This window comes from bacterium (assembly GCA_040755755.1).
In the GTDB taxonomy this organism is placed as follows: Bacteria; SZUA-182; SZUA-182; order DTGQ01; family DTGQ01; genus DTGQ01.
This window is the reverse complement of the sequence record JBFLZW010000017.1, coordinates 1-45,076: the sequence shown is the minus strand read 5'-3', so window position 1 is coordinate 45,076 and position 45,076 is coordinate 1. Positions and strand designations below refer to the sequence as shown.

40 protein-coding genes and 2 pseudogenes are annotated in these 45,076 nt (G+C 49.1%); 21 read left to right on the top strand and 21 right to left on the bottom strand.

Annotation, left to right across the window (positions count from 1 at the left end):
- The 7 genes from AB1611_05855 to AB1611_05825 form a co-directional block, all read left to right on the top strand.
- On the top strand, positions 1–592 hold a 592-nt coding region (locus tag AB1611_05855; protein MEW6379113.1), incomplete at its 5' end, for a hypothetical protein.
- Positions 593–1,057: 465 nt separating this feature from the next.
- A complete protein-coding gene (locus tag AB1611_05850) occupies positions 1,058–1,516 on the top strand; it encodes an Hsp20/alpha crystallin family protein (protein MEW6379112.1) in 459 nt (152 codons plus the stop codon).
- Between the two features lie 112 nt (positions 1,517–1,628).
- Positions 1,629–2,060, top strand: coding sequence for an Hsp20/alpha crystallin family protein (locus AB1611_05845; protein ID MEW6379111.1), 432 nt, complete (start codon positions 1,629–1,631; stop codon positions 2,058–2,060).
- A 404-nt stretch (positions 2,061–2,464) separates the two neighbouring features.
- Entirely contained in the window at positions 2,465–3,214 is a 750-nt protein-coding gene (locus AB1611_05840) for a hypothetical protein (GenBank protein ID MEW6379110.1), read from the top strand.
- An 11-nt stretch (positions 3,215–3,225) separates the two neighbouring features.
- The gene (locus AB1611_05835) at positions 3,226–4,521 is read left to right on the top strand and encodes a radical SAM protein (GenBank protein MEW6379109.1); all 1,296 of its coding nucleotides are present in this window, start codon (positions 3,226–3,228) and stop codon (positions 4,519–4,521) included.
- A 64-nt stretch (positions 4,522–4,585) separates the two neighbouring features.
- On the top strand, positions 4,586–5,083 hold the full coding sequence (locus AB1611_05830; GenBank protein ID MEW6379108.1) for a nitroreductase family protein: 498 nt from the start codon (positions 4,586–4,588) through the stop codon (positions 5,081–5,083).
- A gap of 441 nt (positions 5,084–5,524) precedes the next feature.
- Positions 5,525–5,884, top strand: a complete 360-nt coding sequence (locus AB1611_05825; GenBank protein MEW6379107.1) for a response regulator — start codon at positions 5,525–5,527, stop codon at positions 5,882–5,884.
- 26 nt (positions 5,885–5,910) lie between these two features.
- Here AB1611_05825 and AB1611_05820 read toward each other — a convergent pair whose 3' ends face one another.
- Entirely contained in the window at positions 5,911–7,143 is a 1,233-nt protein-coding gene (locus AB1611_05820; protein ID MEW6379106.1) for a heparan-alpha-glucosaminide N-acetyltransferase domain-containing protein, read from the bottom strand.
- Between the two features lie 212 nt (positions 7,144–7,355).
- Between AB1611_05820 and AB1611_05815 the strand changes: the two genes are divergently transcribed.
- Positions 7,356–7,880: a Slp family lipoprotein gene (locus tag AB1611_05815; GenBank protein MEW6379105.1), complete on the top strand. Its 525-nt coding sequence runs from the start codon at positions 7,356–7,358 to the stop codon at positions 7,878–7,880.
- A 39-nt stretch (positions 7,881–7,919) separates the two neighbouring features.
- On the opposite strand, the gene AB1611_05810 is transcribed toward AB1611_05815, so the two are convergent.
- The 8 genes and pseudogenes from AB1611_05810 to tmk all read right to left on the bottom strand — a co-directional run bounded on the left by AB1611_05810 (position 7,920) and on the right by tmk (position 19,036).
- Complete coding sequence (locus AB1611_05810; GenBank protein ID MEW6379104.1) at positions 7,920–10,484, bottom strand: cation-translocating P-type ATPase; 2,565 nt, start codon at positions 10,482–10,484, stop codon at positions 7,920–7,922.
- A gap of 23 nt (positions 10,485–10,507) precedes the next feature.
- A complete protein-coding gene (locus AB1611_05805; GenBank protein MEW6379103.1) occupies positions 10,508–10,753 on the bottom strand; it encodes a hypothetical protein in 246 nt (81 codons plus the stop codon).
- A 1,039-nt stretch (positions 10,754–11,792) separates the two neighbouring features.
- Positions 11,793–12,696, bottom strand: a pseudogene (locus tag AB1611_05800) (reverse transcriptase domain-containing protein).
- A gap of 148 nt (positions 12,697–12,844) precedes the next feature.
- The gene (locus tag AB1611_05795) at positions 12,845–13,036 is read right to left on the bottom strand and encodes a hypothetical protein (protein ID MEW6379102.1); all 192 of its coding nucleotides are present in this window, start codon (positions 13,034–13,036) and stop codon (positions 12,845–12,847) included.
- A 7-nt stretch (positions 13,037–13,043) separates the two neighbouring features.
- Complete coding sequence (locus AB1611_05790) at positions 13,044–13,331, bottom strand: transposase (protein MEW6379101.1); 288 nt, start codon at positions 13,329–13,331, stop codon at positions 13,044–13,046.
- 268 nt (positions 13,332–13,599) lie between these two features.
- Positions 13,600–17,655 (bottom strand): ATP-dependent RNA helicase HrpA, encoded by a 4,056-nt coding sequence (hrpA, locus tag AB1611_05785; GenBank protein ID MEW6379100.1) that lies wholly within the window; start codon positions 17,653–17,655, stop codon positions 13,600–13,602.
- A gap of 194 nt (positions 17,656–17,849) precedes the next feature.
- Positions 17,850–18,155 carry a hypothetical protein gene (locus tag AB1611_05780; GenBank protein MEW6379099.1) on the bottom strand — a complete coding sequence of 102 codons (306 nt, stop codon included), beginning with the start codon at positions 18,153–18,155 and terminating at the stop codon, positions 17,850–17,852.
- Positions 18,156–18,403: 248 nt separating this feature from the next.
- On the bottom strand, positions 18,404–19,036 hold the full coding sequence (tmk, locus tag AB1611_05775; protein ID MEW6379098.1) for a dTMP kinase: 633 nt from the start codon (positions 19,034–19,036) through the stop codon (positions 18,404–18,406).
- Positions 19,037–19,336: 300 nt separating this feature from the next.
- Between tmk and AB1611_05770 the strand changes: the two genes are divergently transcribed.
- Positions 19,337–19,711 (top strand): hypothetical protein, encoded by a 375-nt coding sequence (locus tag AB1611_05770; GenBank protein ID MEW6379097.1) that lies wholly within the window; start codon positions 19,337–19,339, stop codon positions 19,709–19,711.
- A gap of 38 nt (positions 19,712–19,749) precedes the next feature.
- On the opposite strand, the gene AB1611_05765 is transcribed toward AB1611_05770, so the two are convergent.
- Positions 19,750–20,535 carry a hypothetical protein gene (locus tag AB1611_05765; protein ID MEW6379096.1) on the bottom strand — a complete coding sequence of 262 codons (786 nt, stop codon included), beginning with the start codon at positions 20,533–20,535 and terminating at the stop codon, positions 19,750–19,752.
- 406 nt (positions 20,536–20,941) lie between these two features.
- Positions 20,942–21,709: a hypothetical protein gene (locus tag AB1611_05760; protein ID MEW6379095.1), complete on the bottom strand. Its 768-nt coding sequence runs from the start codon at positions 21,707–21,709 to the stop codon at positions 20,942–20,944.
- 804 nt (positions 21,710–22,513) lie between these two features.
- On the opposite strand from AB1611_05760, the gene AB1611_05755 reads away from it, so the two are divergent.
- The 5 genes from AB1611_05755 to AB1611_05735 all read left to right on the top strand — a co-directional run bounded on the left by AB1611_05755 (position 22,514) and on the right by AB1611_05735 (position 29,088).
- Positions 22,514–23,938, top strand: a complete 1,425-nt coding sequence (locus tag AB1611_05755; protein ID MEW6379094.1) for a cytochrome c biogenesis protein ResB — start codon at positions 22,514–22,516, stop codon at positions 23,936–23,938.
- A gap of 21 nt (positions 23,939–23,959) precedes the next feature.
- On the top strand, positions 23,960–24,802 hold the full coding sequence (ccsB, locus tag AB1611_05750) for a c-type cytochrome biogenesis protein CcsB (protein ID MEW6379093.1): 843 nt from the start codon (positions 23,960–23,962) through the stop codon (positions 24,800–24,802).
- 176 nt (positions 24,803–24,978) lie between these two features.
- Positions 24,979–26,853: a hypothetical protein gene (locus AB1611_05745; GenBank protein MEW6379092.1), complete on the top strand. Its 1,875-nt coding sequence runs from the start codon at positions 24,979–24,981 to the stop codon at positions 26,851–26,853.
- Between the two features lie 57 nt (positions 26,854–26,910).
- A complete protein-coding gene (locus tag AB1611_05740; GenBank protein MEW6379091.1) occupies positions 26,911–27,645 on the top strand; it encodes a hypothetical protein in 735 nt (244 codons plus the stop codon).
- A 6-nt stretch (positions 27,646–27,651) separates the two neighbouring features.
- A complete protein-coding gene (locus AB1611_05735) occupies positions 27,652–29,088 on the top strand; it encodes a 6-bladed beta-propeller (GenBank protein ID MEW6379090.1) in 1,437 nt (478 codons plus the stop codon).
- Here the strand turns inward: AB1611_05735 and AB1611_05730 are convergent.
- From AB1611_05730 to AB1611_05715, 4 genes and pseudogenes are all read right to left on the bottom strand, one after another.
- Positions 29,050–29,280 (bottom strand): hypothetical protein, encoded by a 231-nt coding sequence (locus AB1611_05730; protein ID MEW6379089.1) that lies wholly within the window; start codon positions 29,278–29,280, stop codon positions 29,050–29,052. The genes AB1611_05735 and AB1611_05730 overlap by 39 nt on opposite strands.
- A gap of 124 nt (positions 29,281–29,404) precedes the next feature.
- The gene (locus AB1611_05725; GenBank protein MEW6379088.1) at positions 29,405–30,124 is read right to left on the bottom strand and encodes an FAD-dependent oxidoreductase; all 720 of its coding nucleotides are present in this window, start codon (positions 30,122–30,124) and stop codon (positions 29,405–29,407) included.
- A gap of 92 nt (positions 30,125–30,216) precedes the next feature.
- Positions 30,217–30,384: pseudogene (locus AB1611_05720) on the bottom strand (transposase).
- A 502-nt stretch (positions 30,385–30,886) separates the two neighbouring features.
- Entirely contained in the window at positions 30,887–31,297 is a 411-nt protein-coding gene (locus AB1611_05715) for a hypothetical protein (GenBank protein MEW6379087.1), read from the bottom strand.
- A gap of 400 nt (positions 31,298–31,697) precedes the next feature.
- On the opposite strand from AB1611_05715, the gene AB1611_05710 reads away from it, so the two are divergent.
- The 7 genes from AB1611_05710 to AB1611_05680 all read left to right on the top strand — a co-directional run bounded on the left by AB1611_05710 (position 31,698) and on the right by AB1611_05680 (position 37,329).
- A complete protein-coding gene (locus tag AB1611_05710; protein MEW6379086.1) occupies positions 31,698–32,477 on the top strand; it encodes a sulfide-dependent adenosine diphosphate thiazole synthase in 780 nt (259 codons plus the stop codon).
- 25 nt (positions 32,478–32,502) lie between these two features.
- Positions 32,503–33,786: a phosphomethylpyrimidine synthase ThiC gene (gene thiC / locus AB1611_05705; GenBank protein ID MEW6379085.1), complete on the top strand. Its 1,284-nt coding sequence runs from the start codon at positions 32,503–32,505 to the stop codon at positions 33,784–33,786.
- A 17-nt stretch (positions 33,787–33,803) separates the two neighbouring features.
- Positions 33,804–34,457: a thiamine phosphate synthase gene (thiE, locus tag AB1611_05700; protein ID MEW6379084.1), complete on the top strand. Its 654-nt coding sequence runs from the start codon at positions 33,804–33,806 to the stop codon at positions 34,455–34,457.
- Positions 34,458–34,465: 8 nt separating this feature from the next.
- The gene (gene thiD / locus AB1611_05695; protein ID MEW6379083.1) at positions 34,466–35,323 is read left to right on the top strand and encodes a bifunctional hydroxymethylpyrimidine kinase/phosphomethylpyrimidine kinase; all 858 of its coding nucleotides are present in this window, start codon (positions 34,466–34,468) and stop codon (positions 35,321–35,323) included.
- Positions 35,316–35,747, top strand: coding sequence for a PPC domain-containing DNA-binding protein (locus AB1611_05690; protein MEW6379082.1), 432 nt, complete (start codon positions 35,316–35,318; stop codon positions 35,745–35,747). The genes thiD and AB1611_05690 overlap by 8 nt, the downstream gene beginning before the upstream one ends.
- Positions 35,748–35,765: 18 nt before the next feature.
- Positions 35,766–37,085: a radical SAM protein gene (locus AB1611_05685; protein ID MEW6379081.1), complete on the top strand. Its 1,320-nt coding sequence runs from the start codon at positions 35,766–35,768 to the stop codon at positions 37,083–37,085.
- 67 nt (positions 37,086–37,152) lie between these two features.
- Positions 37,153–37,329: a hypothetical protein gene (locus tag AB1611_05680; GenBank protein MEW6379080.1), complete on the top strand. Its 177-nt coding sequence runs from the start codon at positions 37,153–37,155 to the stop codon at positions 37,327–37,329.
- 46 nt (positions 37,330–37,375) lie between these two features.
- Here AB1611_05680 and AB1611_05675 read toward each other — a convergent pair whose 3' ends face one another.
- The 6 genes from AB1611_05675 to AB1611_05650 all read right to left on the bottom strand — a co-directional run.
- Positions 37,376–40,435, bottom strand: a complete 3,060-nt coding sequence (locus AB1611_05675) for a type I restriction endonuclease subunit R (protein MEW6379079.1) — start codon at positions 40,433–40,435, stop codon at positions 37,376–37,378.
- 8 nt (positions 40,436–40,443) lie between these two features.
- On the bottom strand, positions 40,444–42,189 hold the full coding sequence (locus AB1611_05670) for an ABC-three component system protein (protein MEW6379078.1): 1,746 nt from the start codon (positions 42,187–42,189) through the stop codon (positions 40,444–40,446).
- Positions 42,186–42,413 (bottom strand): ABC-three component system middle component 6, encoded by a 228-nt coding sequence (locus tag AB1611_05665; protein MEW6379077.1) that lies wholly within the window; start codon positions 42,411–42,413, stop codon positions 42,186–42,188. The genes AB1611_05670 and AB1611_05665 overlap by 4 nt, the downstream gene beginning before the upstream one ends.
- Positions 42,410–43,159 carry an ABC-three component system protein gene (locus AB1611_05660; GenBank protein ID MEW6379076.1) on the bottom strand — a complete coding sequence of 250 codons (750 nt, stop codon included), beginning with the start codon at positions 43,157–43,159 and terminating at the stop codon, positions 42,410–42,412. The genes AB1611_05665 and AB1611_05660 overlap by 4 nt, the downstream gene beginning before the upstream one ends.
- Before the next feature lie 5 nt (positions 43,160–43,164).
- Positions 43,165–44,463, bottom strand: a complete 1,299-nt coding sequence (locus tag AB1611_05655) for a restriction endonuclease subunit S (protein ID MEW6379075.1) — start codon at positions 44,461–44,463, stop codon at positions 43,165–43,167.
- A partial coding sequence (locus tag AB1611_05650) for a toll/interleukin-1 receptor domain-containing protein (protein ID MEW6379074.1) occupies positions 44,460–45,076 on the bottom strand: 617 nt, incomplete at its 5' end. The genes AB1611_05650 and AB1611_05655, both read right to left, overlap by 4 nt.

Here is a 45,076-nt window from a genome sequence, read left to right as displayed (position 1 = left end):
CAAGAGCATTGACCGCAGCACCTTCACCTGTGAGGATGTTGTCAACAGCCCGATCGATGTCACCCTGACCGTGAGCGATGGCATCCAGTCTGCCACCTGCATAGCCAGGGTGACGGTGGTGGATGATGTGAGTCCGGTTGTGACCATCAAACCATTGGCAAAAGAGTATTACACTACGGACGTTGTGGCTCTTGAATATACAGTGACTGATATTAATAACTGTGACCCTGGTCCGGCAGTTGTAGTAACGCTTTCCAATAACGGCAATGCGCCGGTCGACATTTCCGGACTATCGCCAATCTCACTCAACATGGCGGAGTTGGCCGGGAAGAATGTGATAACGGTAACAGCCATGGATAAAAGCGGTAATGCGGGATCGGCTTCAGTACATTTTTTGGTGACCAGCGTACCCAGCACACCGGCTCCAAAACCCCGCATTCCAGTTAAAACGCCCGGCACTCCAATTGAGACTCCAGGCACTCCAGTTAAAGTGCCCAGCGCTCCGGTTCAACAACCCAGCATTCAGATACAGATGCCCAGCACTCCAGCTCAGAAGTCTCTCAATGCAGGTCGGTTGCCTAAAGTGAAGTAGATTTTCGAGACCCGGCTACCTTTGGCAGAGTGTCTATCCTCTGACAGAGGCTGCCATAAGCTCATGTGAATCTGTATGAGCCCATTGATACCTCGCTCTTTCAGGAGGTATCAATGGGCTTTATTTTTGCTTTCTGCTCCCCTGGCAACAGCCGTCAATGAGTAATAACTGGCGTCCGTCAGGGCGATAGCCGTCGCGTGCGACCCGGCAAGCGACGGTTTCCGCGACGGCGCAAAGTTTCAAAAATCATCGTGACACCATTCAACTTCAAGTACTGATCAGATAACTATATGATTTTCCTATTAATATTTTTATATACCGGTCTGGCACACCGTATGCAATTCAAGAAAAATGTCAGGTAAATTAAACCTGCTTATTACCAGGGGAGCCCCACAGAGTATCCTGTCAGAGTACCCTGTGGGTAGTAATTATTTAATTCTATAGTACCAAAAGGAGGTTGATACTATGGCTTACTGGGATCCTTTTCGTGAGATAGAAGCTTTACGGAAGGAAATGGAACGTGTCTTCAACGCCGCTTCGGGCAGGACATTTCCATTTTCACGGGTATCCTTTTTACCTGGGCACGCGGCACGCCAATATCCCCTGATCAATATCAGTGAGGATAAAGATAACTATTACGTTGAAGCCCTGGCTCCAGGAATTGATCCCAACAATCTCAACCTCTCGATGGCCCATAATACCCTATCCATATCGGGAGAGAAACTGAGGGCCGGAGCTGAGGTCAAAGCAGATGCCTATCATCGTAATGAGCGGGCTATCGGCAGTTTTGTCCGCACCGTTGAGCTTCCTGGAGAGATTGATGAAGCCAAGGTCAAGGCTGACTACAAAAATGGCCTGCTCCTGGTGACAATGCCCAAGCATGAAAAGGCTAAGCCAAAGCAGATTGCCATAAATATAGGGTAAAAGGGATGGATAAGCCAGCGGGAGGTGAGGAATTTCCGCTCTTGCTTGAATATTGGACAAATCTTGAATAGTGAATAAATAATGATGTAACGGAATGAAAATATTAGATTAGATGGAGGAGAAAACAATGGCTGAGAAAACCATTCCCACGACTGCTCCCACAACTGCTCATGGAGCAGAAAAAGCAGGGGTCACCCGTGAGGAAACACGGCAGGAGGAACGATACCTTGTTCCACCGGTGGACATTTACGAGACCACTGAAGGATTGACGGTCGTTGCAGACTTGCCTGGTGTCGGCAAGGATGATGTGAGTATTCGCATTGATGACAGCATCCTGACCATCGAGGGCAAGACCAGGCATAGTGCGCCGGGCAATCCGGTATATACTGAGTATTCGCTCCTCAGCTATTTTCGTCAGTTCCAGTTGGGTGAGGCAGTTAACCAGGAAAAAATTTCCGCTGACCTGAAAAACGGCACCCTGATTGTCTATCTGCCTAAAGCTGAGAAGGCAAAACCAAAACAGATTAAAGTCAATGTGGCCTGATGAACAATCAGCCAGATGAGTAAATCCGCAAGAGACATTGAGGACGGCGGCAAGGCCCTGAAAAACACCATCGGGGCTTTGCTGCCTATGCTTCCCTGCACTCCTTTCTTTACAAACTCTCACTACCGGACACATTTTTAAAATAGATAGAGAACGCCTTAGCCGTCACTCATGATATACTCTAAGAACCTATCCGAAAAGTCCTGGGAGAGATCGAGCCATTATTGGAGTCATCCCCACTTTTCGGAAATGTGTCCGGCAGTGAGTAAAATACTTGATTTTATCTATTTTATTGTGATATTTTTTGCTATTCTTAACTTACAACCCGAAAGGAGAAAAAGATGCTGAGTTCAAAGTCTCATATTTTACCCAGATTACTGATACCAGCAGGTATTTTGCTTATCATGTCCCTGACATGTATCACCCCGAAGTCCGCTGATGCGCTCTATTTTCCCCCACCCTGCCCTGCTGCCTCTTACCCCTGCGTCCCCTGGCTTTCCGGGGCGGTATTTCCGGCTGCCCCATGCTGGTTTGATCCTTTCTGGGGAGCGGGAAGCTGGCCGGTCCCTTCCCTGTCAGCCTATCCCCTGCCTTTCTCCTTCCTCCCCTTTTTATCCGCCATTCCTCAATCGCTGATTCTGCCTGGAATATTGGAAATGGGATTACTGGCCGATATTACCAGGCTCTTTCCGCCCCCGAAGCAGGCTGCGGTAGTAACCGCCACCGGCCTGCCCAAAGCATCCCTTCCGGGGACCATTGCCAGCACCATGACTGTTGTACCCACTGCCACTGCTGTGCCCACAACCCTGTCGCCGGTAACCGCAACCCTGCCCACGGTGGCTACAACCCTGGTTGCTCCGGTCGTGCCGATTGTCCCCGCACCAGTTATCCCGCTCCCTGTCGTCCCGGCCGTTACTCCGGCGGGTTTGAGCATTACCACTCTGCTTCCCGCTCCGGTTCCGGCTGCACCGATCAGCGTGGCACCCGTACTGCCAGCCGCTCCTGTTCTCACGCCGGTCCCCATCCCGGTTTCTCTTCCGACTCCGACTGCTCTGACTACTCCGTCCATTGTAAGTGCACCGCTTACCCCCCTGCCGGTCATTCCCGCAGCCACAGCCTCGATAATTTCCCTGATCAGCGGCCTGCTTATTTAAGAGTATCAGATATGATCACCGGATGGCTGGAGGCATTGGCCCGCAGGGAAAGTTATCGCTTTTATCATCGCCTGGCACCTCCCGATCTGAGGCTGATTAAAAATGAGCTGACCAAAAGGCATGGTGAGGATAAAAAGATTGCCCTCTATATTCACATCCCTTTTTGCCGCACCCTGTGCCCGTATTGCTCTTTTGTCCGCTACCCGTATGAAGAATCAGCAGCTTGGGCCTATATGAAAACCCTGCGAAAGGAACTGGACCTTTACCTTGGTCTTATCCGGAATACCGGCGTCCATATCCAGAGCGCGTATTTCGGTGGCGGAACGCCTACTCTGCTGACCTATCCGTCACTCCTTGACCTGATCAATGAGCTTCGCGTTCATCTGAAAGTGAAGGAAATCTCCGTGGAAACAAATCCCAATGACCTTGATCCGCAAAAAATAAAGGATCTTGCGGAAAGTGGCGTGAGCCGGTTGTCGATCGGGGTCCAGAGCTTCAGCGACGAAATCCTGCACAATCTGGGAAGATCGGCCCACCATGACAGCGAATCAGCCAAAAGAGCCGTTATTCTGACCCAGGGGAAGTTTGAAACCGTGAATGTGGATATGATCTGGGATTTGCCCAATCAGGATCAGGCTCACCTTGAAAAGGACATCCAGACTATTTTCGAACTGGACGTGGATCAGGTAACCTTTTACCCTATTGTTCCCTCTCCGAATAAGAAAACCCTGATGGAGCGGCAGTTTCACCAGATCAATCAGGGGTTGTGGCAAAAAAACCACCGGCACCGGCAGGCGTATGAGTTTATCAGGGAGGCTCTCGGAAAGCGGTACGTCCCCTCGACGGTCTGGTGTTTTTCAAAGCCCGGAATCCTGGCCATCGATGAATATGCCATTGACTATGAGGAATATATCGGCCTCGGATGCGGTTCGATCAGCATAATCAACGGCTATTATACTATCAATACCTTCCCGCTTGACAAATACCATCAATTTCTGGCCAGAGGAGAGCTGCCGATCGTCCGAAGCCGAAAGCTGTCCGGCTGGGAATTATCGAATTACCGCCTGCTGACCGGACTTTTCGGCGTACGGATCAACAAGCAGCGGATATTTCGCCATTTTCCCGGACACAGGGAAAAAGAGCTGCGATGGAGGCTGGCCCTGTTCAAAAAACTGGGCTGCCTGGCTGAAAGCAGTAATCTTTTCTACCTGACCCCAAAAGGCATGTACCAGGTTGACCTTCTGATGCGGCAGATCTTTGCCGGTATGAATTCTTTGCGGGAGGTTTGTCTGGAAGGCGGCATATGAATTTTTGCGCTCCAATGCCTGCAAACAAGGCAGCATTTACCCATTATCAGGAAAGGAAAAAGCGATGAATGATTTTCTGGAAATGATAAAAACCAGGCACAGCCAGAGGAGCTTTATCGATCAACCCCTCTCCCGTGAGCACCTTCTGCAGATTGTCGATTGTGCAAGATCAGCGGCCACGGCCAGAAATGTACAACCCTGGGAATTTATCGTCATCACTGACCGCCAGATCAGACAGCGGATTGCCGACACAGCGCCCAACGGTGCGTTTATCGCTCAGGCTGCTGCCTGTCTTGCGGTATTTTGCCAGGATACCAGATACTATCTCGAAGATGGCTGTGCAGCCACGGAAAACGCGCTCCTTGCCGCCACAGCTCTGGGAATCGCCTCCTGCTGGGTTGCCGGAGATAAAAAGCCCTACGCTGAGGATATCCGGAATCTTTTATCCGTTCCGAGCGGATACAAGCTGGTCTCTCTGATCGCCCTGGGCTTTGCGGCTGAAAAAACCGATCACCCGCCGAAACGATCCCTCGATGATGTCGTGCATTGGGAAAAATTTTAGGCATCCCTAAGACCACCTGGCAGATAATCCTGTGTATACTATAAACGGCTTAGAACTGAACTTTTCCAGGGGAGCCAGGAGTCAGGAGTCAGAATTCAGAAGAAGGTATGGGCCATCTTAAATAAGGAGTTCTTTTACCTTCTTCTGGCTCCTGGCTCCTGACTTCTGACTCCTGAGCAAAAAGTTCAATATTCACCCATTCACAGTATAATCAGGTGCCTATTTTTCGGACAAATTTTTATGTGTTGCCAACCAATTGAACAGCGGGGATGGACCATTTCCTCCCCGCGCAGCCAACCTGGACCAGTAAACTTTCCCTCGGAAAGGGATACCTCCTGGCACATCATTTGCTTCTCACGAGAATCCAGGGAATAACTCAATATCCTGGTGGAGCTGTACGGCGCAAACTCATACGAATCATCAGGCAAAAGGGGGGTCCAGATGGCGAGCAAGCGAATTCTTATTGTTGATGATGAGCAGAATATCTCTTTCGTCTTACAGAACGTCCTTGAGGATGCAGGCTACGACATCGCTACCGCAGATAATGGAATCGCCGCCCTGGAGTCAATCAGGCACCAGAAACCGGATATGATCATTACCGATATTAACATGCCCTATATGGATGGTCTGCAATTGCTGGGAATCGTAAAAGATATGCACCCGGAAATCAAAAACATTGTCATGACCGGCTCCTCTAATCAGAGCTACTATCAAAAGGCCAAGGAATACGGAGTAATCTATTATATTACCAAACCGCTTGACTTTGAAAACCTGAGAATCAAGATCGATGCTGTATTTTAGAGAGATGGATTTTATCTTTTTCCCTTTTAAAAAAGCCTCCACACCGAGGTTGGCGAAGTTTTCTGTTTAAAGTTACCATACCACCTGCACACGGGGTAAAGCATCAGGAGTCCGGCCAGGCACCAGGGGTAGACCATGGGCAAACTCGCATCTCCAGGGATGAAAAAGCCCATGAGCCCATAGAGATAGAGATGCACGATATAAAAGAAAAGCGCCGTTCTCCCGAAGGTGAGGAGCCAAGCTCCCCATTTCGCAAGGCCGTCACCAATTTGAGCCAGCAGGAAGAGCAGGATCAGGTTCAGACCGAGAGTCAGCAGGATAAACACCAGGCTTGGAGGATACTTGGTCACATTCAGGAAAGCCATCCAGTTGGATGTATCCGCAGGATGAAAATCCCCGCCCCTGTTCAAACACCGTACAATGACAAAAAGGATTATAAAAACCAGACCAAAAATCAATGCCCTGCCGTAAGCACGTTTCCTGTCCCGTAACAGCTCCCTGCCAAAGATTATTCCCGGAATGACTATTCCAAGCCAGGGAATAAGGGGATAATACACCTGCAACTTACGTGTCTGTCCCGGGATCAGAAGGAGCCGGATCAGCGGTGAATAGAGCACAGCCACTTTTTCAGGCGGGGGAATGAGAACCTGAGTGGCCAGGATAGCTGAAAAGCTGAGTGCTGTCAGGGCTGCCGGACCAAATTTCAGAAGGGGTGCACCTGCAATCATAGTGGCCCCAAGCCCATAGAGTACTCCGGCATGATAGAGCCAGAACTCTTCACCACCCCCCCCGGGCAGTCTGGTCACCAGGTTAGGGCTCACGATCAACCATGCAGGATTGACCACCAGCGCCTGGATCACGATCAGCAGAAGCCCCCGCACGGCAAAGTAGCGGACAATCTTTCTCTCTGGCCATCCCATGTGGCGGCGTGATTCCGCGAACAGGACCATGCTGGTACCCATGAGAAAGAAAAAACCGGGTGCAGCCAGGTGGGTGAGCCATCTGGTCAGAAAGGCCAGAGCATTCGAATACTGTGGCAGCGGGGAGCCCCAAAACTCCTCTGGATGAACTCTGGCCAGATAGTAGCTGGTGTGATCCAGAGCCATTAAAATTATTATCACTCCCCTGAGCGCATCCAGGGGAAGAAGCCTCTCCCTTTTTTGAGGAGGAGCGACAATCCCGGAATCCCTGCCTCCGGATGCAGGCTCAATGGTTTCTGCCTGCCTGCTCTGGCCATGATATTTTTCCGATCGATGCACGGTATACCTCCACTTGATATACCAATCGGTTTTTACCAAAGCAGGGATATGACTGGAGAGGCTTAACATAGTAGTAGTCTCTGCATAACTTCAGGCTATAGTGATTTCCTCTTCTCCAGACCGATTAGTAAGGGAATAAGCTTTGATGCCTTGGCAGAAATTCATTGAAAAATAATGAATCGTAAGGACAAATCTGGGGGTGGTGATTGGTTATGCAAGAGAAAGCAAAATTTTTTCCGGCTGCTCCTGTGCTCATACTGGTGGCTGTGTTGAGTATGATAAGCATCATGGGCTGTACTCATACAATCAGTAAAGAGGCCAGGGATATGGCGGTTAATGATATTCCCTTTCAATGGATCGCTGAGAATCCCGAACGGTACCGGGGTGCCTTCGTGATCTGGGGAGGGGAGATTATTAACCTGCAGAGCCTTGGCGAGGGGACTTTGATCGAAGTCCTGCAAAGACCGCTGGGTCGTTCTGAGGAGCCGGATGAAACGAAGATCTCAGGTGGCAGGTTTCTGGTTCTGTATGATGCAGGCTTCCTTGATCCGGCCCTTTTCCAAAGGGGAGTCAAGATCACCGTTGCGGGCATTGTGGAAGGCAGAAGAATGCTTCGATCAGGGAGTGTGGTTCAGATGGGAGAGCTCAACTATGCCTATCCCTATCTCATTGCCAGAGAGGTTTATCTTTGGGAAAATGAGCGGATGATGAATCAGTATCTGTATCCATACTATTGATACAGCGTCCAGGACAATGGTGCTGTCTGCCTGGTGATATCAGCTTGAGCCCTTCGGCGGCAAAAAGAAAAGCTTTAATCCCTCGAGGAGAATGAGACTGGCAATGCCGCCGCCAAGGCACCGGAGCAGATCGCAGGGGCTGAGAGGGGAGAATTGGAATAGTTGCCGCAGCCAGGGAAGATACAGGACCAGGCCGAGAAGGAGGGGGGCAGAAGCCAGGATAGCCCAGAGGGCTCCATTTTTCCGGCGGCAGGAGCCAACGAGTGTACTGCACCAGGAACGATTGGTCAGGATCAGGGTCAGGTTGGCCAGAATCAGGGTGGTAAAGGTCAACGTGCGTGCCCGTACAGCACCCTGCCCAAGAAAGATGGTTCGGCCATAAATCGCCGCCAGCAGTACCAGGACAAGAATCCCCTGGCAAATGCTCAACAGCATAAGCCTGCGGCCAAACAGAGGCTCTTTTGGACTCCGGGGCGGACGTCTCATTACATCATCCTCTTCCGGCTCGGCTTCGAAGGCCACGGAGCAGGCAGGGTCAATGATTAATTCGAGAAAGACAATATGGATGGGGGAGAAGATCAGGGGCCAGCGAAGGAACAACGGCAGCAGTGACAGGCCGATGATCGGCGTATGGATAGCCAGGGTATAGGCTATGGCTTTTTTGATATTGTCCAGTATCCGGCGTCCCAATCGGACAGCCTGGACGATCGAGGAAAAATCGTCATCGAGAATAACCAGGGAGGACGCCTCTCTGGCCACGTCCGTTCCGCGCCCGCCCATAGCCACGCCGATATCGGCTGCCTTGAGGGCCGGTGCATCATTGACTCCGTCGCCAGTCATGGCCACAATCTCGCCCCTGGCTTTAAATGCCTGAACCAGATTCACCTTCTGCTCAGGCACCATGCGGGCAAAGATATCAACCTGCCCCACTTCTTCCCTCAATTCCTCCTCGCTCATGGCAGAAAGCTCAGGCCCGGTAAGGTAGCGGTCCGATGCGGTCAGGCCGATCTGTCGGGCAATGGCCCTGGCTGTAGCCGGATAATCGCCGGTAATCATCACCACCCGGATTCCCGCTTCATGGCAATCCCTGATAGCCTCGGCTGCCGCAGGCCGCGGCGGATCAGCCAGACCGATCATCCCCAGGAACTGAAAGTCGAAATCATGCTGACTTTCCGGCATCCGGCTGCTGTCGAACAGGGCCCTGGCTACGGCCATGACCCGCAGACCCTCATTGGCCATGCATTCAGCCTGCTCAGCCAGCTTCCGGTTTCTCTCCGGAGGCAGGTGGCATAAGCTGGAGATAGCTTCCACCGCTCCCTTGGCAGCGATAACATAGTGACTGGAATCAGGAGATTTCCAGACATGGGACATGGCCAGAAGCTCCGATGACAAATGATACTCATGAGCCAGCACCCAGTTCGGATGGATATGCTCCGTACCCGACAGATAATGCTTCCTGAGATGATACAGGGCTTTTTCCATAGGATCGAAGGGATTGATCTCGCTGGCCAGAACGCTGTATTCGATAAGAGAATGAAATTTCTCCGGCAGTGAAGCCCTGGGCTCCTGGAAGGAAACAGGGTAGAATTCATGATCCGCATACAGGGTCTTGACCCTCATCAGATTCTGGGTGAGGGTGCCGGTTTTATCCACGCACAGGAGCGTGGCCGAACCAAGGCTCTCAATGGCTGAAACCCGGCGGGTCAAAACCCGCTGCTTCGAAATCCGCCAGGCCCCAAGAGCCAGAAAAACCGTCAGAATGACCGGGATCTCCTCCGGCAAAATAGCCATAGCCAGGGTCAGTCCGGCCAGGATTCCTTCAAGCCACCCTCCCCTGGTCAGGCCAAAAATGATCACCACCAGAATACAGACGCTGATTCCCAGAAGGGCCAGATCACGGACCAGGCATTTAGTCTGCTTTTGCAGCAGGGTTTTCCCCGAATCAAGCTGCTGCAGGGAATGACCGATTTTGCCCATTTCCGTCCGGCTGCCGACCAGCCGGACCTCAGCCACCCCCTGCCCCTGCACCACCAGGGTTCCCGAATAGACAAAGGGCAGATCATCCCCGCCCGGACTTTGCATATTCTGCTTGCCGTCCCAGGCAGCTTTTCTGACCGGAACGGATTCGCCGGTCAGCAGGGATTCATCGATTGCCAGCTCACTGGCCGACAGGAGCACCCCATCGGCCGGTACCCGGTCTCCTTCGGCCAGAAGCAGAATATCCCCCCGGACAACTTCACGCCCTGGGATGCGCTTTTCCTTGCCGCCGCGAATGACCAGGGCTCTTGGGCTGGCCATCTTCCGCAGCGCTTCAAGCGCCCGCTCCGTTTTCCGCTCCTGGAAAATGGTGGTAGCCATGATGACAACCACAAACCCAAGGAGCATGAGGGCTTCGCCAGGGTCTCCCAACAGCAGATAAATCAGCCCGCTGCCCACAAGCAGCAGGAACATGGGCTCCCTGACGACCTCCAGGGTGATCGCAAGCCCCGTGCGCATTCCCCGCACCGGAATCTCATTATACCCTTCAGTCCGGATCCGCTCGGCTGCCTGCTGGTCCGATAACCCCTGGAAATGGTTTTGATGATTCTGTTTGCCTGGTTTCATGCTGGCCTGGTTCTACGTGCCCTTTATAGCCTGTCTTCAGGAAAAGGGGCTCTATCAGGAACAATTGATTCCAAAAGCTGCAGCGCATCTTCCCCGGATGGGGCCTGCTCAATCCTGTCTCTGAGCCACCGTTCAGCCTCTCGAACTGATATTTCCTTTGTCAGGGTATAAACAATATACTGGTTTACGGTAACTTTATTCAGTTTAGCTTCCTGCTCTACCTTTTGCTTTAATTCTTCTGGAAGGTGCAGAGTAAGCGATGATTTCATGATTGTTTATCCTCATAGTGCATCATATAATACCATATTCGGCAGGAGATGAGGGAAGGAATTCTTCATCAAAGAGTTAGCAGTAAGGCCAGGATCAGGAAGAGAATGATCAACCCGATCAATCTGCTCAATCTCAGTGTTTCGAGTCCCCAAAGAAGGTGTCGGCTCTTTGGTGGGTCATTGCCCTTTGCGGGGCGGTTTGGAAAAGCTATGATTTGAGCAACCGACGATTGCTCTGTCTGCGGACAGACTTTTCTCTTCTTCTTTTCAAAAGGGACAACTTTGCTATTTGGATTCTCCTTCGATCGAGGAGAATGAGGATCGTTCTGAAAGCCGTTGTACTTCATAATCGATTACCCCGAAGATATTGAAAAAGATTGCCGGGGGCTTTCCTGCACTCTCTCAACCAATATGCCGGTCAAGCGTGCAGCTAAGACGCTGACGATATTTCTGCCATTGACGAGCCACATCATTCTGCCTTCGGGATGACCTCGGAACGAGTCTCAGACTCTGAAAGTCTTATACCTCTTACTCTGCAATTCGAATAACACCGGATATATAATTAACTGACACTCACAATAATAGTATAGACCATTTTACCTCTATTAGCAAATTCCTTTTTTCATTAACAGATGTTCCCCATCTTGGGGTAAATCCAACATTTACCAGAACCACAATTGATCACCTACAACAAGATAATCATATCAAATTGACTTTGCCCCGCCTGATTATGATCCTTATTGCGGATGGTTTGGTCTTTGTATTTTGGCCATTGACAGGCCATATTTTGGCTGAAAAGACTGAGAAGAAAACGTCGCTTTCGATTTAATTTTATGCTGTGGTTCGAAGATTGTCAGACGTTTCCATCTTCGCGGAGGGATAGTAAAAATGAACGTTTATTTTTGTGTTGTGGTTAGAAGAAATGGGATTTCTTCGAATTGGCAGCCCTATAAGCCTTATTGCGGTTGGTGTCACGGACGTTGGGTTTAGGCTATGTTGGTGTAAATCGAGTAGGGAGGTTCCTCACGGTTCCTCCCTCTCACACCACCGGGCATACCTGCTCGGTACCACGGCGGTTTCCTTTGGTTTGTAACGATAAGTACCTGTCTATGAGACTGACGAGTTTATGCTTAGAGAACCATTCATTTGACATGGCTCGGTGAGCTTGTGGGGTGTCAGCCAGCCGCCACCATCCCTTTCCTGAGAGTGCTAATCTCCATGCTGAGTCCTCTCTCACTCCGTATTCCTGGAGAAATTCCGCTATTGTTTTCGTCCGTTTGCATTGCTTCAGGCGCACACACCGAAGTTTCCTTCGTATCCAGTTCCTTGTCCAGGTCATCCAGCAGAATATTGGCCAGCAGTGGTGAGAGTGGCCCTCCTTGTGGTGTGCCCTCATAGCGCTCGACACATATTCCCTCCTGCATAAGCCCTGCTTGCAGAAACCGGCGGATAATTCGCAACAGCCTCTTATCCGCCATGTGCCGGGCAAGGCGTCCCATGAGGATATCGTGGTTGACTCGATCGAAGAATTTCTCTACGTCGCAATCCACCACTATACTGTATCCTTCTTCAACGTATTTGCTTGCTTGGAGTAATGCATCGTGTGCGCTGCGGTGGGGACGAAATCCAAAGCTTGAATCCGAGAACATCGGATCAAAGAGAGGTTCCAGCACTTGCAAGATTGCTTGCTGTACCAGCCTGTCTACTGCCGTCGGAATGCCCAACTGTCTCGTTCCTCCTCCAGGCTTGGGTATTTGCACTCCCTTTACGGGTTGCGGTTGGTATGATCCATCCACTCATGAGGCTATCAACTCGTCTTTGTGTGTTCTGCACCACTCATCCAGGTCTTCGACCCTCATTCCATCTATTCCTGGTGATCCCTCGTTGGCTTTCACACGTCTGTATGCCTGGTTAAGATTTGCTCGATCGCAAACCCGCTCCATCAGGTCTTGTGCCAAGGCTCGTCCTGTGTTTGATGCCGTGACCGCTTGCCGCTCCTCGTGCAGACTCGTTCCGGTTCCGCCTTCACCAGTCATGCCGCGGCGTAGAGTATCCTCCTCCTTTGGGAAAAGGATTAACTGCTTGTATCTCCTACAGGATAGCTGCCATTTTTCGAGAGCCATAGCAAGGAGTCTTGGTATACTGCTTATCAATTAGCTTCATCAGCTCCAGTTGGTAGTCATCTATCTGGGGTTGATAATAGATGCTGGATCGAGCCACGCCCAACAGTTGAGCTTGTCTGGTGATTGATAGATCGGGGTTTTCTCTGTCAACCAGATCCACCTTTTCTCTAGGAGCTAAGGCCGGATTTTTTTTTAAGCCAGTCCAGTTCAACCTTTAGTTGACCTATCTGCTGGTACAACTGCTGAATCAATTCTGCCTTATCCTTATCTTCCCTCTTCTCTTTCCCGTTGAAGATTCCTACTAACCCATCCTTGGCTATCTGTTTCCATTTCCTTATCTGTCCTGGATGCACTTGGTACTCTCCAGCCAACTCTGCTGAGGTCTTCTCCTCCTTGAGTGCTTCCAGGGCCACTTTCGCTTTAAATACTGGGGTATGTTTGGTTCGTAAACCCATCTGCGGACCTCCTTATCTTTCAGCTCCAGTATAGCTCAATTCCGCCTCCAGTGTAACTTAATCCGCTGTCCGAATTTCCGAATCCATTATACGGTCAATGGGCCTAACTGCAGGTCTGCTTTTTTGAAGTTTTTAAACTGTTCGAGCTTAAGTGTTGTCAGCATATTGATAGTTCTTGTAAGAGGTTATGTTATTCCAGGATTATTGCCTATTTTTAATATTTTATCAAGAAGTATATGATCCATCTCTCCTCCACGCCCTCTCATCCTTACCCCCCGGTAATCTCCTCCCACTTCTTCTCCAGCCGTTTGGCTGATACGGGGCAGGCGGTGCCGACCTCCGGGGCGAAGAGCGAAATCTTGAACTCTTCGATCATCCAGCGGAATTCCTCGATCTGCTCCGCCTTGCTGGGTGAGGCGCTATTGTCCAGCATGGCCAGTGCCTGCCTGAGCCTTGTCTGGTGGATGGTCAGTTGCTGGGCTTTGGTCTGGTCTTTGTGCGGTGAGGCATAGGCCCTCTCGGCCCGGATGCGGATGGCTTTAAGGTAGCGGGGAATTTCGGCCAGACGGTCCATTTCATAACGGCTCAGAAAGTCGGGCGGAAGGAGTCTGGCGACTTCAGCCTCAATCTCCTGCAACAGGTGGCCAAGCACAGCGTTTCCGGCTGCCAGACGGCGGAAGCGGGCTATGCAGCTTACGGTGTCCTGCCAGTCGATCAGAAGGTCCTGCAATCTGCTCATGATCAACCGGCCCTTGAACAGCAGTTTGCCTCTTACCCGGTCCAGGTGCTCGAAAAATTCCTTCCGGCTGGGGATGCGGCCATCCTGAACCGGAAAGATACCCTGGAGGATTTTCGTAAAGAGCACTTCCTGGAAGGTCTGCTGATTGCCGAGAGCCTGGAAAAAGCGTTTCCAGTTGAGCGGAGGCTCCCAGGTTTTTTTCAACTGCCGCAGTTCCTCACGAAAGGAAATCGCATACAGGACAAGCAGTCCCGTGCGGGTCGCCTTGGCTGCTTCCTGCGGTGTGGGAAAAAGGCGAAGGCTGACACTGTCGTTATCGAGCACCTGACTTTTGGCAGTTGCCAGGCCGGGGTAAGCCAGGCGCGGCGGGACAGTATGTAAGGCAGTATTCGGGAGAGTATTCGGGGCAGTCCTCTGCGGAGCAGCGTCATCCGGGTTCAGGATGATCTCTTTGGGCAGGTTTTCAAAATCCCAACTGGTGATGCCATCCCGCTCCCACTTCCGGCAGGCATCCTTCCACTGGTTGTCCTCCTGCTGCCGGGGCACGGTTTTAATCAGGCTGGAGAGGTCTCTCCCCTGGCCGAGCACCTTCCCCCGGTTGTCTTCCACCACCAGCCGGAGGCGAAGGTGCGGCGGCAGGTCAGCTTCAGGCCAGGCGCTTCGGGGGATGGAAAGGTTATACTCCTTCTGGATGGCCCGCTCAAGGGCCTCATAGAGCGATCCCTGATATGCCTGCGAGGCCGACCCCTGTGATGCGTGGCCTGCCAGTTGCTCGGAAAGCCGCTGCGCGGTCTGCTGCACCGGAATGAGCTGCTTTCGGTAGGCCTTGGGCAGAGATTTCAGCAGATAGCTGATTTTTTCCGGAAGAAGCCCCGGCACAAGCCATTTCAGTGCCTGCGCTGGAATCTGCGGCAAAAGATAAGCCGGAACATGGAGGGTGACACCATCTTCTTCATGACCGGGCTCAAAGTGATAGGTCAGGGGGAGGGGAATTCCTCCAATCCTGATGGTGTCGGGAAACTGGCTGATTGCCTCCTCGTCCGGAGCTATCCGCAGGAGGTCCTCCGGCTTCATCCGCAAAAATTCATCTCCCCCCCGGTCCTTCAGCCACCGGATGAAGGTCCGCACATCGCTGATCGGCTCTGAGATCCTTTCGGCATAAAACTGGAAAAGGGTCTCGTCATCGACCAGCATGTCCCTGCGTCGGGTCTTCTCCTCCCACTCTTCGATGCTGTCCATAAGGTGCTGATTGTGCTCCAGAAAGAAGAATTTCTCCTTGACTTCCCCCTCCACCAGGGCGGAGCGGATGAAAATCTGGCGGGCCTCTTCCGGCCGGATCAGGCCATAGTTGACTTTGCGGGCTGGAACGATGATCAGGCCATAGAGGGTGACCCGCTCGAAAGCCACCACCTGCCCGCGGTCTTTTTCCCAGTGGGGATCAAACCAGGATTTTTTGCACAGACTGGCGGCCAGAGACTCCAGCCACTCCGGCTGGATAGTGGCTACCACGCGGGCAAACAGCCGGGAGGTGCGGACGATTTCTGCGGCCACGATCCACTGCCCGGCATGGCCGAATTGCCCTGAGCCGGGAAAGATCATGACTTCCCGGCCACGGGAGGTACGGTAGAGGTTTTTCTCCCTGGGGTTATCCTCGATGCGCTGGGCAACGTGGCTGAGCAGCCCGCTCAGGATGGATCGGTGAATGGCCTCAAAGCCTGCTGCCTGCTGATTCAGGGGATAGTCTCCCAACTCGGCCAGAATGGTCAGAATCTGTTCATGGATATCCTGCCACTCCCGCATGCGGTTATAGGAGAGGAAGTGGGTTTTGCAGAATTTTCGCATCTGGTTCTGGGTCTTGAATTTTTCCCAGGTCTCGTGGTAGGCGTTCCATATTTTGAGCAGGGTAAGAAAGTCGGAGTTTGGCTCCCGGAAGTTGGCGTGCATCTCATCCGCTCTGGATTCCTGGTCCATGGGCCGCTCCCGCGGGTCCTGGATACTCAGGGCCGCAGCAATGACCGCCACTTCACTGATTGCCCCCTCCTTTTTGGCCTCGATCAGCATCCGGGCAACGCGGGGATCGACGGGCAGCCGGGCCATCATCTGACCAATATGCGTCAACTGATTCTGGGCATCGAGGGCACCAAGCTCCCGCAGGGCTGCATAGCCATCCTTAATGGCCGAGGGAGATGGAGGGTCGATAAAGGGAAAAGCGGCCACATTGCCCAGTTTGAGGAAAACCATCTGCAGAATGACCCTGGCCAGATTGGAGCGGTTGATCTCCGGCAGGGTGAACTGCGGCCATTCGAGGTACTCCTCTTCTCCATAGAGCCGGATGCAAATGCCCGCCTCCACCCGTCCGCACCGGCCTTTGCGCTGATCCGCGCTGCTTCGGGAAATGGGCTGAATGGGCAGGCTCTGGGTTCTGGTGCGGGCGTTATACTGGGAGACACGGGCGAGACCCGTATCGATCACGTATTTGATCCCCGGAATGGTGATCGAGGTTTCAGCCACATTGGTGGCAATAATGATCTTTTGCTCAAGTGTGGATTGAAATACGCGGTTTTGCTCATCAGCGGTCAGGCGGCCAAAAAGGGGCAGAATGAGCGTGCGGGGATATTGCCTTCCCTCAAGCCGCTGCTGAGTCTCCCGGATATCCCGCTCGGTGGGCATGAAGATAAGGATATCACCCTGACGCCGCTGCCTTTTCAATTCCTCCACGGCCGTTATGGCCTGATCGATATAGGTGATATCTCCGGCATCTTCCAGCTCATGATTGAGGGGCCGATACCAGACCTCAACCGGATACATGCGGCCTGAGACCTCGATTACCGGCGCACGGTTGAAGCTTTGCGAAAATTTTTCGGTATCGATCGTGGCCGAGGTAATGATTACTTTTAAATCCCGGCGGCGGGTAATCAACTGCCTCAGGATGCCAAGGAGAAAATCGATGTTCAGGCTCCGCTCGTGGGCTTCATCGATAATCAGGGTATCATAGCTGAAGAGCCGGGGATCCCCTTGGGTCTCGGCCAGCAGGATACCATCGGTCATGAACTTGATCCGTGTCCGGGGAGATGTCCGGTCCTGGAACCGTATCTGATATCCTACCAGCTCACTTCCCGCATCCCCCAGCTCCTCCGCAACCCGCCGGGCCACGGAAACAGCGGCCACCCGGCGGGGCTGCGTGCAGCCGATCTTTCCCGTGCGCCCCCGGCCAGCCTCAAGGCACATTTTCGGAATCTGGGTGGTCTTCCCTGAACCCGTATCTCCGGTAATGACTACCACCTGGTTTTTCCGGATAGCCTGGATAATCTCAGCACGCTTGTCCACGATGGGCAGGTCAGCCGGATAGGTAATCACGGGATCAACCGGCCCACCCTGTCCCTCTCTTTGAGCGGGCATTTGAGCAGGAAGTGTCTGAACAGGTGACTCCTGACCAGACGGCCGCTCAGGCTGTGCCTGAGCAGGCGGCAACTGAACCGGAGGCACCTGAGCAGGCCGGCAAGCCCGCTGCCTGCGCCTGTGGTAAAAGCGGTTCTGATGCTTTTTAGCAATCTCTTCGATTTTATTAAATTTTTCAGACGGCATACGAGAATGATACCATAAACAGGAAGACTCCTCAAGAATGGCGCATGGCATTACCTGTGCCCTCTTTGAGGAAAAGGGGGAAAGGGATCGGCCTGGAGGCGGAGAAGATTTTCAATGATGGAACTTTTGAGATTCTTTGACCCGGCTCTTTCGGTCTATAGGTCCCTGGGGGCCATTAAAACAGGACAGGCGGACTATGAGTCCCTGGAAGGGAAAGAGTAGCCGCATGGCCCCCCAATTTCCTGAAGATCTCGCTCATCAAGGGGAAAGAGCTTGCACTGATTGGGACGGCAGGTATTGTAAATGAGGCAGCGGATATTATCTTCTGAACCTTTGAGAAACGGACATCGGTAGAGCATAACGCAGCATTTGCCACATTGCAGACACTTCCCCTGACGGATGCTCAACTGTTTTTCTACATATCCGGGACGTATTTTCGGTAAAAGGAACCGTCGTATCTTACCCTTGATAGCTACCGCATTCAAACTTATTATTCCCATTTCCGTCATTACCCCCATACCAGTAATTACCTGACCCGTATCTTGACAGCCAAACCATTACCATCGAATGTCCAAAACAGATAGCTACTCACTCGGCCTGACCCAGGGTGAGTAGTTACACAAACTGGAAAGCTCCTTACGGCCAGGAAAAGAAGACACCAATATACCACAAACGCTGGCGGATTGGTATCAAATGTTAATCCAGAGAGAAAAAATTTGTTCAGGGGATCGATTCACCGGGTAAATCTTTACCTGGGGAGAATCCTTTTTTGTACGAGGCCCATAATCAGCCGGTCTACCTCAGCGTTGACCTCTTCAAGCGGGCGGGAAGCGGGGAGGTGATAAATATGATCGCCCTTCATTTCCCTGAATATTTGGCTGACCTTCCGGAGATAATCCTCTCTTTCGAAATGGTTCTCTTTCTCGCGGCGAAGAGTATTTATCCGATGGAGTCCGGCCTGGGCGTCAAGGTCCAGAATGATAACCATATCCGGCCTGGGCGCAATTTTTTCGTTGAGTGCCTGAATATGGTTGACATCGATTCCCAGCGCTCCCTGATAAGCCATGTTGGAATAGTAATACCGATCCATGACCACAATAGAACCCTGCATGAGGGCAGGCAGGATATTCTTTTGAACATCTTCCTCCCGGTCTTTGAGAAACAGCTCCATTTCTTCCTGGGGGGTGATTTTCTCTCTGCCATGAAGGATGATCTGCCGTAATTTTTTCCCATAGACCCCATGGGGAGAAGGCTCGCTGAAAGAAGCCGCCGGAAGTCCTTGTTCTTTGAGCCATGCAGTCACCCGCCGTGCCTGGGTTGTTTTCCCTGCACCGTCAATTCCCTCGAAAATGATCAACAACCCCTGTCTTTCTCTGTTCATTTTACGGAGTTTCATCTCTGGAGATAATTTGCTTAACTTCTGTCTCCCTGCTTATTGTGCCCTTATCCCCTGGGTATTTAACCAGGTGAAAGCAACGAATGAGGCTATTATTTCATAAAACGCACCTCTTAACAAGCAAAAGGCTGGGGAGAAAAATTTTTGACGGTAGTAAATTAATTTGGTATGATAGATCGATAAAGTAAGAGTAGGCTGTTAAACATGAAAAATATCAATCAATAAAATTCATAAGCAGATTGAAAGGGGAGGGTTGCCATGAGGAAAATCGCCAGTCTATGCCTTATGTTTTCACTGCTGCTGAGCGGGACGATGTTCGCAACTTCGAAAGCTGAAGCAGCCCGTGATGGTTCAGAGCCGATTCAGAATATCTTTGTCGATACCCTGTATGGTGTGGCCACCGGTCTGGTGCTGGGAGCTGCCATTACCGCGGCCAAAGGAGAGGGTCATGGCGATGAGTGGGGTGAAAATCTTGGGGCCGGTGCTGCCATCGGAGGACTTCTTGGCGCAGGCTATGGCGTCTTTTTAGAGTATAGCCAGAGCCTGGCCGAGGTTAACAATAGCGGAGTTTGCTTTCATATTCCGACACTCGCCCTTTCATCAGGCTCAGGAGCAGGAGATGCTTCCATCCATGCGGATTTTTTACGGGTCCGGTTCTAGATTTCAGGGGTGTCCTGTGACACTCGTCATATCTTGACCTAGGGGATCATCATGCCGCCGCCGCGGTGACCGCTGCCATAGCCAGCGCCACCATAAGATGGCCGGGCAGAAAGGCCTGCAGAACCATAAACCGGGCTGCCCAGGCCGTAGCCGTATCCGGCAGGGAGTCCGGTACCCATGCCATAGGCTGCACCCATGCTTCCCATGCCGTAACCGTAACCAGCGGGTAATCCGCTGCTTGGTATCCCCCCCATGCTGTAGACAGGGCTCATACTGCCAGCCCCCGTATAGCCGACATACCCCGTGCTCATGCCGACCGGGTTATAGCTCAGAGTACCCATAGTACTGCCGTAGAGGGGACTGGAGAAAAATCCTCCTGCACCTGTACCACTGCTTGTACCATAATAGCTGCTGGCCATGCCATAATAGCTGACGCCACCAGTTCCCCAATTGCCGGCAGCCTGCTTCGGCATATAATAGCTACCTGTCACACCCGCAGTGCTCCCCAGAGAGGAGTAATTCATTGGTGCAGGTCCATAAGTTGAGTACAGTACAGGGATAGTAGCGATGCTCATGCCTGAATAGAGCGGTGGATTGGTGCCGGGAATCGCCGTTGTCCCCCCAACGGGAAAGCTTTGAGCCCCGGTGAACGGGCTATTGATACCTACCCATTTATACCACTTGGGTTCCAGCTTTGTAGAATCGGTGCTTTCATTGTCATCATCTTGTGCAGCCCTGGTGAATGAAGATAGCAGGGTGAAGCTTACAGCAGCAATGATGATGGCTGTAAATAAGATGTACGGTTTTCCTGTCGTATTCTTCATCTTTTTCCCTCCTTATTTTTAATTGGACCTGAAGCGCTGTTAAAAAGTTTTGGGCGAAATAAAACACCCTGTCCTGAATAGTTTCCCGGCTCCTTCATTATAAACCGGGAATTGACCTGACCTCCCCAATGCTGGGGGGAGAGCGGGAGAGTGTCCTTGTAAATCTGGAAACATTGCTCTGAAAAGGGGAGGTTAGCCGTGATTGGAAAGTTTATCTAAGGTGCATGACTGTCATGAGTAATATGCGGGTAATACCTTTCATGATAATCCTGACATCATTTGTTGCTCATCGGACCTTTTGTCAGGTCAGGGTCAACTGACTGTCTTGGTAATTTGAAATAACGAGAGCACCCCGCATTGGGTGCGGGGTGCTCTGAACATTCGGGAACTTGTTGGCTCCAGCTTACTAGAAGTAATATGGGTATGAAGTAGCAGTACCGCCCTGAGGATATACAGGCTGCTGATATCCTCCACCATAGTAAGGGCTGCTACCACTATAGCTGGCCGGGTAATTATAGCCGGTGGCCGGATAACCAAAGGTACCTAAACCACCGCCAAAGCCGCCGTAGCTGACACCATAGCTGACCGGGAAACCATAGCTGCTGATTCCGCCCCCATAGCTGGTGTAGGAGGGATAACCAAAGGTAGCGAATCCGATGCCGGTCCCATACCCAAGGCCAGTCCCGTATCCAAGGCCAGTGCCGTATCCAAGGCCAGTGCCGTATCCAAGGCCAGTGCCAAAGCCACCGGCCGTACTACCCATGAGTTGGGCAAAGGGGCCATAGGACATGTTGCCGTATGGAGTTCCCGGACCTGCATACAATGGCAAGCCTCCTCCCCAGGTCATTCCACCCGTGCTGTAATTTTGGCTGCCGAAAATGGGGCTGGTAAAGCCGGTGCTCATAAAGGTAGGCCCTATCATTCCAAAATCCGGCCCGGCTCCATACTGGTAGGAAGTGCCATAGGGAGTGGTAACTGTCTTGCTGACCCACCACTGGGCATTCCGGTTGGGATCTGATTCAGTTGCGGTTGTTCCGGTAGTAGCCGCTGTTGTTGCTGGCATCGATCCTGAAGCTTCTCTGGTTTGTGCTCTTGAAATAGAGGCCAGACTGAAGCTTGTGGCCACGATTGAAGCGACGATAAAAGCAAATGCTTTCCAACATTTTGTATTCATTGTTCTTCTCCTTCCTTGAACCTAAAAAATATTCAAATAGTTAAATTTACTCCCTCTCTTCTGACAATACCCTTGCAATCACCTCCTCCACCCTAAATAAGAACACAATAAATACCTGATTCCGGGGGGATACAAAGCTTCTTTGTATACAATTTGCCGCTACAACTTACGTACAACATTTACAATATTATATAATAACACGTTCAATAGCCAATTATCAAATCCAACAACGGAAAAGAGACAAAAAGGTAACTGTAAGGCGCTGTACTGCAAAGGCAAATAAATATTGCCTGCTTAGTATTACAACGAGACTTTTTCCTCATGAAAGTCTCGTTGTAATATTAGACTCGATTGACAAATTGCCTTAATCCTATAAGCTTGGCTAAATATAGCCCTGAAGAGAAGCGGTGAAGACATTATTTGTTATGTAGGACGGATAAAGCGGTAATTACTTACTCTTATATTAGAATATTATTTTCAGGCATGCGGCTGATAAAAAAACACTGAAAGCATGCCCGGTTCACGTCTTGGAGATTGACATTCAATTTTGTGTATGGTATATTTTTGATTTTAAATCATCTACTAAACTTTTACTAAACTTTATCAATAAATCTGACGAACAGGTGTCCGCTTTAATTCCCCCATTTTCCAAAATAAGTAGGTGGTGTCGGTTATCGCGGAATTATAGGATCAGGAGTTTCTGACAGTGAAGAGACAAGGCAGTAGATCGGAAGGGTTCAGTGCACACAATATCCAAATAACACAAGGGCTTAATTGACAAGGGAAAATTTACTGGGTGAATTCATGGTAAAAAAAATTGTAAGATTTTTCAGTTCCTTAAAGTTAACGATTTCTCTCCTCATCATCCTGGCTCTTACTTCAATTATTGGAACAGTGATTCAGCAGCAGCAGAATCCGGCTATCTATCTGCAGCAGTTCGGTAAGCCGGTTTATCAGGTTTTTAAGGTTTTCGGGTTTTTCGATCTCTATCACTCCTGGTGGTTTATGGCACTTTTAGCCCTCCTGACCCTGAATCTGCTGTTTTGTTCGCTGCGAAGGCTGCCCAGGGATTTGCAGCTTATCCTGTCACCCAGGGTGAAGATCACGGATAATGAGCTCAAAGCGCTCAGTTCTCAGGAAAAGCTCCTGGTTAAAAAGCAATCTCTCGACCAGACCCTTGAGGCAGTGCTCGCCGGTCTGAAAAAGAGTGGATTCGGTTGTCGGCACAAGGTAAAAAATGAGACAGGATGGTACCTTTTCTCGGAAAGAGGCAAATTCAGCCGTCTGGCTTTCCATATCACCCATTTGAGCATAATTCTCATTTTTGCCGGAGCGATCATCGGTGCAGCCAGGGGATTTAAAGGCTTTATCAACATTGTCGAAGGGCAGAAAGGGAAGGTAATTACGCTCCAGTCTGGAGGCCATGGTCCCAAGGAGCTTGATTTTGAAGTAGAATGCAGGAAGTTTGAAGTAACCTATTATCAGGATGAATCAGGGAATCTTACCAATCGGCCCAAAGATTACAAGAGCCTGCTGGTAATTCATGATCATGGAAAAGAGGTTTTCGCCAAAGAGATTGAGGTCAATGCCCCGCTGAATTACCAGGGGATATACTTTTATCAGTCCAGTTTTGGTGAAGTGCCTCAATTGACCGTTACGGTAAAAACAATGGAAGGTGAACCGATAGGTAATTTTGATGTGCAGGAAGGCGGCTCTTTCCACTTTTCCGGTAAAGATGGTCAAAAGACGCAGGTCACTCTCCTGCGCTACTTTCCAGATTTTTACATGAACCAGAATGGGCAGGTAGACAGCCGCTCAAATGTCCCGAATAACCCTGCCGCCTTTCTGGAGATCAGGACAGCCAATGATCAGCCACGGCAAACATGGGTCTTCCACCGTTTCCCCGACTTCCCTCATGGTGGTCAAACTGACTACAAGTACTCGTTAATCTCCGTCGATTCAGGAAAAAAATATACCGGCCTTCAGGTCGTATGGGATCCGGGAGTGCCATTGGTATGGACAGGATGTATTATCCTGGTCATGGGAATCATTATCATATTTTCGGTTCCCCATTATCGCCTCTGGGTTGTAGTTACCGATAAAGGAAATAGCCAGGAAATTACTATTGCAGGCAGTACCAATAAAAATAAACCTTCTTTTCAGGCTGTTTTTGCAAAAATTGTCACCAACCTTGGCAGTAATCTTACCGATAGGACAACAGTAGGATAATGATAGGAGGAAATATAATTTATGCTTGCGCTCAGTTCAAAATTTTTCGGAGCGGCGATGATTATTTATATTGTTGCCACTCTTGTTTATGCAACGTTCCTGGCTATTAAAAGTGAAAAGATCGGCAGTCTGGCTACCGGTACAGCGACCCTTGGTTTGCTTATCCATACGGCCGCTCTCATTGTCAGGACCGTAGCTTCCTATCGGCAGGGCATCGGCCAGCCTCCTTTTACCAATCTTTATTCCTCGATGGTCTTTTTTTCCTGGGCCATCATCCTGACTTATCTTATTTTGGAATTTAAATTCAAGCAGAAAGCGATCGGAGTTTTTGTCACTCCCATTGCATTTATTCTGCTGGCTGTTACTACCCTGCTGTCAGATCAGATCGAACCGCTTGTACCGGCCCTGCAGAGTAACTGGCTTCTTTCGCATGTGGTAACCTGCTTTTTTGGTTATGCAGCCTTTGCTGTCGCCTGTGGGATCAGTATCATGTACCTGGTGAGGATTTACTATGAGGAAAGGGGAGCGGGCCAAGTCGGTGTCCTGCAGATTTTGCCTTCCTCCGAACTTCTTGATGAATTAGCCTATAAGGCTATCGTTATCGGTTTTCCTTTCCTGACCATAGGGATTATTACCGGTGCTGCCTGGGCGAATTATGCCTGGGGAACGTATTGGAGCTGGGATCCGAAGGAAACATGGTCTCTGATCACCTGGTTTGTATACGCTGCCTTTCTTCATGCCCGGTTTGCCGCCGGATGGAAAGGGAAAAGAACCGCTGTTCTGTCAATTGTTGGATTCTTATTCGTGTTATTCACCTATTTAGGCGTAAGCTGGCTCCTCCCGGGATTACATAGCTATGCATAATAAATTTTGACTGCCTGTTTTTCCGAACTTATCGGCCAGGTATGGCGACAAGTAGAGTATATCAATCATGAGAAAGCACTCATACGGGCTGGCTCTTCATGGAGGAGCAGGAAATATGAGCCAGCCACTTTTCTTTCCTCGCTGACGAAGAGGAGTGGAGTGGGGGACACTTTCAAGTGAAAAAACAGACGCATATCTTGATTCTTGTAGTGCATCTCGTACTATGTGTTACCGCTTCAGAAGCCCTGGCATCATCTCCCTGGAGTTTTGGCATCGATTTGTCTTATGAGAAAACTGATGAAACCCCAGCCGGCAGTCAACCTGCAAAAACCACCAAGGACCTGAGACAGGAACTCCAGATCAGGCATAATATTGCTCTTACCCTGGAAACAAAAGTGGAAAGTGAGCTTAGAGGGAAGATCGAGCGGGAGTATATCAAAGGCTCATCATCGGAGCCGGACACCAGCCTGAAAGAACCATATGGAAGATTTCAGGTCCAATCCCGCCTGTATGATTTTGGAATGGGATACAAGAAGTCTGAAAACAAAACCAGTTCCACGCTCCTCCAGGATGAAGGATTCGCTGATCTCAGCCTTCAACCTGAGTCTCTTCCGGAAATTAATGTTAAATATGATTTTTCCCGGGAGAAAAAGTCGGTTGAATCTGAAGAAACGGACATTCGTAACATTTCAATAAGCTCTATTTATAACATACAGGACTTCCTGAATATCCGGCTTGGCTATGAAGGAGAAAAAACCGATTATCTGAAAGACCGATGGGCTGAGGGCAAAGGCCGGAGTGATATCAGAGAGGAGAACTATGTCGGTCAGGTCAGCCTGAAGCATTTTCTCATGAATAATAAACTGAGATTTGATCTCGACTATAAGGTAGAAAAAGAAAGCGAAAAAAATGAGCTGGATCCCAATAGTCCCGGCAGCAATAACCCATCGAGTGAGTGGGTATATACCGGCGATCGGCTAATACATACTGCCATCACCAAATTTACGTATACAATTACACCAGACACTACAGTGAGCACTTATTACGAGGATGAGCATACCAGGAATAACAAGACGCAGAATAACGGGAATCAGGGTGAGCAGGCGGATATTTTCCGGATGGATATATCACAAAGGATGTTTTCCTTTGTCAGACTTTTTGGTAAATACCGATCCGAAAAGAACAAGGATGAAAATGAAGACGAGTCAATAAACAGCTATGACGCTGAAATCCAGGCCGATCCCCGGAAATGGCTTAACCTTTTGGGAAAATTCGAAATCGAATCCAGAGATGTCGATCATTTCACGGATAATGCCCAGGATGCGGAAGAAGACACTCGGACTATCGAAGGGACCTGGAGCGCGGACTTTCCTCAATTCCTCGATGCGCAGAACGCTTTTGACGCCAGGCTGGTAAAGGAGAAAGTAAAAGACACCGACTCAAGGCGGGAGATGCAATACCGGTGGAGACTCCATCTGACTCCGATCTCGCATCTCAATTTGACCCCCGAATATGATTTTTCAGAAGAGGACGACTATTTGGAACTCAAAGACAAAACTACCCGTGAGTTCAAAACTGTCATTACTTACAGCCTCTTTATCTCCCATCAACTGAAAATTGACCTTTCACACTCCCTGAGCCGAAAACGGATTTCGGAAAGCCAGGGCAGCAGGAACAAACAGCATAACGATGATACCAAGCTTGACGTCAGATTTACCCCTTTTCAGAATCTTATCTTTTCTTCCCAGATTAACCGGCAGGATATGAGGACCATCGATAATGGAGACCTGACCAGGGATAAAGTGGACACTTCCTATGCTCTTAACTTTGATTGGCGGTTCGATCCTTTTACCTGGAGTGGCAGCTTCAAGTATGATGATCGCGATTACGCGCAGGAAAGTGAAGGTGATACTGAGACCATGGAAACCAGGCTTGTCTATAGGTTCAGAAGTTACGAGATTACAACCAACTATAAGTATACTAAAACTTATTCTCTGGATAACAATAAGGAACAGAGGATTGGGCTGCAAATTCGGGCTAATTTCTTGTAAACAAAACTAATTTTAACCTACTACTGAATTATGGATTACTGTAAGGAGGAAGAACCCATGAACCGCCTTGCCAACCAAAGTTTTCGTTCGGTCTTTTTATCCGCTTTAATCGGGATACTGCTCCTGATGTCCGTTGGGTGCTCAAACCACGGAACTGCTGTCTTTTCAAAGCCGACTATCAAATCCCGGAATATCTTGTATTCACCCTGGGAGCCGACCAGGAAGGTTTGTGTCCTGCCGTTTGATAATGTCAGCAAGGAGCAGGATGTTAACCTGAAGGTTATGGAAGTGTTTCTCACCGAGTTATTTGCTGCCGACATTTTTGAAGATATCGTCGATCCGATTCAGGCCAATGCTGCCCTGGGCGGAATGCGGATACGAAAACCGGACTCTTTGGACAAAGAGACTATCAAGGCACTGGGAGACAGACTGGGAGTAAAATATCTGATCCTGGGAACAGTGACCGATTTTGAATATGCAAAGAGCAAAGATAGTGCTGCGCTCGTCGGCTTGAGCGTCCGGATGATCGATGTCGATAATGGCAATATCCTGTGGACGGGAAATTGCTATAAAAGCGGCGATATGTCAGCGGGCAGGATTTTCGGCTTTACCAATGGTCCTTCTTCATCAAAGCTCAGCAAAGAAGTATGCCAGCAGATTGTTTCTTCTCTCAAGTACCAGATTCGAGCTAACAGCAGGACAGTATCGAACTTCAAAGCTCAAGCCCCCTCCCCGGAAAAGACCAGAGATAAAGTTGTGACCGTAGACGATCCGGTCGAAAAGAGGCGATAAGACATTATGTGCAAGTTTCCAATATTCAAGACCAGATATCGGCAGATGAAATTCCGGCTGGGGGTGTTTTGCCTGATAGGTTTGCTGCCGTTTCTTATCAATAGCCAAAAGGCACAAGAGCCACGGAACGCTCATGAAACTCTGGCAATGGGTGCCAAACCGCAAACTTTGGCCTCTTCACCGTCAGCGGAAGGGAATCCCGTGCCTCCACCTGAGCAGGGCTTTCTGCCTCCGGAGAAAACTCCTGTGCCTGCTGCGTCTGCTGAAAAAGAGACACCACCTGAGCCTGCACCTGCTGCCGGCAACGAGAGGGGGCCTGCATCTTCTGAGAAAGAGGATTTACTTTTGCCTCCGGCAAAAAGTCCTTTGCCTGAGCCTGCGGAGAAAGACACTGTACCTCCAGCCGGGGAAAAAGGCGCTCTATCTCCTCCTCCTGTCGAGAAAGACACTGCACCACTGCCCAAACAGGATTCTCCGCTTCCACCAGCAGGTGCGGATACCGGCCAGAAAAAGCGGCTGGGTTATCATCACTACAGCTATGAGTCATCATTTGGCGGTTCCGGAATGGGGAGAGGATCGTTTGATCATCCAGTAGCAATTGCCGTTGACAGCCAGGATAACATCTACGTCGTTGACCAGGGGAGAAATAATCTTATCCAGAAGTTCAGCAAAGATGGCGAGTTTATTTGCCAATGGGGAAAGCGCGGCACGAAATCGGGCGAATTCGACTCTCTCTCGGCTATCGCTATTGACAAGAATGACAACATCTATGTAGTTGATACGGGTAATAACCGGATACAAAAGTTTAATCCAGCTAAGTTTAATTCATGGAAAGATCCAGTTAATGACCCGAATTACTCATTTTTCTTCAAGGTTATTGGCTCCCTGGGCTCCGGCGAAAGTAAGTTTCAGACACCCACCGATATTGTTATCGACGATGATAACGCACTCTATGTAGTTGATTCCGGTAACAGTCGAATTCAAAAGTTTGACAATGAGGGAGAGTTCGAGAAGGAATTCGGAAGCTATGGCTCGTGCAGGGAATGCTTTCTGGCTCCTTCACGGATCGCCTACGACCCCACTGGATTTGGCTATCTCTACGTGCTGGATCAAACTCGCAGGGGTTTCGTGCTTCACCAGATTGACACCAGTGGGCGGTTCCTGCGGACCCTGGACGTATTTCACCAGAAAGAGTTTCCCATCTCCAAACCGACTCGTATCTATTTTGATTCGGACGGGTTTCTCTATGTTGTGGATCAGGAGAAAGGCTCGGTTTACAAGTTCAATACCAATGGCGAATTTATCCAGAAAATCGGTGATCCATCCTCCACGTCCCGGGAAGCTGCTCTGGATACTCCCCAGGCAATAGTGCAGGATTCGGATAAGCGCCTTCTTATCGTGGATTCAAAAGATAACCGGATTAAGATTTTTGATCAGATATAGAAGCCCTGGCGATGGTTGAGGACCGACAACCAATGTCTGAGGTTTTCCCGGTAGGAACTGCATCGCATTGCAGACACTCCCTGGCAGGAAAAGACGGCGACTGGCAGATAAAGACTGCCAGTCTGCCGCAAAATATGTTTCTACGAGCTTTTCAGCATATTCACAGGTATTTTCAATGGATTCAAAATTCATGATTCCCCCTCTATAATAGCTCCCCTTTTTCCCCTGGAGAGCTTCTATTCTCTCGTAGAATCCATCATGCAGAGTTTGGGTTTTGACATGAGATGAGGGAAGTAGTTCCATCGTTTCCGGGTGATTATACTTTCGACCTGTCCGCAGATGCCCCCCGGGGAGCTATCTGGTACGATGTCCAAACTCCAGGAGTATCTTCCCGGCTGATAATGGCCGTAACATGGCCAATTGTTTCGGGCATGGTATTTTCTGCAAGTAATAACAAAGTTCCATCATGATAGGGTATCCCATCAGCGTGCAAAATATGAATGCAAAAGTCATTGTTTTGAACCTGGGAAAACAGTTCCTGTTCTTCCGGGGATGCATCGATAAATTTGAGGGCTTCTTTCAGGTCACAGGAAATGATAATGCGGTCGAAGGTCTCGGTAAGGCCGTTGGCGGTTACTTCGATTGATATCGAACTTTCGTTATCACCCCGTTTAACTTTTTCCACGGTCTGGTTCAGGCGAACATCTTCCAGGTCTTCCGCAACTTTTTCCCATAGCCTCTGGAAGCCTTCGGGAGCCCTTCGTAAAACATCAGGGGAAGAACTAAGATTGCTTACAAACGGTACCATTAATTTGAGGACATAAAGAGCGGGGACATCAGAATAGTATCCATATCCGGCACCTGCCCATAAGGGGCTGAAGCCATAGGCAATTGGCTCGATATGATACTTTTCGATAAATTTATCAGCATTCATAAAAAGTTCCGGCTCTGCCCCGGCGAACCCGATGTTCTTGAGACTTTTGAATTTCCATTGGATCCATTTGAAGCTTATAAGTGCCGATTCGATTTCAGCCAAATTATAGCTTGCAGCAATATATTCCAGGATACTTCCATAATTATTGTTCGCGGAGTCGCGAATTATGAGACTGACGTCTTCCGGCTGTAAACCACCATCAGAACTAATCCCATAGTATCAACCAATATATGACGCTTACGCCCCTTGATCTTTTTGCCAGCATCGTAGCCCCTCTGTCCACTAACTTCAGTAGTTTTGACCGATTGGCTATCGATGATACCAGCACCGGGCTGGGCATCTCGTCCCGATTCTTTCCTCACTTTCTGCCGAAGAGCAGTATGAAGTTTCTCCATCGTTTCATCTTGTCGCCAGCAACGGAAATATCGAAGCTGGCCGATTTCCTTCATCTCCAGTCCAGTTAACTCCACATGGGTGGTGATCAGGTAAGAGGTCTCTTCTTGCTTATTGATGAGGTTGACCGTCTTGACTTTGGCTACCTTCAGGGGATAATCTACCCCTTCTGCTGTCAGCTCCCCTACTGCCCATAGCTGGTAGCTGAATTTTTCCCCATCCTCTCTGACCTGAGTACCTTCGTAATACTCTACCTCATCTTTAAACTCTTCATAGTGGCCGAATAACTCTTCTGCATCCTGGATATGGGTAAGATTCTTTTCTGTGGTCTTAATCAGAAGAACGTCTTTACCCTGGCTTCTGATCCAGTTGATCCACTTCTTGATATAGTAGAGCCCATCGAAAATCATCATATCCACCTCAGGCAGATGTTTTGTGAGCAGTTTCCAGCTTGCCTCAAGTTCTTTACCCTTATTTCTTTATCCGCTCAACATCAACCAGCAGATTTATCTTACCGATCTCATAGAACACACTGCACAGCTTTTTGCCTATCATGGTCCCATCCACTATTCCTGCTATCAGCTTTCTGCCACTGGATAAGGTTACCTTGTGATACCCTCTTGCCTGAGCAAATCTTACTACCGCCTTGAGTATCATCCTCACAGAATCTCTTGCTTCTGGCAGTCGCAGCTTGTTATCAAGCTGGTTCAGGCTCTTGAGTCTCAGGATAGGTATCAAAAGAAGTGATTTAAAAATATCGACAGGAGAAATTCGGGGATGCTTTCTGGCATCTCCTACTTTTATCCCAAGGAATTCTAACCTCTGACAAAGGTCTTTTACTTTTGCTATAATTATAGCTGGGTCTATGATTGATGTTCTCATCAATTATTCACCCCCTTTCATCGGTTACCGTGGGTAGAGTAACTCTCTTATGAGGTACTGGCGGGAGATCAACCAGCCCTCTATTCTCAGCACAAAAGAAAGAAGAGAGAAGAAAGAAAACCCACGGTAATCTCTTTTCTCCATCTTATTTTCTCACCGGCTCCCTATTTTTTCAACGTGGGGAACATCTGATACCATAAATAAGTCATTGACAAGATAAGTCATTGACAAGCAAAAAAGTATTTGATATTCTTTGCAAATTACTATAGAATAAAAAGTTTGCCGGATAAAATAAGCAATCTTCTGCAAAAGACGTTGCTTTTACATGGTAAACAATCTGAAAGAGCGTTATCTCTTAGTTAACGCGCTTTATTCAGGCAGGAGGGTATCAGGAGAGTATATGGAATTAGATGATCTTGTTGTTTCAAAAGCTATCATTGAGCGTTTTTCCGAAAAGCTGATGAGCTACTCAGAGATCGATGCAGCTATTGTCGGGGCTGGCCCGGCAGGGTTGATGGCCTCGTATGCCATTGCCAGGAAGGGATTGAAAGTAGCTGTTTTTGAGAGAAGATTGAGTGTCGGCGGCGGCATGTGGGGCGGCGGGATGATGTTTAACGAGATCGTTGTGCAGGAGGAAGGGAAAAAAATCCTGGATGAGCTCGGTGTTGCCAGCCGTGAATATAAGACCGGCTACTTTACAGCCGACTCGATTCAGACCGTTACTACTCTGGCCTCTTATGCGACCAAAGCGGGAGCTCAGGTTTTCAATCTGATCTCGGTTGAAGATGTCATGGTCCGGGAGGAGCGGGTCATCGGTCTGGTGCTGAACTGGTCAGCAGTCAACATGGCCGGGCTGCACATCGATCCTTTGAGTATCAAGGCTGAAACGATTATCGATGCTACCGGCCACGCAGCCGAGCTGGTCAAGATTCTGCGCCAGAAATTCGGCGCAAGGCTATTGACGGAAACGGGTGAGATTATGGGTGAAAAGCCGATGTGGGCCGATATTGGTGAGAAGAGTATTCTCAAGAATACCAGGGAAGTATACCCCGGCGTATATGTGGTTGGTATGGCTGCCAATGCTGTATTTGGAGCACATCGAATGGGGCCGATCTTCGGCGGCATGCTGCTTTCGGGGTTGAAAGTAGCCGAGCTTGTGGCTAAAAACAATCCGCGATAAGGAGACCTATGCTTTGACCACGCAAATGAAGCAGGCCCGATCCGGCTGCCTTACTCCGGAAATGGAGCTGGTAGCCGCACAGGAGCAGGTGTCGCCCCAGACCATTATGGAAGGCATCAGCCGGGGAGTTATCGCTATCCCCTGCAACCGCATCCGACCCAAATCCCGGCTCTGCGGAATCGGCGGCGGGCTTCGCACCAAAGTCAACGCCAACATCGGAACATCCAAAGACCGGCCCGACCCGGATCAGGAAATGGAAAAACTGCGCGCCGCGATTGAGGCCGGGGCTGATGCGGTCATGGATCTTTCCACGGGCGGTGATATCAATCTTGTGCGAAGAAAAATCCTGCAACACTCTCCCCTGCCCATTGGAACGGTGCCGATCTACCAGGCAACCATCGAATCCATTGAAGAGTTTGGGGCTGTAGTCAAGATGTCCGAAGAAAAGCTCTTTCAGGTCATCGAAGAGCAGGCCGCGGATGGGGTGGATTTTGTCACCGTTCATGCAGGGTTAACCATGGAAGCAGTGCAGCGGCTGAAAAAACAGGGAAGATTGATGGACATCGTCAGCCGGGGCGGTGCTTTTCTGGTTTCCTGGATGGTCCATCACCAGAAAGAAAACCCGCTATATGAGCATTTCGACCGTCTTCTTGATCTGGCCAGACGCTTCGATCTGGTCCTGAGCCTTGGCGACGGGCTCAGGCCGGGAGCCCTGACAGATGCTACGGACCGGGCACAGATCCAGGAGCTTTTAACCCTGGGGGAGCTTGCCGAGCGGGCCTGGCAGGCGGATGTCCAGGTAATGATCGAGGGGCCGGGGCATGTGCCCATGGATCAGATCGAGGCCAATATCGTCCTCCAGAAGCGGCTCTGCAAGAATGCGCCCTTTTATGTGCTGGGTCCTCTGGTGACCGATATCGCCTGCGGCTACGACCATATTTCTTCGGCTATCGGAGCAGCCATAGCAGCCCGTGCCGGGGCGGATTTCATCTGCTATGTCACTCCCTCGGAACACCTTCGGCTGCCGACCCCGGAAGATGTACGGGATGGAGTGATCGCCGCCCGCATTGCCGGTCACGCGGCTGATATTGCCAGGAAAATACCGGGAGCCCTGGAATGGGACAATCAGATGTCACGGGCACGCAAATCCCAGGACTGGGAGACCCAGATCCGGCTTGCCATTTACCCGAAGACCGCCGAGAGGCTGCGTCAGGCCAGCCCGCCCCGGGAAAACGCCACCTGCACCATGTGCGGAGAATTCTGCGCCATCAGTGTGGTCAAAGAGTTTTTAAAACCTTCACTGCCGTAAAGCATCTTTTGAGAAGTATGAAACCGACTGGCATAAAAACAATTCAAGATTGCTTCCTCTACGCATTAACTCCTCCTGACCTGGAAAAGGACAGCACCTCCTGGAATAAGGTCATTGAGTCCATAGGCCAGGGAATCGATCTTCTTCAACTTCGGCTGAAAGGAAAAACCGATCGCCAGATACTTGACCTCGGTCAGCAAATCCGCCGGTTGACCAGGGAAGCAGGGATAATGCTGATCATGAATGACCGTCTGGATTTTTGTCAAATCCTGGATGCCGATGGCCTGCACCTTGGGCAGGATGACATTCCCCTGGAAGAAGCCAGAAAAATCCTGGGACCGCGCAAGATTATCGGCGTATCCACCCATACTCTTGCGCAGGCATGCGAAGCGGAGCAGGCGGGAGCAGACTACCTTGGATACGGTCCCTGCTATCTGACCGTGACCAAAAAGGACACTTCGCCCAGAATCAGCTTTGAGGATATTACCCGGCTTCGCCAGACCCTGAAGATTCCCTTTTTTGTCATCGGCGGGCTTTCTCTGGAAAACCTGCCTCCCGTTGTATCAGCCGGAGCCAGCCGGATAGCTGTCAGCGCCGGGATTTATCAAACTTCCAACATCCGGCTGACCATCCGGCACATCCGCCAGATCCTCGCCCAGAGGTCAGCCTGAAATTGAGTATGAACATGAATTCACCAGCTTCATTCTCTGCCCCCCCCTCCCCTCCCCTGCCACGGGCTCTCACCATTGCCGGTTCGGATTCAGGAGGCGGGGCAGGTATCCAGGCAGACCTGAAGACCTTCGCCCTGATGGGAGTTTTCGGCCTTTCGGTGATCACGGCACTTACAGCGCAAAACACCCTGGGGGTACAGCACATTTTCGGTGTTCCGGAAAATGTCGTGCAGCAGCAGATGGATTCGGTGCTGGATGATATCGGTGCCGATGCCATCAAGACAGGCATGCTCTGGAGCCAGGGGATCATCGAAGTGGTTGCTGGCAGGCTCCGGGGAGGAAAATATCTCCTGGTTATCGATCCTGTTCTTGCCGCAAAGCGGGGAGAGCCTCTGCTCCAGCCTGAGGCCGTTCCTGCTCTCCAGCACTGTCTGTTCCCCCTGGCTGCACTGGTGACACCGAATATCCCGGAGGCTGAGCTGCTCAGCGGCATTTCTCCCCTGACCACCCGAGACCGGATACAGGATGCGGCCAAAAAAATCATGGACTCCTCCGGTACCCGGTCCGTCCTGATCAAGGGAGGGCATCTTTCCGGCGGTCAAATTTTTGACCTTTTTTATGATGGAAGAGAATATAGGGTTTTTGAGAAGGAAAGAATTAACAATCAGCACATTCATGGGGTGGGATGCACCCTGGCTGCGGCCATTACCGCCTGTCTGGCGCGTGGCCTTACGCTCGTTCAGGCCATTCAGAAGGCTCAAGGAGTTATCGGAGAGGCCATCCAGTCAGCTCAGCCTCTGGGCCGGGGAATCGGCCCGGTTAACTCCCGATTCTGCATCCTGCCAGAGGAGAAGTATCATGGTTGAACGCTATAGTGCAGGAAGACTCTTTCTTGGCCGTCTCGAATATGGAGCGGACTTACTGGATGAGCTGTATCGCCTCTGCGAAGATCATACTATCCGGATGGGAACCTTATGGGTTATCGGCGCAGTGCAGAAGTCCTGCGTTGGTTTCTATCATCAGGGTGAAAAGCGCTATCAGCAGATTACTCTTGCGACTCCGGCTGAAATCGTCTGCTGCCTGGGCAATATCTCCTATAAGGATGAGAGGTGCTTCATCCATGCCCATATCAGTCTGTCCGACGGGGAGGGGAAAGCCTGGGGAGGGCATCTCATGCCGGGAACAATCATTTTTGCGGCTGAGTATCAGGTTCAGGAGCTCCAGGGGAGGATTCTCCAAAGGAGAGACGATGCTGTCACCGGCCTGGCCTTATGGCAGCAAAGGTCGTAACATCGGGAGGAAAAAGCCGTGCCTGCTCTGCTCGTGGCAGATGAATCCGGACAAATTTACGACCACCCGTATTTGAAACTTGCAGCCCGCACCGGGTACCGGATGGTCAGACCTGGCCGCAGGCAGCTTATCCCGCTCCCCTTTGGCAGTCAGCTTTTTATCATGCCTGGCCGTATTCCTGTGGGTTGGGACACCAGGGCTGAAAAGTTTACCTCCTGCGAAGAGTTTTCTTTCAACGGGAAGAAAAAACGATGCTTTCCCGTAGCAGCCTTTTTGGCTCCGGGATTTTTACGAACCCTGCTCCCGGCCACCCAGGTGGTTCAGGAGCCCCGCATCGAGCTTCCCTTATGGGCCTACACCGCTGTTGGCTGGAAAAATGGAAGATTCTGGGTGAGCGCTCTTCAGATTGATCCCAATCCCCACTGGCACCCGAAATATTTTCAGGATGACCAAAAGGTAGCCAGGGCTGTGCGCACCTTTTTGCAGGAGAAGCCGAAAAACCGCCTGGTTCGGCAACTGAGCCGCTGCGCTCTGGAATATCATTGTTTTGCCGCTAAAAACTTCTTCCTGCAGCGCTGGGAATGTCCGCTGCCGACCTCTCCGGCATGCAATGCCCGGTGCCTGGGATGTCTTTCTCTCCAGCCCGGTGAGTGCTGCCCATCGTCCCAGGAGAGGATTACCTTTGTCCCGACCGTGGATGAGCTGGTGGAGGTTGCCCTGCCGCACCTTGGCAGGGAAGATGCCATTGTGAGCTTTGGCCAGGGGTGTGAGGGGGAACCGCTGCTCCAGGCCGATACCCTGGCCCGGACGGTCCACCGGCTGAGAAGGGAAACCTCAAAAGGCATTATTAACCTCAATACCAACGGAAGCCTGCCGGAGAAGGCCGAAGAGGTCTTTCGGGCTGGTCTTGACAGCGTCCGGGTCAGCCTCAACAGCCTGATCCCCGACTCCTATAACCGCTATTACTCCCCGTGCGGCTATACCTTCGACCAGGTGATCGAGACCGTGAAAAAGGCCAGGGAGCATGATCTTTATACCTCAATCAATCTGCTGGTCTTTCCCGGCATAACCGATCGGAAGATCGAGTGTGAAAAGCTCTATCAGTTTGTCGGGCAATCAGGCATTGACCTTATCCAGATGCGCAATCTCAATATCGATCCCGACCTGTACCTGGAAAGAATGGGAGCGCCGGAAGCGGATGAAGAAGATGGACGGGGGGAGTTTGTGCCCATCTGGGAGGTAGTAGATACCCTGAGGAAGAAATTCCCCCGGCTCAGACTGGGGTATTTCAACCAGCCTGAGCAGGTGGTGCGGAAGGCAGGCTATACCACAGTATAATATCAGTAATTATTGGTCAAGTCCAAAAATCCTAAAACTATTATCTTGGGTACTGGAGAGACAGCAAATGGGAATAAAACAGGAAAATGAATCGATAGATATTGAGAATGAAGAAGTTGATCAGTATAATAAAGGAGTTGATGAAGAAAGCAAGCTTTGGGATGAGCTAATAGACCGGGAACTGGAAGCATCCCAAAAGAGGATAGAAATTTTCAATAGGATGAAGAGCTTACGTAATAACTGAGCTTTCGTTCCAAAATTTATTTTTCTCGGAAAAGCCAGAGCTCTTCTCATCTCACCCAATCCTTGCATATCAAAGCAGCCTGCTCCAAAACAGTGTCAGTCGCCTTTTTCTGCTTGTCCGGCGGGTATCCGTATTTCCTGAGAATCCTTTTTACCGCAACCTTAATCTTTGCCTGGACGCTCTCTTTTATCGTCCAGTCGATTGTAACATTCTTTCGGACAGTATCGACAAGCTCCCTCGCAATGGTCCTCAATGCCTCATCACCCAATACCTTGACAGCACTGTCATTCACTTCCAGTGCGTCATAGAAAGCAAGCTCCTCATCACTGAGATTTAATTCCTCTCCCCTGTCAGCCGCCTTCCTCATATCCTTGGCAAGCTCAATCAATCTTTCAATGACTTGCGCAGCTTCGATCGCTTTGTTCTGGTAACTTCTTATTGTTTTTTCCAGCATATCAGCAAACGACCTGCTCTGGACAAGATACTTTTTCGACCTTGACTTGATCTCATCGTTCAAGAGCTTCTTGAGGAGTTCGAGAGCAAGGTTCTTGTGGGGCATGCCCCTGACCTCAGCCAAAAACTCGTCTGAAAGAATCGAGATATCAGGCTTTTTGAGCCCTGCTGCTGCAAAGATATCAATCACTTCATCTGAGGTGATTGCCTTGGAAATAATCTGCTTGATGGCAGAATCCAGTTCTTCGCCTGTTTTTCCCTTCCCGCTCTGGAATTTTGAGAGACTGGCCTTGACCTCCTGGAAAAATATAACGTCATCGCGTATCCTCAATGCCTCTTCGCTCGGAACCGCAAGCGCAAAAGCTTTTGATAATTGCGCTACATAGGCCAGTAGCCTCTCCTTGCCGTCCCTCTGCTTCAGGATATGATCCTCAGCCCTTACCAAAATGGATATCTTGTCCCTGCCAGATGCTGTAAAGAATCTCCGGTAATCAAAGCCGTGGAATAGCTGGGATACAATCTCATATTTTTCGTGCATGACCTGGATTGCATCGTTCTGGTCAAAAATAGGTTTCCCCTTGCCTCCGCTCTCAGTGTACTCGGAAACAGCCTTCTTCAATTCATCCGCTATCCCAAGGTAATCAACCACAAGTCCGCCAGGCTTATCCTTGTAGACGCGGTTCACCCGCGCTATTGCCTGCATCAGCCCGTGGCTTTTCATCGGTTTATCGATATACATCGTGTGCAGGCAGGGGACATCAAAGCCGGTAAGCCACATGTCCCTAACAATGACAAGCTTAAGGGGGTCTTTTGGGTCCTTGATCCTGTCACCGAGTTTTCTCCGCCGTGGCTTGTTTCTGATATGCTCCTGCCAGGATGCGCCGTCACTGGCAGAGCCTGTCATTATAACCTTTATCGAGCCCTGATCATCATCCTTGTGGTACCATTGGGGCCTGAGCTTGATTATCTCGTCGTGCAAGTCTATACAGATGCGCCTGCTCATGCAAACAATCATTGCCTTGCCGTCAATTACCTCCTCGCGCTCTTCATAATGCCTTACGATATCCCCGGCAATCTGTTTAACCCGTTTTTCTGCTCCGACAACAGCCTCAAGCCTGGCCCATCTGCTTTTCAGCTTCTCTTTCTTTTCTACCTCTTCGCCTTCGGTCACTTCCTCAAATTCTGGGTCAATTTTCGGCCTTTCATCGTCCTTCAACTCAAGCTTTGCAAGCCTGCTCTCGTAAAATATCCTGACAGTTGCGCCGTCTTTCACTGCCTGCTCAATGTCATAGATATCGATGTAATTCCCGAACACTGCACGGGTGTTCTTGTCTGTCATTTCAATTGGAGTTCCGGTAAAGCCGATAAAGGAAGCGTTGGGCAGTGCATCCCTCATGTGCCTTGCAAACCCGTCGATGAAATCGTACTGGCTCCTGTGGGCCTCGTCTGCAATGACAACAATGTTCCTTCTCTCTGAAAGGAGCGGGTATTTACTCCCTTTATCAGGGGAAAATTTCTGGATTGTCGTGAACACGATCCCGCCTGAAGCTACCTTAAGGTATTCCTGAAGCTTGTCCCTGGAATCTGCCTGGACAGGCTTTTGCCTCACTAAATCCTGGCATCTGCAGAATGTCCCAAAGAGCTGGTCGTCAAGGTCGTTCCGGTCGGTGAGGACTACTATTGTCGGGTTGTCCATTTCGAGGACAAGTTTCCCCGCATAAAAGACCATGATCAGGCTTTTTCCTGACCCCTGGGTATGCCAGATGACACCACAGCGTTTATCGCCTTTTGGCTGGGATGCCTTTATCGTTGCCTCTATCGCCTTGTTTACTGCATGGTATTGGTGATAACCTGCCAATTTCTTGAGTATCTTATCCTGATCTTTTTCATAGGCGATGAAATGCCGTACCAGGTCAAGGAAAATCCTCCTGTCAAACATACCCTTGAGGAGCACCTCTATCTGGGGGATGGCGGGAGACGCTTTTTCAAGGCCGTCGATTGTTTTCCAGGGAGAGAATCTTTCCCAGTCTGAAGTGATGGTCCCTGCCTTTGCCTCGCATCCGTCGCTGATAACCAGGATTTCGTTGTAATGGAACAGGGAAGGAATTTCTGATTTGTAGGTCTCAAACTGGTGGAAAGCGCTTCTTACTGTTGCATTCTCGTCTGCGGGATTCTTGAGCTCAATGACAGCCAGGGGCAGGCCGTTAACAAACAGGACAATATCCGGCCTTCTGTTGCTGTTGTTCTCGATAATCGTGAACTGGTTGACGGCCAGGAACTCATTGTCTTTCGGATTCTTATAATCGAATAGCCAGACCTTGTCGCCCTTTATCCGTCCGTTCTGTCTGTACTCAACGTCAACCCCGTCAACAAGCATTTTATGGAAGTGCTGGTTATTGATGACAAGGCCGGGGCTTTCACTCCGAAAAATTTTCTTTATTGCCTGCTCTTTTCCTTCTTCCGGGATAGAGGGATTGAGCCGGTCTATGGCCTGTCGCAGCCTCCTGTTGAGGATGATCTGGGAATAGTCATCCCTTTCAGGCTCTTTGCTGTCGGGAGCGATATCAGGGCCATGAACGATTTTATAGCCAAGCTCATCAAGTATGTCCAGGCAGGCTTCTTCGACTTCGGATTCGGTGATCAGTCGGGGCATTTTTCCCTTCAGAACCTTATACCCAGAAGGCCGCCGTCTTCGGTGGCATCAGTCAAGGTTAATCTTACATACTTATCAAACTGGAAAGCCGGGCTAAAATCTTTTGATGGGATATTATCAGAATTCATAGTGCATATATACTGAAACCCAAGCCTTTCAGACTCTTTTGCGGCCACTTCCAGGGCTAAAGCCTTTTGCCGTTCATCAACGTCAGCAAAAATGATGCTGTCATGGACCAGCAGTCCGGGGCTATTCTCCTTTCTTGACCAAAGCTGTGCCAGCATAAGGTCATAACAGAAAATTTTCATATTGCCGATACCGTGGCTGCCAGACCTTTCAATCTTTACATTAAACTTAAATCCTGTTTTTGAAATATCAATCGATAGTATCCCCGGACTCTGGTAAAGGGCTTGCGAATTGGAATTAAAGAGTAAAATAGCCCTCTCTTTTTGGGTCTTTCTCTCGTTTAAATCTGTAATAACCTGTTGCTGCAAGATTTCCTGTTCAACTGCGACCGCGCTTCGTCCCTGCTCAAATTTCCGTAAGTTTGCAAGCTTAATGTCAACATCTTTAAGCTCGGCAACGGTCTTTTGGTGATTATTCTGTAATTGGGTATATTCTTCCAGTGCCCCATGCTTTTTCAAAATTTGCATCAGCTCTGCACGCTCATCAGAGAGGCTTTGAATTTGTTGCTCTCTCTTTGCAATTGCATTCCTTATTTGTTCAATCTCATTTATCAGGAACTCTTTCCTATTGGCTACCACTTGCTTATGGAAGGATAATACCTCATCTAACCTTTGTTTTATAGAATCCGGTAATACTAATCCTGCCTCTTGATAAACCCTGGTTACTGATTCCGGCTTCGCTTCAACCTCATCCTGCAAGCTTTTCTCATAATGCTCAAGAAGCCTTTTCTCATCAATATTTGCGTTAGTTAACTCATGAATCTTGTATGTTAATTCATTAGCCCGGTTCTCGATCTCTCTATATTGGGGGTGAACTTTGAAACTGTTTAGTTGCTCTTCTTCCTGCCTTACCTGGGATTCCAGTCTGATTTTTAATGCTTCAATCTCTCCTATCGTGCCGACGAGATTAGCAAGAACCCCTGATTTTGCCTCCTGCTTTATCTGATCAAGAACTCTTATCCTGTCCTTAAGTACCTGCCATCTGGCAGCATACTCCCAGCCAAGGTCCAGTAAGAATGCATTGTTTATTTGTTTATCCCATTCTATTTGATTTTTAAAATGCTGGAAAGGATTAAGGAATGCTCCACTTTGGCCATTATGCCGTATAAAATAGGAAATCAGGCTTCTGAATGTTGGCGCATATTTCATATCATCATACGAAGGTTCGAGCCCAAACATTAAAACGCCTAATACCCTTTTCCAATTACTGTTAGTGATTATCTGCTTCCCATGTTTTTTATCCAGTTCCGGTTTTATGGGCCAATCTGAGCAATCACCTTCTATGGCTACTTTATTAGCAAGAGTGTTTCGCGTTACAGAATACCTTTTACCGGCTAAATCAATGTCCAATGTAAAGGTCCAGTCATCCAATTCATGCTTTGATAAGGTCTCTCCTTTATTGCCGCCCAAACAAAAATGTATGATCTCAATCAAGGTCGACTTGCCAAGGCCATTCCTGGAGTCTTTCTTGGTGGATTCCTCGGTTCTTTCAGCAAGAATGACATTAAAGCCAGGATTAAACCGGACATTTTTGAAGGATTCCTTATCACAGGTAATTGAGTGGATCATTTTTTAATCTTCCTTAACAAGCCATCCCGGAAGTCAATCATTCCTAAGATAAACAAGAGATCCAGTCCAAGAGTGAATCGCTCAAAGGTCCTCACTTCTGGAAATGTACGGGCCTCATCCCATAATAAGGAAACAGTCTTGTCTTTGTTCATGCAATTCAAAATTGCCGCCCCCACTCCCAGTAATGAATTTGACAGGTTGATATGCTTCGTCGGGAGTATCATTTCTCGAATACCTCGCATAATTCAAACAAATATACTAAAACTGTCAGACCGGCAGCCTTTTCTCGAAACTCATTGCTTTTTCCTGACGCAAAGTCAAAAAGGCTGAAAAATAAATCATCCCCTGAAAGCTCTTCTTCTTTTTTCAGGCGTTCGTACTCCTCAACAAACCTTTGCTTAAGCCGCTCTCCGAACTCCGCATCAGGGCAATTATCGATAAAATGCCGAACCTGATTGACTTGGGTAATTCCTATCGTTATTAGTCTTTCTATCTCTCCTGAAAGAGAGTTCTTTTTAATTTTTTCTCTCGGTGGAATAATTGTAAAGGATTCACTGGGAACAAATTGGCCTGAGTTCAAATACCTCGTAACAACATTCAGCTCAGCAAAGGTAACATTTACTACTTCCTTTTCAGTGGATTCGTTAATCCATTTTTCGTGCTGTTTTTTGATTTGGCACAGCTTCCCGATGGTATAAGTATTCACCTGGTCATCAATCATCTTATGGCAGTTCCCGCAGACCAGGATCAGATTATCGTAGCAGTTACGTTCTTTATCGGTCATGTCAGCATCGTAGCGGGCTGAATTGGGATTTTCACCCTTAATGTGTGCCATCTCTCCAATTATGGATTCACAGTCGCCTTGGGTCTTATTGATGATAAGCTCCTTATGGCATTCTGGAATAGCACATCGGTTGCCACTTCTTAAGCAAAGGATTTTCTGGTCTCGAAGGGGAATATTTCCGCTCATTTTTGCTACCCCGGAACGCTGACTCTTATTTTCCCGGACATTAGTTTGGGGAGGAGGGAGTCACGGAGTTGGGTGAAACAATCAATTTCTCTGGCACTGTTTGAAATTCTTTTATACATTACAGAAACCTTATTATCAAATCTATTCACTAGTTGTTCAGGAGGTACAGGGAGCATAATGTGATCAAAGCATTCATTAGGTACTCTCTGCCTTCCCGAAGATCCGGTCATAGCACCTATAGCTATTTCTCTTACCTTTGCATCCCTCACCAAATTGAAAATATAAACACTTGACGGAATAACCTTTGGAGAAAAGATGATAAATTCAGTAGTGCCAAAAGCAATCTCATCTTCTGCTAAAATGGATACGAGTGCAGTTTTACCATGTTCTAAACTGGGAGTGATCCTTGCAAAAAGGATATCGCCATTCTTAAATTTGGGTCCAGAGCTGTATTCTGCTATTTGATATGATTGTATCCAAGATTGCCAAGGCTGCAAATCAGCCATTCCGACTTTCTTTGTAACAGTCCCTTTTTTTAGCCTTCTGGAAGGATTTACATTTACTACTTCAGAAAACGGTAGAGCCTCCCACCCCTTCGGTATCTCCTCTTCTAACTCATCATTATAAACCATTTCGCCGCCGCTTGATTTATATGGCTTGCCTTCCTCGTTCGGAAATTCAAAATCAATGAACCATCGCTTGAAGATTGCCTGGCCAATTGCTTCAAGGGTTTTGTTCATTTGTTGATTGAGCTCGATTTTAGAGTCTAAGTCAGAGAGAATTTTGGTAATTGACTTTTGCTCTTTGGGAAAAGGAAGGTTAATTATTATTGTATCAAAAACATCATTCTCAACTCTTTGCCTACCAGAGGTTCCAGTCATAGATTTAATTGTTTTAGTCCTTATTTCAGGAGATATTGCTAAATAATATACAAATTCAGAAATTGTCTTCCCTTCTTTAGCAGATAAGACTATAAATTCAGTCGAGCCAGTCCCTATTTCGCCATCACTTAAAATATCCACGTAAGCAGTTTTCCCATTTTCTAAGCAAGGAGTAATCCTGGCCATTAGTGTATCATGATTTATAAATTTAGAACCGCCCTTGTATTTCTTAAAAATATATCCTTGTATCTTTTTATTATACCTTTCAATATCTCCCATAGATATAAATTTTGATTCTACATTTTTTTTCAATTCCCTGATAGGGTTTATATCCACAACCTCAGAAAATATGGCTTCTTCCCAATCTTCAGGAATTTTTCCTATCTCAGTTTCTTTGAACTTTGATTTTAACTGCTGCATCATCTTTGTTCCATAAGCTTTTTACTATTACTATTATTAAGCATTAGATAACCCAAACCTAATAATCCTAATACTAGAATAAGTTGATTTTGCTTTTTTTGCTGAATATTTGAATTAATAAAATTATATAGTCGTCCTATCTCTGCTTGGTATTTTTGTTGATTTGATAAGTCAAGGTAGTTTATGCCCGTAAGCATTCCAGTCGGCTTTGTGCCGTCTAACACTATAGGAATTATCAATTTATTATTAGCCCTTGCTACACCAATTTCCTGCTGGACATAATTTGATTTAGCTGAGTTTGTACTGAAAAAAACAATAAATATGTCTGTCTTACTAATCTTATTTATTAGCTCGTTACTTATTTCAGTTCCTGGAGCCAAGGATTCATCAGCAATGAAAACATCTGTATCTTGAATAGACTTTAGTAAAATATTCACAGGCATTATATCTTCGATATCCTTCGAGCTGTAGCTAATAAATATGTTAAACCGAATGGCACTTACATAAGCCAAGCTTATAATATAGAGAGGACACAAAGCACACAGGGAAAAAAGATCTCCCGCAGAAGACGCAGAGAACAACCAATCCGGCAAGGTCCTGATGAAAGTCGGGATAT

Excerpts from the sequence above, each read along its gene's own strand:
- AB1611_05850 (MEW6379112.1), top strand. The coding sequence starts at position 1,058 with ATGGCTTACTGGGATCCTTTTCGTGAGATAGAAGCTTTACGGAAGGAA.
- AB1611_05845 (MEW6379111.1), top strand. The coding sequence starts at position 1,629 with ATGGAGGAGAAAACAATGGCTGAGAAAACCATTCCCACGACTGCTCCC.
- AB1611_05840 (MEW6379110.1), top strand. The coding sequence starts at position 2,465 with ATGTCCCTGACATGTATCACCCCGAAGTCCGCTGATGCGCTCTATTTT.
- AB1611_05835 (MEW6379109.1), top strand. The coding sequence starts at position 3,226 with ATGATCACCGGATGGCTGGAGGCATTGGCCCGCAGGGAAAGTTATCGC.
- AB1611_05830 (MEW6379108.1), top strand. The coding sequence starts at position 4,586 with ATGAATGATTTTCTGGAAATGATAAAAACCAGGCACAGCCAGAGGAGC.
- AB1611_05825 (MEW6379107.1), top strand. The coding sequence starts at position 5,525 with ATGGCGAGCAAGCGAATTCTTATTGTTGATGATGAGCAGAATATCTCT.
- AB1611_05815 (MEW6379105.1), top strand. The coding sequence starts at position 7,356 with ATGCAAGAGAAAGCAAAATTTTTTCCGGCTGCTCCTGTGCTCATACTG.
- AB1611_05810 (MEW6379104.1), bottom strand. The coding sequence starts at position 10,484 with ATGAAACCAGGCAAACAGAATCATCAAAACCATTTCCAGGGGTTATCG.
- AB1611_05805 (MEW6379103.1), bottom strand. The coding sequence starts at position 10,753 with ATGAAATCATCGCTTACTCTGCACCTTCCAGAAGAATTAAAGCAAAAG.
- AB1611_05790 (MEW6379101.1), bottom strand. The coding sequence starts at position 13,331 with ATGGGTTTACGAACCAAACATACCCCAGTATTTAAAGCGAAAGTGGCC.
- hrpA (MEW6379100.1), bottom strand. The coding sequence starts at position 17,655 with ATGCCGTCTGAAAAATTTAATAAAATCGAAGAGATTGCTAAAAAGCAT.
- AB1611_05780 (MEW6379099.1), bottom strand. The coding sequence starts at position 18,155 with ATGGGAATAATAAGTTTGAATGCGGTAGCTATCAAGGGTAAGATACGA.
- tmk (MEW6379098.1), bottom strand. The coding sequence starts at position 19,036 with ATGAACAGAGAAAGACAGGGGTTGTTGATCATTTTCGAGGGAATTGAC.
- AB1611_05770 (MEW6379097.1), top strand. The coding sequence starts at position 19,337 with ATGTTTTCACTGCTGCTGAGCGGGACGATGTTCGCAACTTCGAAAGCT.
- AB1611_05765 (MEW6379096.1), bottom strand. The coding sequence starts at position 20,535 with ATGAAGAATACGACAGGAAAACCGTACATCTTATTTACAGCCATCATC.
- AB1611_05760 (MEW6379095.1), bottom strand. The coding sequence starts at position 21,709 with ATGAATACAAAATGTTGGAAAGCATTTGCTTTTATCGTCGCTTCAATC.
- AB1611_05755 (MEW6379094.1), top strand. The coding sequence starts at position 22,514 with ATGGTAAAAAAAATTGTAAGATTTTTCAGTTCCTTAAAGTTAACGATT.
- ccsB (MEW6379093.1), top strand. The coding sequence starts at position 23,960 with ATGCTTGCGCTCAGTTCAAAATTTTTCGGAGCGGCGATGATTATTTAT.
- AB1611_05740 (MEW6379091.1), top strand. The coding sequence starts at position 26,911 with ATGAACCGCCTTGCCAACCAAAGTTTTCGTTCGGTCTTTTTATCCGCT.
- AB1611_05735 (MEW6379090.1), top strand. The coding sequence starts at position 27,652 with ATGTGCAAGTTTCCAATATTCAAGACCAGATATCGGCAGATGAAATTC.
- AB1611_05730 (MEW6379089.1), bottom strand. The coding sequence starts at position 29,280 with ATGAATTTTGAATCCATTGAAAATACCTGTGAATATGCTGAAAAGCTC.
- AB1611_05715 (MEW6379087.1), bottom strand. The coding sequence starts at position 31,297 with ATGAGAACATCAATCATAGACCCAGCTATAATTATAGCAAAAGTAAAA.
- AB1611_05710 (MEW6379086.1), top strand. The coding sequence starts at position 31,698 with ATGGAATTAGATGATCTTGTTGTTTCAAAAGCTATCATTGAGCGTTTT.
- thiC (MEW6379085.1), top strand. The coding sequence starts at position 32,503 with ATGAAGCAGGCCCGATCCGGCTGCCTTACTCCGGAAATGGAGCTGGTA.
- thiE (MEW6379084.1), top strand. The coding sequence starts at position 33,804 with ATGAAACCGACTGGCATAAAAACAATTCAAGATTGCTTCCTCTACGCA.
- thiD (MEW6379083.1), top strand. The coding sequence starts at position 34,466 with ATGAACATGAATTCACCAGCTTCATTCTCTGCCCCCCCCTCCCCTCCC.
- AB1611_05690 (MEW6379082.1), top strand. The coding sequence starts at position 35,316 with ATGGTTGAACGCTATAGTGCAGGAAGACTCTTTCTTGGCCGTCTCGAA.
- AB1611_05680 (MEW6379080.1), top strand. The coding sequence starts at position 37,153 with ATGGGAATAAAACAGGAAAATGAATCGATAGATATTGAGAATGAAGAA.
- AB1611_05675 (MEW6379079.1), bottom strand. The coding sequence starts at position 40,435 with ATGCCCCGACTGATCACCGAATCCGAAGTCGAAGAAGCCTGCCTGGAC.
- AB1611_05670 (MEW6379078.1), bottom strand. The coding sequence starts at position 42,189 with ATGATCCACTCAATTACCTGTGATAAGGAATCCTTCAAAAATGTCCGG.
- AB1611_05665 (MEW6379077.1), bottom strand. The coding sequence starts at position 42,413 with ATGATACTCCCGACGAAGCATATCAACCTGTCAAATTCATTACTGGGA.
- AB1611_05660 (MEW6379076.1), bottom strand. The coding sequence starts at position 43,159 with ATGAGCGGAAATATTCCCCTTCGAGACCAGAAAATCCTTTGCTTAAGA.
- AB1611_05655 (MEW6379075.1), bottom strand. The coding sequence starts at position 44,463 with ATGATGCAGCAGTTAAAATCAAAGTTCAAAGAAACTGAGATAGGAAAA.